55 protein-coding genes and 1 pseudogene are annotated in these 48,209 nt (G+C 68.7%); 34 read left to right on the top strand and 22 right to left on the bottom strand.

Annotated elements, in window-relative coordinates; all coding sequences use genetic code 11:
- Both QQK22_RS17975 and QQK22_RS17980 read left to right on the top strand, forming a co-directional pair.
- A partial coding sequence (locus QQK22_RS17975; RefSeq protein ID WP_284252990.1) for a nucleotidyltransferase domain-containing protein occupies positions 1–660 on the top strand: 660 nt, incomplete at its 5' end.
- 366 nt (positions 661–1,026) lie between these two features.
- Positions 1,027–2,682: a sensor histidine kinase gene (locus QQK22_RS17980; protein WP_284252970.1), complete on the top strand. Its 1,656-nt coding sequence runs from the start codon at positions 1,027–1,029 to the stop codon at positions 2,680–2,682.
- Positions 2,683–3,000: 318 nt separating this feature from the next.
- Here the strand turns inward: QQK22_RS17980 and QQK22_RS17985 are convergent, their stop codons facing one another.
- From QQK22_RS17985 to QQK22_RS17995, 3 genes are all read right to left on the bottom strand, one after another.
- Complete coding sequence (locus QQK22_RS17985) at positions 3,001–3,372, bottom strand: hypothetical protein (protein ID WP_284252972.1); 372 nt, start codon at positions 3,370–3,372, stop codon at positions 3,001–3,003.
- A gap of 136 nt (positions 3,373–3,508) precedes the next feature.
- Positions 3,509–3,868, bottom strand: coding sequence for a VOC family protein (locus tag QQK22_RS17990; RefSeq protein WP_284252974.1), 360 nt, complete (start codon positions 3,866–3,868; stop codon positions 3,509–3,511).
- Positions 3,869–3,962: 94 nt separating this feature from the next.
- Positions 3,963–4,679, bottom strand: a complete 717-nt coding sequence (locus QQK22_RS17995; protein ID WP_284252976.1) for a response regulator transcription factor — start codon at positions 4,677–4,679, stop codon at positions 3,963–3,965.
- 172 nt (positions 4,680–4,851) lie between these two features.
- Between QQK22_RS17995 and QQK22_RS18000 the strand changes: the two genes are divergently transcribed.
- Complete coding sequence (locus tag QQK22_RS18000) at positions 4,852–5,259, top strand: RidA family protein (protein WP_284252978.1); 408 nt, start codon at positions 4,852–4,854, stop codon at positions 5,257–5,259.
- A gap of 210 nt (positions 5,260–5,469) precedes the next feature.
- Here QQK22_RS18000 and QQK22_RS19060 read toward each other — a convergent pair whose 3' ends face one another.
- Positions 5,470–5,805: a zinc-binding dehydrogenase gene (locus QQK22_RS19060; protein WP_348525661.1), complete on the bottom strand. Its 336-nt coding sequence runs from the start codon at positions 5,803–5,805 to the stop codon at positions 5,470–5,472.
- 4 nt (positions 5,806–5,809) lie between these two features.
- Entirely contained in the window at positions 5,810–6,406 is a 597-nt protein-coding gene (locus QQK22_RS19065; RefSeq protein WP_348525662.1) for an NADP-dependent oxidoreductase, read from the bottom strand.
- A gap of 101 nt (positions 6,407–6,507) precedes the next feature.
- Between QQK22_RS19065 and QQK22_RS18010 the strand changes: the two genes are divergently transcribed.
- On the top strand, positions 6,508–7,017 hold the full coding sequence (locus QQK22_RS18010; RefSeq protein WP_284252980.1) for a MarR family winged helix-turn-helix transcriptional regulator: 510 nt from the start codon (positions 6,508–6,510) through the stop codon (positions 7,015–7,017).
- 36 nt (positions 7,018–7,053) lie between these two features.
- Positions 7,054–8,232, top strand: coding sequence for a glycosyltransferase (locus QQK22_RS18015; protein WP_284252992.1), 1,179 nt, complete (start codon positions 7,054–7,056; stop codon positions 8,230–8,232).
- Between the two features lie 224 nt (positions 8,233–8,456).
- Here QQK22_RS18015 and QQK22_RS19070 read toward each other — a convergent pair whose 3' ends face one another.
- The 3 genes and pseudogenes from QQK22_RS19070 to QQK22_RS18025 all read right to left on the bottom strand — a co-directional run bounded on the left by QQK22_RS19070 (position 8,457) and on the right by QQK22_RS18025 (position 9,878).
- The gene (locus QQK22_RS19070) at positions 8,457–8,552 is read right to left on the bottom strand and encodes an Lsr2 family DNA-binding protein (protein WP_348525660.1); all 96 of its coding nucleotides are present in this window, start codon (positions 8,550–8,552) and stop codon (positions 8,457–8,459) included.
- A 116-nt stretch (positions 8,553–8,668) separates the two neighbouring features.
- A pseudogene (locus QQK22_RS19075) lies at positions 8,669–8,788 on the bottom strand (Lsr2 dimerization domain-containing protein); the annotation flags it as partial.
- 499 nt (positions 8,789–9,287) lie between these two features.
- Positions 9,288–9,878: a recombinase family protein gene (locus QQK22_RS18025; RefSeq protein ID WP_284252994.1), complete on the bottom strand. Its 591-nt coding sequence runs from the start codon at positions 9,876–9,878 to the stop codon at positions 9,288–9,290.
- A gap of 258 nt (positions 9,879–10,136) precedes the next feature.
- Here QQK22_RS18025 and QQK22_RS18030 point away from each other — a divergent pair, with 258 nt between their 5' ends.
- The 5 genes from QQK22_RS18030 to QQK22_RS18050 all read left to right on the top strand — a co-directional run bounded on the left by QQK22_RS18030 (position 10,137) and on the right by QQK22_RS18050 (position 15,083).
- Positions 10,137–11,552, top strand: a complete 1,416-nt coding sequence (locus tag QQK22_RS18030) for an SNIPE associated domain-containing protein (protein ID WP_284252996.1) — start codon at positions 10,137–10,139, stop codon at positions 11,550–11,552.
- Positions 11,553–11,648: 96 nt separating this feature from the next.
- The gene (locus tag QQK22_RS18035) at positions 11,649–12,635 is read left to right on the top strand and encodes a ParA family protein (RefSeq protein ID WP_284252893.1); all 987 of its coding nucleotides are present in this window, start codon (positions 11,649–11,651) and stop codon (positions 12,633–12,635) included.
- Positions 12,636–12,674: 39 nt separating this feature from the next.
- Positions 12,675–13,607, top strand: a complete 933-nt coding sequence (locus QQK22_RS18040; RefSeq protein ID WP_284252895.1) for a PIN domain-containing protein — start codon at positions 12,675–12,677, stop codon at positions 13,605–13,607.
- Positions 13,608–13,817: 210 nt separating this feature from the next.
- A complete protein-coding gene (locus QQK22_RS18045) occupies positions 13,818–14,279 on the top strand; it encodes a helix-turn-helix domain-containing protein (protein ID WP_284252897.1) in 462 nt (153 codons plus the stop codon).
- 198 nt (positions 14,280–14,477) lie between these two features.
- The gene (locus QQK22_RS18050; protein ID WP_284252898.1) at positions 14,478–15,083 is read left to right on the top strand and encodes a zeta toxin family protein; all 606 of its coding nucleotides are present in this window, start codon (positions 14,478–14,480) and stop codon (positions 15,081–15,083) included.
- A 440-nt stretch (positions 15,084–15,523) separates the two neighbouring features.
- Here the strand turns inward: QQK22_RS18050 and QQK22_RS18055 are convergent, their stop codons facing one another.
- The gene (locus QQK22_RS18055) at positions 15,524–15,817 is read right to left on the bottom strand and encodes a hypothetical protein (protein ID WP_284252900.1); all 294 of its coding nucleotides are present in this window, start codon (positions 15,815–15,817) and stop codon (positions 15,524–15,526) included.
- Positions 15,818–16,235: 418 nt separating this feature from the next.
- On the opposite strand from QQK22_RS18055, the gene mobC reads away from it, so the two are divergent.
- From mobC to QQK22_RS18070, 3 genes are read left to right on the top strand one after another with little or no spacing between them, the layout of a single operon-like run.
- The gene (mobC, locus tag QQK22_RS18060) at positions 16,236–16,577 is read left to right on the top strand and encodes a plasmid mobilization relaxosome protein MobC (RefSeq protein ID WP_284252902.1); all 342 of its coding nucleotides are present in this window, start codon (positions 16,236–16,238) and stop codon (positions 16,575–16,577) included.
- A complete protein-coding gene (locus tag QQK22_RS18065; RefSeq protein ID WP_284252905.1) occupies positions 16,574–18,388 on the top strand; it encodes a relaxase/mobilization nuclease domain-containing protein in 1,815 nt (604 codons plus the stop codon). The genes mobC and QQK22_RS18065 overlap by 4 nt, the downstream gene beginning before the upstream one ends.
- A 35-nt stretch (positions 18,389–18,423) precedes the next feature.
- The gene (locus QQK22_RS18070) at positions 18,424–19,218 is read left to right on the top strand and encodes a hypothetical protein (protein ID WP_284252907.1); all 795 of its coding nucleotides are present in this window, start codon (positions 18,424–18,426) and stop codon (positions 19,216–19,218) included.
- 334 nt (positions 19,219–19,552) lie between these two features.
- On the opposite strand, the gene QQK22_RS18075 is transcribed toward QQK22_RS18070, so the two are convergent.
- The 11 genes from QQK22_RS18075 to QQK22_RS18125 all read right to left on the bottom strand — a co-directional run bounded on the left by QQK22_RS18075 (position 19,553) and on the right by QQK22_RS18125 (position 30,443).
- Positions 19,553–20,515 carry an S-layer homology domain-containing protein gene (locus tag QQK22_RS18075; RefSeq protein ID WP_284252909.1) on the bottom strand — a complete coding sequence of 321 codons (963 nt, stop codon included), beginning with the start codon at positions 20,513–20,515 and terminating at the stop codon, positions 19,553–19,555.
- Positions 20,515–20,787, bottom strand: a complete 273-nt coding sequence (locus QQK22_RS18080) for a hypothetical protein (RefSeq protein ID WP_284252910.1) — start codon at positions 20,785–20,787, stop codon at positions 20,515–20,517. The genes QQK22_RS18075 and QQK22_RS18080 overlap by 1 nt, the downstream gene beginning before the upstream one ends.
- Before the next feature lie 613 nt (positions 20,788–21,400).
- Positions 21,401–22,240 (bottom strand): DUF4913 domain-containing protein, encoded by an 840-nt coding sequence (locus QQK22_RS18085; protein ID WP_284252912.1) that lies wholly within the window; start codon positions 22,238–22,240, stop codon positions 21,401–21,403.
- A complete protein-coding gene (locus QQK22_RS18090) occupies positions 22,237–24,039 on the bottom strand; it encodes a type IV secretory system conjugative DNA transfer family protein (protein ID WP_284252914.1) in 1,803 nt (600 codons plus the stop codon). The genes QQK22_RS18085 and QQK22_RS18090 overlap by 4 nt, the downstream gene beginning before the upstream one ends.
- Entirely contained in the window at positions 24,036–24,761 is a 726-nt protein-coding gene (locus QQK22_RS18095; RefSeq protein WP_284252999.1) for a hypothetical protein, read from the bottom strand. The genes QQK22_RS18090 and QQK22_RS18095 overlap by 4 nt, the downstream gene beginning before the upstream one ends.
- Positions 24,758–25,525: a hypothetical protein gene (locus QQK22_RS18100; RefSeq protein ID WP_284253001.1), complete on the bottom strand. Its 768-nt coding sequence runs from the start codon at positions 25,523–25,525 to the stop codon at positions 24,758–24,760. The genes QQK22_RS18095 and QQK22_RS18100 overlap by 4 nt, the downstream gene beginning before the upstream one ends.
- A gap of 32 nt (positions 25,526–25,557) precedes the next feature.
- Positions 25,558–27,039: an SCO6880 family protein gene (locus tag QQK22_RS18105; RefSeq protein ID WP_348525657.1), complete on the bottom strand. Its 1,482-nt coding sequence runs from the start codon at positions 27,037–27,039 to the stop codon at positions 25,558–25,560.
- Between the two features lie 13 nt (positions 27,040–27,052).
- A complete protein-coding gene (locus QQK22_RS18110; protein WP_284252920.1) occupies positions 27,053–28,759 on the bottom strand; it encodes a hypothetical protein in 1,707 nt (568 codons plus the stop codon).
- Between the two features lie 54 nt (positions 28,760–28,813).
- On the bottom strand, positions 28,814–29,557 hold the full coding sequence (locus QQK22_RS18115) for a DUF8175 domain-containg protein (RefSeq protein WP_284252922.1): 744 nt from the start codon (positions 29,555–29,557) through the stop codon (positions 28,814–28,816).
- 17 nt (positions 29,558–29,574) lie between these two features.
- On the bottom strand, positions 29,575–29,835 hold the full coding sequence (locus QQK22_RS18120; RefSeq protein ID WP_284252924.1) for a hypothetical protein: 261 nt from the start codon (positions 29,833–29,835) through the stop codon (positions 29,575–29,577).
- Positions 29,832–30,443 (bottom strand): DUF6668 family protein, encoded by a 612-nt coding sequence (locus QQK22_RS18125; RefSeq protein ID WP_284253003.1) that lies wholly within the window; start codon positions 30,441–30,443, stop codon positions 29,832–29,834. The genes QQK22_RS18120 and QQK22_RS18125 overlap by 4 nt, the downstream gene beginning before the upstream one ends.
- 401 nt (positions 30,444–30,844) lie before the next feature.
- On the opposite strand from QQK22_RS18125, the gene QQK22_RS18130 reads away from it, so the two are divergent.
- From QQK22_RS18130 to QQK22_RS18210, 18 genes are all read left to right on the top strand, one after another.
- On the top strand, positions 30,845–31,222 hold the full coding sequence (locus QQK22_RS18130; RefSeq protein WP_284252927.1) for a winged helix-turn-helix domain-containing protein: 378 nt from the start codon (positions 30,845–30,847) through the stop codon (positions 31,220–31,222).
- Positions 31,223–31,310: 88 nt separating this feature from the next.
- Positions 31,311–32,600, top strand: coding sequence for a hypothetical protein (locus QQK22_RS18135; RefSeq protein WP_284252930.1), 1,290 nt, complete (start codon positions 31,311–31,313; stop codon positions 32,598–32,600).
- A gap of 309 nt (positions 32,601–32,909) precedes the next feature.
- Positions 32,910–33,191, top strand: a complete 282-nt coding sequence (locus QQK22_RS18140) for a hypothetical protein (RefSeq protein WP_284252932.1) — start codon at positions 32,910–32,912, stop codon at positions 33,189–33,191.
- A complete protein-coding gene (locus QQK22_RS18145) occupies positions 33,188–34,363 on the top strand; it encodes a M23 family metallopeptidase (protein WP_284252935.1) in 1,176 nt (391 codons plus the stop codon). The genes QQK22_RS18140 and QQK22_RS18145 overlap by 4 nt, the downstream gene beginning before the upstream one ends.
- A 59-nt stretch (positions 34,364–34,422) precedes the next feature.
- Positions 34,423–34,650 carry a hypothetical protein gene (locus tag QQK22_RS18150; protein WP_284252936.1) on the top strand — a complete coding sequence of 76 codons (228 nt, stop codon included), beginning with the start codon at positions 34,423–34,425 and terminating at the stop codon, positions 34,648–34,650.
- 290 nt (positions 34,651–34,940) lie between these two features.
- Positions 34,941–36,038: a hypothetical protein gene (locus QQK22_RS18155; protein ID WP_284252938.1), complete on the top strand. Its 1,098-nt coding sequence runs from the start codon at positions 34,941–34,943 to the stop codon at positions 36,036–36,038.
- A gap of 319 nt (positions 36,039–36,357) precedes the next feature.
- Complete coding sequence (locus QQK22_RS19480) at positions 36,358–36,639, top strand: zinc finger domain-containing protein (protein ID WP_431310202.1); 282 nt, start codon at positions 36,358–36,360, stop codon at positions 36,637–36,639.
- 892 nt (positions 36,640–37,531) lie between these two features.
- A complete protein-coding gene (locus QQK22_RS18160) occupies positions 37,532–37,966 on the top strand; it encodes a hypothetical protein (RefSeq protein WP_284252940.1) in 435 nt (144 codons plus the stop codon).
- 68 nt (positions 37,967–38,034) lie between these two features.
- Positions 38,035–38,325: a hypothetical protein gene (locus QQK22_RS18165; RefSeq protein ID WP_284252942.1), complete on the top strand. Its 291-nt coding sequence runs from the start codon at positions 38,035–38,037 to the stop codon at positions 38,323–38,325.
- A 38-nt stretch (positions 38,326–38,363) separates the two neighbouring features.
- The gene (locus QQK22_RS18170) at positions 38,364–38,750 is read left to right on the top strand and encodes a hypothetical protein (protein ID WP_284252944.1); all 387 of its coding nucleotides are present in this window, start codon (positions 38,364–38,366) and stop codon (positions 38,748–38,750) included.
- 183 nt (positions 38,751–38,933) lie between these two features.
- Positions 38,934–39,185 carry a glutaredoxin-like protein NrdH gene (nrdH, locus tag QQK22_RS18175; protein ID WP_284252946.1) on the top strand — a complete coding sequence of 84 codons (252 nt, stop codon included), beginning with the start codon at positions 38,934–38,936 and terminating at the stop codon, positions 39,183–39,185.
- A 97-nt stretch (positions 39,186–39,282) separates the two neighbouring features.
- Positions 39,283–40,080 carry a ParA family protein gene (locus QQK22_RS18180; protein WP_284252948.1) on the top strand — a complete coding sequence of 266 codons (798 nt, stop codon included), beginning with the start codon at positions 39,283–39,285 and terminating at the stop codon, positions 40,078–40,080.
- A complete protein-coding gene (locus tag QQK22_RS18185) occupies positions 40,077–40,475 on the top strand; it encodes a ParB family protein (protein WP_284252950.1) in 399 nt (132 codons plus the stop codon). The genes QQK22_RS18180 and QQK22_RS18185 overlap by 4 nt, the downstream gene beginning before the upstream one ends.
- A gap of 161 nt (positions 40,476–40,636) precedes the next feature.
- Complete coding sequence (locus QQK22_RS18190) at positions 40,637–40,768, top strand: hypothetical protein (protein ID WP_284252952.1); 132 nt, start codon at positions 40,637–40,639, stop codon at positions 40,766–40,768.
- Positions 40,765–41,055, top strand: coding sequence for a hypothetical protein (locus tag QQK22_RS18195; protein WP_284252954.1), 291 nt, complete (start codon positions 40,765–40,767; stop codon positions 41,053–41,055). The genes QQK22_RS18190 and QQK22_RS18195 overlap by 4 nt, the downstream gene beginning before the upstream one ends.
- Before the next feature lie 172 nt (positions 41,056–41,227).
- Positions 41,228–41,398, top strand: a complete 171-nt coding sequence (locus QQK22_RS18200; protein ID WP_284252956.1) for a hypothetical protein — start codon at positions 41,228–41,230, stop codon at positions 41,396–41,398.
- A gap of 166 nt (positions 41,399–41,564) precedes the next feature.
- Positions 41,565–41,714, top strand: a complete 150-nt coding sequence (locus QQK22_RS18205) for a hypothetical protein (RefSeq protein WP_284252958.1) — start codon at positions 41,565–41,567, stop codon at positions 41,712–41,714.
- Positions 41,715–42,128: 414 nt separating this feature from the next.
- Entirely contained in the window at positions 42,129–43,046 is a 918-nt protein-coding gene (locus QQK22_RS18210) for a hypothetical protein (protein WP_284253006.1), read from the top strand.
- 347 nt (positions 43,047–43,393) lie between these two features.
- Here QQK22_RS18210 and QQK22_RS18215 read toward each other — a convergent pair whose 3' ends face one another.
- Together QQK22_RS18215 and QQK22_RS18220 are read right to left on the bottom strand one after the other, a co-directional pair.
- Positions 43,394–44,146: an SDR family NAD(P)-dependent oxidoreductase gene (locus tag QQK22_RS18215; RefSeq protein ID WP_284252962.1), complete on the bottom strand. Its 753-nt coding sequence runs from the start codon at positions 44,144–44,146 to the stop codon at positions 43,394–43,396.
- 59 nt (positions 44,147–44,205) lie between these two features.
- The gene (locus QQK22_RS18220; protein WP_284252987.1) at positions 44,206–44,982 is read right to left on the bottom strand and encodes an SDR family NAD(P)-dependent oxidoreductase; all 777 of its coding nucleotides are present in this window, start codon (positions 44,980–44,982) and stop codon (positions 44,206–44,208) included.
- A 98-nt stretch (positions 44,983–45,080) separates the two neighbouring features.
- Here QQK22_RS18220 and QQK22_RS18225 point away from each other — a divergent pair, with 98 nt between their 5' ends.
- The 3 genes from QQK22_RS18225 to QQK22_RS18235 all read left to right on the top strand — a co-directional run.
- Positions 45,081–45,971, top strand: coding sequence for an AraC family transcriptional regulator (locus QQK22_RS18225; protein ID WP_284252965.1), 891 nt, complete (start codon positions 45,081–45,083; stop codon positions 45,969–45,971).
- Between the two features lie 276 nt (positions 45,972–46,247).
- Complete coding sequence (locus QQK22_RS18230) at positions 46,248–46,946, top strand: nucleotidyltransferase domain-containing protein (protein ID WP_284252967.1); 699 nt, start codon at positions 46,248–46,250, stop codon at positions 46,944–46,946.
- Positions 46,947–47,312: 366 nt separating this feature from the next.
- Positions 47,313–48,209, top strand: an 897-nt coding sequence (locus tag QQK22_RS18235) for a hypothetical protein (RefSeq protein ID WP_284253008.1), incomplete at its 3' end; no start/stop codon positions are given.

Consider the following 48,209-nt stretch of genomic DNA (forward strand, 5'->3'; position numbering starts at 1 on the left):
GCGGAGCGGTTCCCCGATGCGACAAGCGTGATCGTCGCTGGCAGCACCGTGCGTAACGAGCGGACGGCGTCGAGCGATGTCGACCTGTTGCTGCTCGGCCCTGACGGGTTCCTAGCCGACGGTGCCGACTCGCTCGCCGCCACGTACGCCCACGAGGGCGAGGCGGTCGAGGTGTTCGCATACACGCCCGTGGGCTTCGAGCGGTGGGCGCAGCGCGGCGTCGAGCAGTGGCGGCCCGTAATCGTGCGGATGCTGCTCGAGGGTCGGGTGCTCGCCGGCGACGAGGTATTGGAGCAGCTCCGCGAACGCTGGGCCGAGACGTACGACCGCGGCCCTCAGCCCGAAGACGCCGACGTCAACCTCCTGCGCTATGCCATCACCGACCTCGTCGACGATCTCGCCGACGTGACCGACGACGTTGAGCGCCGCGTGGTCGCAGCCGAGCTGCTGCGACAGGTCGCGTCCCTCGCGCTCATTACTAACCACCGCTGGATCGGCACCGGCAAACACCTCTCCCGCGAACTGCGTCGATGGGATGCGGTGCGCGCAGCTCGCCTGACCGACCCGTACGTCGCCGGCGACTTCGACGCCTTCCATGCCGCAGCGGCCGCCGAGCTCGAAAGCGCGGGCGGACGACTCCGGACAGGCTTCACGCGCTGAGCCTCCCGTACGTCGCCATCGGCCAGGCCGGCTCGACCATCAGCGGACGCGAGCTCCGCGCAGGTCGGCGTCCGCAAACGGTCGGCTGCGCACGTCCGCCGGCCGCCGCGAGACACGCCGGCGGGGGAGTGTCCACAACCCGTGTACGAATCTTTCCGCTTGTCGGCCGCGGTGAGCACGAGTTTCCGCTCGTCCCAGACCACACTCTCAACAGTGGTAACAGTGATGTTAGATCCGGTCGCCGGAGAGGGGGAGCCGCAACCTCTCGTCCGATCGGCGCGCGAGCGAAGTTCCCAGCCAGGGCACAACCTGAGCCCAGGAAAGGGAAAAGCAAACGTGCGGTCGTAGCATGGCGGGATGTCGTCGATGGCTGATGTTGAGGCGCTTGTGCCGCCTTTGCCGGTGCGGACGGTGCTGTGGCGCACCCAGGCACCGTTCCTGGTGACACTCGCGGTAGCGCTGGTGGCCGGCGCCGTGACTGAGGCGGGGCCGACGTGGCCGTATGTGGCGGCGGGGGTGGCGGCGGCATGCGCGACAGCTGCGACGGGTCTTCTGGTCTCCCGGTTGGGGGAGGGGGTCTTGATCGGTGGTGCGGTGGTGCACATGGTGGTGGTGGCGGGGGTGGATTACGCGTCGTGGCCCACGACTCCCTCAATGGTGGGTCTGATGATGCTGCCGGCGCTGCACCTGAGCTACGGATTCAGGGCGCGCCGTGGCCCGTATCTCTTGGCGGTCGGGGTTCCCCCGATCCTGACGGCTCTCGCGCTGGGGTCGAGCAGGGCTGTGGCGGCGACGTGGGCCAGTGCGGCTGTCCAGATCCTGGCCCTCGTCGCGGTGGCCACGGTGGTGTACCTGTCGGCCCGGCACGCCTGGCTTCAGCGCGTCCAGCTTCAACAGGCACTGCTGGAGGCGCGGGCGGCGGTCAACACCGCGCAGGTGGTCGCCGATGCGATCGAGACCGGGGTGACCTACTACGACACCGCCGGCAGGGTGGAGGTCCGCAACAAGGCGATGACCGGCTTCGCTCAGCGTGCCGGCTACGACGCCGAGACCGTGAGCGCGCAGCACATCTACCAGTCCGACCAGGTCACACCCGTGGACCTCGGTGAGCAGCCCATGGAGCGGATGCTGCGAGGCGACATGGTCGATCACGACCTGTTCTACCTCGGTCCGCCCGGTGACCAGCGAGCCGTCACCTTCACCACCACGAAGCTCGACGGTCTCGCCGGCCCCGCCGGGTGGGTGCTGGCAGCTCATGACGTCACGGACCTGGTCAACGCGATCACCACCCGCGAGGAGATGATCCTGACCTTCACCCACGAGCTGCGGACCCCGCTGACCTCGATCATCGGGTTCGCCGAGATGCTCCAGGACACCCTGGACCTGGAGGAGCTGGGTATCGCTCGGCCGGTGGAGGTCATCCACCGCAACGCCACCCACCTCTCGACGCTGGTCCAGATGCTCCTGCAGGCGGGGATCGAAGCCCAGGCGGAGCCGCACTTCGCGCCGACGGACGTCGGGGACATCGTTCGGGAGAGCGTCGCCTCCTTCCAGCCCAAGGCCGCCGGTCGCGGCATCACGTTGGAGGCGGGTACGCCCATCGGTGACACGCGTGCCGAGGTGGATCACCTGCGCATCCGGCAGGTGCTGGACAACCTCGTCTCCAACGCGCTGAAGTACCCTCCCGCGGGCACGACGACCCGCGTCCTGGTCGAGGGGACGCCCGACCACGTCCGCGTCCGAGTGGTCGACCAAGGCCCCGGGATCGACCCGCAGGACCTCCCGCAGCTCTTCCAGCGCGGCTTCCGTTCGGTCACAGCTCGCCGGACCGCAACGCAGGGGATGGGACTGGGCCTCGCGATCGCACGGGACATCGCACGGGCGCACTCGGGCGAGGTCACGATGGTCAACAACCCCGACGGCGGAACCACCTTCACACTTGAGTTGCCACGACACCCGAACGTACAGACCGCTGACGCAGCGGCAGGGGACCAGGCGACCTACTCCTCGGCTCTCACCTAGACCGGGGGAGGCGGGCGCTGCACCTCAGGGAGGGGTGCGGGGGCGGGGGACCCAACTTCCCACCTCGTGCCGCACATCTGGCAGGTCAGAAGACCATCTTCGTGGCGGGTAGCCCACAGGTGAGAGCACCACGGACGCCCCGCGCGATGCCAGCGCTCCTGCCGGTCTCGGGCGTCCTCCTCGCTCACTCACGTGACCTTAGGGAAAAAGCAGTAACCGTGGGAGAATGTTCGCTAACAAAAGTTTCGCTTACAGCGAACGCTGGCGTGAGGTGAAGGCGTGTCAGCCCGGGCTCCATAAGTCGGAGGTCGTAGAGCTTCAGCCGGCGAGTTCGGACTCGGTAAACGGGACGACGGGGATCGCCTCGGTGTGGGTGGCGGACTTGGCCTCGAGGTACGCGCACAGCTCGGCGGCGGTCCGCAGCTCGGCGGTCAGCTGGTGGAGCTCGGAGCTGCTGAGGATGGTTTCGTCGGGTTGGGGTTCGATGACCACGCGCCAGCGGGGGTCGCCCGGCTCGTGGGGCTGCATGTACACCGTGGTGGTGGCGTTGCTCAGCGGGACCACGACCAGACCGGTGTCGGTCCCGGCCGGCCCGTCCTGGATGACCACGCGAGCGGTTTCGGCCACGGGGTGGGCGGGGGTGAACTCCTCCAGCCACTGATCGAGTGTCTGCTTGCTGCGGAACGGCATGTGGTCACCTCCCCGGGGTGATGGGCGCACGGGCCGTCGGTGGCCCAGCCGTTGATTCTAGAGGTTCGATTCCGGGCCGACCGACCGAGCTGTCTTGGGTCGAAGCGGGGGAGTCGGGCCGCTATCGTCACCTGCCTCACGCTCCTGCTGGCACTAACGAGTAGATGCTGAGCCGGTTGCCGTCCGGATCGACGAAGTCGAAGTAGTTCACCGCGCTCTCGACGTGCTGGAGCGGTCCGACGGCGACCCCCAGGCTCATCAGTCGCTCGTGTTCGAGCGCGGCGTTGGTGACCCCCAGGCGCAACACGACCTCGGCGCCCGAACGTGCAGTGGGCTCCGACCCCAGCTGGAGCCACACCGGTCCCACCTTGAACTCCACCACGTCGTCGTCGGGCTCAAGACCCGGCTCGATGAGTTCGAGAACCCTGCGATACCAAAGAACTGCTGCCGCTAGATCGGCGACGGGCAGTCCGACAGTCACACTCGAGATATTCATCGGACCATCCTCACGGACACGGTTCAGGGTCTCGGTGCGTTCTCGGGTCCGTGGGCGGGACGCAGGACGTACCCCACGCTGTGAACGTTGTGGATCAGGGAGTCCGGTCGGCGTCGACCTTCCGACGCAGGTAGTGGATGTAGAGATCCAAAGTTTTGGGGTTGACGGTGTAGTCGTAGTGCCAGACACGGTCGGCGATCTGCGCCTTCGACATCACGCGTCGGGGGTTGCGCATCAGCAGGCGCAAGAGGTCGAACTCCGTGATCGACAGGTGTAGCTCCTGATCGCCGCGTCGCACCTCGCGCGTGATCTCGTCGAGCTCGAGATCCCCGACCCGGTAGGTCGAGGGCAGGCGGGGCGCCTGGCCCCCCACGCCGCGTAGGAGGTCGCGCACGCGAGCAGCGAGATCCTCAGCGCTGAACGGGCGTCGCAGGTAATCATCACCGCCGGCGGTCACACCTGGCAGACGCCGGTCGTGCTCACCCGGGCCCGTCACCAGCAGCGCCGGGACCTGACGCGCCCTCCGGATCTTTGCCAGCACGGCAATCGGATCCGCGTCGAGGATCCCCGCGTTCAGGATCACGACGTCTGGGTCGAGCACCGTAGCGGTGGCGAGGACGTCCTCGGCCCGCGCGGCAAGACGCACCTCCATCCCCTCCCCGCGCAGCACGCCAACGACAATGTCGGCCAGGACCGGGTTCTTGAGCTGCACGAGCACCCGCCACACCGTGGCGGAGGCCCCAGCAGAGGGGGCGGGAACGCTGGCCGGGCCGCCGTCAGACGGCGGAGAAAGGGCCGCAGTACCGATCACCCATCCATCATCCTCCCGTGTGAAACGGAACCGGACCATGCCGGTAGCAGTCACTGCCCGACCTCAGAACTTCCGTAGAGACCTCTGCCGCAGCTGCCACGACACACCTAGGCTCGATCCTGATCACGGCGTGCCAGATGGGCGCCGGCTCCCCAACACTTCGGAGAATCCTGTGCCCGTCAACTTCTCGCACCCCGAGGGCCTGCTGAAGCAGACCGACTACTCGCCTGTCGCGGTCGCCACCGGCTCGCGTCTCATCGTGCTCGCCGGCCAGGCGGGCGTCACGGCCGACTTCGAGCCCGCCGCACCCGACCTCGCCGGACAGGTCCGAGCCGCCCTGCACAACATCGCCGTCGGAGTCCGCGGCGCCGGTGGCGCACCCGCAGACATCGCTCGCCTCACCTTCTACATCGTGGACTGGCAGCCCTCGATGTGGGAGGACGTTCTGGCCGGGATCGCACACGCACAAGAAGTCGACGGATTCCCGACGCCCGCGCCGCCCGTGACCATCATCGGAGTTCAAGCGCTCTTCACACCCGACTTCGTCGTCGAGATCGAAGCCATCGCAGTCACCGACTAGGGGCCCCACCGCGTGCCGGTGCGCATCGTGTGGCACGTGTCCAGGTGTGCCGAACGGCCCCGTCGATCGACGGGGCCGTTCCGGCAGGGCTAGTACCGGCGCGAGTGGCCCTTCCATTCCGCTGCTGGGCCCGTGGGGTTCGCCTCGGAGCTCGCCGCGGTGGACCTGCACGCCGGTCGGCAACTGTGTCGGAATCGGGCTCGGTCTGAATCAGTCGGTGGGAGGCAGGACGATGACCTTGCCGTGTACCCGGCCGGCTTCGGCCTGGCTGTGCAACTCGGGCAGGTCGATCAACGTCACATGACGGGCGATGTCGATGCGTAGTTCGCCCCGGTCGACCAGCTTCACCAGGTCGGACAGGGCGGTGCGGTTCGGCTGCACGAAGATCGTTTCTCCTCGCACGTCACGCTCCTGGTCGTTCGGGGTCGGGACCATCGGAGTGGTGGAGACGACGACTCCGCCATCGCGCACCCGGCCCATGAGGGCCGCGAAGTCCTCGGCCGTGATGGGTGCGAGGTTGAGCAGCAGGTCGACGGGTTCGGTCACGGCGCTAAGAACCTCGCTCCGGGTGTGATCGACGATCTCGTCGGCGCCGTGAGCTGCGACCGACGCGGTGCTGCGCGGGCTGGCGGTAGCGATGACATACGCGCCCGCGCGCTTGGCGAGCTGCACGGCATACCCCCGACCGGGCCCCCGCGCCGTTGATCAGGACGCGCTGGCCGAAGGTCAGACCGCCCACGTCGAACAGCGCCTGAGATGCCGTCAGCCCCACCGAGGGCAACCCGGCAGCATCAGCGAGCGGGATCGTGGCGGGCGCGGGAACGAACGATTCAGCAGGAGCCGTGACGTACTGCGCCGCTGCGCCGTCCCCGGCCATCGGGATGAAGCCCACGACCTCCTGCCCGACCGAGAGGTCCTCGACGCCGTCGCCGACCTGGTCGACTGTGCCTGAGACGTCGTACCCGGGGGTGTGCGGCAGGGTGATCGGGATCGGCAGGAACCCGCCCCGCATCCCACCGTCGGCCGGGTTGTGCGCGACACCGGCCACGCGAACGCGCACCTGACCAGCTCCCGCCTCGGGGCGGTCGACCTCCTCGTAGCGCAGCACTTCCGGGCCGCCGGTCTCGTGGAAACGCACTGCCTTCATGATGTCCTCCTATGTAGTGCTTCGAGTTCGAAGCGATGTGGCGACCCTAGACCTACTCCATCTTCGAAGCAACTACTACGCACTCGAAGTAAGATGACGTGGTGAAGACGTCACCAGCGGTACTCGACCCCTTGCAACTAGGTGCCTACTTCGCGCTGATCGAGGTCAGCAGTCTGTTGCGGCACGCCGTCGAGCAGCAGCTCAGGCGGGCCGGCGACCTCAGCTACGTGCAGTTCCAGCTGCTGGCGACTCTCGGGGATGCACCGCGGGGATGTCTGCGGATGACGGATCTTGCCGACGGCGTGGTCTACAGCCGCAGCGGGCTGACCTATCAGGCGCAGACGTTGGAGAAGCGCGGCCTCGTCTCGCGGGCGCCCTCGAGCGAGGACGAGCGCAGCATCGAGGTGGCGATCACCGAGGACGGGCGTTCCCTGCTCGCCGACGTCTTCCCCGGACACATCGCGATCCTGAACGACATGCTCTTCGCGCCGCTGACCGGACAGGACGTCCAGACCCTCGCTGACGTCCTGGCCCGCGCCCGCGACCACATGCGCCAAGGACCGGCGAGATCCGCGGCCCCTCGCGGGCGTGCACACCGCAGCACCAGCTGACCGATCGGCCGACGTTCAACTATGAGGATCCTTCTGGTGACTGCCGGCTCACGCGGCGACGTCGAGCCCTTCCTCGCCCTGGCCCGGACAGCTGCGCGAGCCGGTCATGACGTCCAGGTCGCCGGTCCGGACGGCTCTGGGGTGTCATCTGAAGGTGTCGATCTCGTGAGTCTGGGGGTGGACTACTCAGCGGTGATCCGGGATCAGGGTGTCTCGATCGGCGCGGCGCTGCGCAACTACCGCACGGTGGTGAAACCGATCATGCGGGGCGTGATCGTGGGTGCTGCACGTGCAGCCGCTGCGTTCGTTCCAGACGTGGTCCTCGCCCACCCCAAGGTGCTCTCAGCACCCCTGATCGCCGCTGCTCTCGACATTCCGCACGTGCTCGTCGAGCTGGTGCCGGCTGTCACGCCCACGCGCGCGTTCCCCGCCGCCGGCACCGTGACCGCTGATCTCGGAATCCTCAACCGGCTCACCTACCTCGGGACTTCGCATGCCTCATCGATGTTCGGTGCTGCCCTCGACGAGGCAGCGGGCCAGCTCGGCATCTCCCGCGACCAGCGACTCCCGTCCCCGGCGGCAACGCTGCTGCCCATCACCCCGACACTTCTCGAAAGGCCCGCAGACTGGCCAGCCAGCGTCCACCTCACGGGCCCGTGGATCGAACCCGTCACAACGGAGGTGCTACCCCAGGACGTCAGCGATTTCGTCGCGGGTGGGCCGTTCATCTATGCCGGGTTCGGGTCCATGTCGGCTGGCGACCCGATCGAACGCGGCCGTGCTGTGATCAGTGCCGCCCACGCTCACGGCTACCGAGTTCTCATGGCCACTGGCCTCGGAGGAGTCGATGTTCCCGACCGGTTGCGCGGAGCCGACGTCATGGTCGTGCGATCGGTCCCCCACGGTCTGACTCTGCCGAGGGCGTCTGCCGCCATGCACCACGGGGGTATCGGGACGGTCCAAGCGGCAGCACGCGCGGGGGCTCCTTCCATCATCGTTCCGTTCATCGCCGACCAGCCGTTCTGGGGCGCGATGCTGCATCGACGCGGACTCGCTCCCGCCCCGATCCCACGACGCCGCGTAAGCGCAGCGAGCCTCGGACGGGCGATACAGGCAACCTCTGCCTACCGCGGCGCCGTGGCGTCCCTCGCCAAGACCATGCAGACCGAGCAGGGCACCAAGGCAGCACTCGAAGCGATCGAGAAGCTCACCTAATTAGCTGTACTGATCTTGGGTGGGTTCTTCGGCGGACCGTCGTATGAGACCGAGAGAATCTCGACTGCACGAGACCGGGACACACCACTACCTACCCGCTACAGGCATCTCCGCCCCCTGGCATCTAACACCAGTAACGGTGGTGTTAGTGCACACCGCGACCCTCGGTGCCTCTCGGCTTCGTGTCCTCGCGACAGCGAGGCCGGCAGTTCAGGTGGCGGTGGCTACTTCTGGGCGGCGTCGAACTGTTCGCGGATGTTGGCGGGGATGCGGCCGCGGTCGTTGACCTCGATGCCGTTGGCGGCAGCCCACTCGCGGATTGCGCCGGCGTCGGAGGCGACACGGGTGCGCCGGGGGAGGGGCTGGTGGTGGAGCGGCCGGCCTTGCGGGCGACGGCCTTGTAGGAGGCGAGCGCGTCGTCCAGTGCCTGACGGTTCTCGGCGCCGAGGTCGATCTCGTAGGTCTTGCCCTCGTGGGCGAAGGTGACGGTCTGAACGTCCTCGGTGATGTTTTCGTCGAGGTCGTCGATCAATGTCACGGTGGTCTTCTGCACCATGGTGCTGGGGCTCCTAGATCGTTCGGTGTCGGTCGCTTCGAGGCTAGCCTCTGGTCCTGGGAGTGAGGATCGTCAGTACGTCAGCCCGGCGAGGGGTGCACTGAAAAGGAACCCCCGAGGGCTGCCGCCCACGGGGGTAGGGGCCGTTGTGAATTGTCCGGAAGGTGACGACGAGGTTGATCACGACGGCGACGAGGAGGACAGTCGTGGAGGGGACGCCGAAGAACCCGTCGGCTACCGATGGGCTGATGGTGAGTACGAGGTAGAGCACCCACAGCCCTAGAGCGAGGCTCGCTGTCATGGTCGCGAGGTGTCTCGCGGGGCGAGGGTTCGGATTCGTGCTGGATGGCTTGCCGGCCCGGCGTCGGTGCCGTCGGTCGAAGAGCCAGAGGCCCAGGGCGATGGTGGAGACGGCCGCCGCGGCGATGAGGTGGCCGGTCGAGGGGGCATCCATGACTTCACTCTGCCTGCCAGAGGGCACTCGCGCGTGGTGAGTGGGCTACAGGGCGTCGGTGGGGGGCTGCTCGCGTCGGAGCTCGCGGTAGATGGTGGTGCGGGAGACGTCGAAGAGTTCGGCGAGCTCTGCCTGGGTGTGCTGGCCGGCGGCGGCGAGAGTGATGAGGTGGCGGCGCTTGGTCTTGCTGAGGGTGGGTTGGCGGCCACGGAGCTTGCCGGCTGCCTTGGCGATCTGCATGCCCTCGCGGGTGCGGGCGCGGATGAGGTCGGCCTCGAACTCGGCCACCATGCCCAGGACGTTGAACAGGAGCCGGCCGACGGGGTCGGCGGGGTCGTAGACCGAGCCGCCGAGGTCGAGGGCGACACCTTTGGCGGTGAGCTCGTCGGCGATGTTGCGCGCGTCGGGTAGGGAGCGGGCGAGTCGGTCGAGCTTCGTGATGACCAGGGTGTCGCCGTTGCGGACGGCAGCGAGGGCCTGGGCCAGCCCGGGACGGTCGCGGTTGCGTCCGGTCAGACCGTGGTCGACGTAGATCAGGTCCGGTGCCACGCCAAGTTTGGTGAGTGCATCGCGCTGGGCCGTGAGGTCCTGGCCGGTGGTCGACACCCGCGCGTAGCCCACTCTGGTTCCGGTCACTACCCCAGTGTTGCAGATAGGGCACCCTCACCGCCCACCAAATCGTGCGACCTATACGCGCAACGCGACCTGAGCATCTGTCTAGGTGCCGGGTTGGGGTGTGGGTGCACGGTGAGGGATCGTCTAGTGGCACTCCGGCCGACCCTGAGACTCTGCCCGCCTGCGACCGAGCGGTGCTGCTAGCGCGCCTAGGTAGTTACAGACATCAAGGCCGCACATGTGGTGCGTTATGGCTTGGCGTGGGTTAGGTTCCGGTCCATGATGCCTGCGAACTGGTACCTCGACCCCGACGATGCGTCGCTGCAGCGCTGGTGGGATGGGGAGCGCTGGACTCAGGATCGTCGTGCTCTCCAGGACGAGCCTCGTCCGCCGGATGCACCTGCGGAGTTCTCGTTCTTCTCGGGGAAGTCGGCTGCGGCGGCGTGGCGGCAGCGGGCGGAGTTCTTCACTGCCAGGTACGGGGCCGAGCGGGCCAAGCTCGAGCAGGTCGTGGGCGAGCTCGTTCAGGCCCGAGGTGCCCTGTCCCGGGTGAAGGGCATGGAACTGATCGAGGTGGAAGCCGAGATCGCGCGCCGACGGGGCGAGCTGGAGTCGTTGACGGCTGAGGTCGCCGGCGCCCGGTCCGTGCTGCAGCGCGAACGTGAGCAGGTGCTCGAGGTGCGATCGGTCGCGTCGCTGCAGGATGTGTCGCTGTTCGACTTCGACCACGTCGCCGAGGGCTCGGCCAGCCTGGCGAACCGGTTGTCAGAGGTGCGGGTGAAGTACAAGCAGCTGATCAAGGAGAGCAGGGCTACCTCGTACTCGGAGAGCTTCACGTTCAACGGTTCAGCGGCCAAGGGCAAGACCTTCGCGAAGAACATGGCCAAGACGATGCTGGCCGCCTACAACGCCGAGGCAGAGAACGCGATCAAGGCCGTGCGCGCCGGAGGCTTGGACACCGCTCGCGCTCGACTCGATCGAGTTGTGGACCGGGTCGAGCGCAACGGCGCGATGATCGATCTCAAGATCAACGCCGCCTACCACCGCCTCCGGCTCGAGGAGCTGACCCTGGCGGAGCGACACCTCCACGCAGTGAAGGTTGAAAAGGAGCTGGAGCGTGAGCGTCGCGCCGAGCTACGTGAGCAGGCCAAGGCCGAGGCCGAGCTGGCCAAGGAGAAGGAGCGCCTGGACAAGGAGCGCAACCACTACCTCAACGTGATCGAGGCGCTCCGGCAGCGCGGCGATGAAGCCGAGGCCGCCAAGATCGAGGCCAAGCTCGCCGACGTCGACCGAGCGATCCAAGACGTCGACTACCGCGCCGCGAACATCCGCGCCGGCTACGTGTACGTGATCTCCAACCTCGGGGCCATGGGGGAGCGCATGGTCAAGATCGGCATGACCCGCCGCCTCGACCCGATGGACCGGGTGAAGGAGCTCGGCGATGCCTCGGTCCCCTTCCCCTTTGACGTCCACGCGCTCTTCTTCGCCGAAGACGCTGTGGGGATCGAGAACATGCTGCACCGCACCTTCGCCGAGCAGCGGGTCAACAGGATCAACCAGCGACGCGAGTTCTTCTACACCACACCGACCGACGTGCTCGATGCCTTGCAGTCCCACGGAGTGTCACTCGTGGAGTACGCCGTGGAACCGGAGGCAGAGCAGTACAGACTGAGCATCGCCGCCGCTGGCGCCTGAATAGACACCTTGGAATCACGCCCCGTCCTGACGTGATACCTGTCCACGTGTGATAGCGGAGTAACCTCGAGCTCGACCTCAGAACCTGGAGACCCGATGCAGACCATCGCTTTCTACAACCATAAGGGCGGCGTCGGCAAGACCACCCTGCTTTTCAATCTGGGCATAGCGCTCCAAAGTCAGGGGAAGAAGGTGCTCTTTGTCGACGGAGACGCCCAGGCCAATCTGACGAGTATCGCACTGAGGGATGAGCAGATTGAAGAAGTCTACGATAGCGAACAGACTATCTATCACGGCTTGGCGCCCCTCGTCGAAGGGTCAGGAGACATCGAGATTGTCAGGCCCATCGAGATTCGAGACAACGCCTGGGTTCTTCCTGGGCACATTAATCTAAGCGTGTTTGAAGAAATAGCTCCTGAAGGATGGACTAGCGCCCTGGCCGGGAATCCTCGCGGCTTCAGGGTTAGTACAGCCGTGCACCGGCTGACAAGGGGTGTTGCAGCCCAGGTTGGGGCTGAGTACATTCTGCTCGACCTCGGGCCGAATGTTGGGGCGTTTAATCGGGCTGCCCTCCTGGCTGCGGATGGATTCGTCATTCCCATGTCGCCCGACCTGTTCTCGCTGACGGCGCTTCCCAGCGTGGGGGAGAGCGTGAGTAGGTGGGTCGATGAGTGGCGCATCGCGACTAACTCCGCGTCGAGGAGGGGGCTCAAGCTGGGATTTGACCTACCCGTCGGGTCCCCAGTACCCCTCGGGTACATCAGCCAGCAGTTTGCCGTCTATAGAGAGCAGCCCGCGAAGGCATACAAGCGATGGGTGAACCAGATCCCTGCTCAGTATGTCGCTGGAGTAGTGGAGCCACTCGCCGAGGCGGGCGTTAGGCACCCGGAACGCGAGGGCAAGATCGGCGAGGTGCGAAACCTTTCCAGCCTGATCCCTATGGCTCAAAGGAACCGTTCCGCTGTTTTCGAATTGACTGGCACCCTCGCTCGAGGGGCACAGTTCACTCGTGCGCGCGACACCTACAACCTCTTTGCTGATCTTGCCGGTGAAGTTCTGAATCGTCTCGACGAGACTTTGTAGGCCACTATGACGGAAGCCGGGTCGCGTCCAGAACTCATTGTGCTTGACACCTCCACCTTGCCGCGGCGTGCAAGTATCCGAGACAATCCACTGCTTTCGGCGCTTCTTCGCATTGCAAAAGCAACCGACATCAAACTATGCATAACAGACGTGATTCTTGAGGAATCAACGTCGGCGCGTCGGCGCGCCGCAGAGCAGGCGATATCCGAACTCAAGGCTGCGGTTAGAAAGTTAGGGAGTCTCCATGAGGAGTCTGGAGGGGATCTATACATTCCGTCCGTGGAAGAAATCGTCGAGCGATGGGAGGGGGACCTGCGAAGTTCTTTCTCAATCCTCGAGACCGCCGGGGAGGATGCTCGCCTCTCATTGCTCAGGGAGGCTAATCGAATTCCTCCGGCCAGGGCCTCGGGGGACTCTGCCATTGGCTCACGAGATGCGTCGATCTGGCTCACTGCTAAGCGGGCAGCTGGCGAGCAGCGCGTCCTTCTGGTCTCTGGCAATACTTCCGACTTTGCCGGCACCAATGGCCTACGACAAGAGCTTGAGGAAGAGTTATCAGAGGGCGAGTTGGTCGCTTACTCCGCGTCCGTAGACGCAACAGTATCTTTGTTGGCAGAGAGCGTTATTCCGATTGCGCGCGACGTCTCTGACGTCAACGCATGGGACGGCGATTCCGATATTCTTATGCAGGCTACAAATTTTGTTATTGCGAGCACCGACGAAACCCTCGATTATGCTTACGGCCAAATAGATAATAAGAGCATGGAGGTCAGGCGCGAGTACGCTTTCCCTGGCGGGCGGCTGGCGCTGATCGCTCTGACTTCCGACCTCAAGATTTCGCCTCTTGACCTCGATCCATCTGACGCGGGCTCCCGCAACTACCCAATAATCGTAGACTTCTGGGTGCTATGGGACGATGACGAGTCGACGAGCATTGACGTCGATCGAATTCGTCATGACTCGTCCGGGTAACTTTTCTAGGGCGGCGCGAAGCTATAGTTGGCGGGCTCGGGGGCGGCCTACTAGAAGCCGCAATCATGCGATTCCGTGGTGGTACCAGCGTGTGTGGCTGAGTGAGGCTGCAGGCCTCGTTGTGACCGGGAGGGTGCGTGAACTCCTGTCAACGCGTGTAGCGCGCAGTTGCTGCCATGGGTATAAGGTGCCTTGTAGGAGGTGGTTGGGATGGCTCTGGTAGAGGTGCCGCCAAGGGCGGCCGCGGCGGTCCAGTTGCGACACCGTCGCGATCTGGACGAGGTGGATCTGCGTCGCGAGTTGGTGGCGTTGTCGGAGGAGGGGTACTCGCAGACGCGGATCGCTCAGTGGTTGCAGATCAGTCAGTCGGCGGTGTCTCAGCTGTTGAAGACGGCGCGTGGCGGGTCGGTGGCGCGTGCGGGGTTCTCGGGTGCGAGTCCACGTGAGTTGTGTCAGCGGTACGCGGCCGGCCTGTTGAGCCGGGAGCAGGTCGTGGACGAGCTGACGCGGTGGGAGTACGTCCCGATGGCCCAGCACGAGGCGTACGAGGACCTGCCGGTGCAGCCCGAGGGCACGATCTGGGACGTGTACCGCGCTGCGATGGACGGCCTGATCGATGAGGGTCTGTACGGGGAGGTCGCGGCGCGGGTCGCGGCGGACGCGAGCGCGTGAGCCGCGAGGATCACGACCACGTTGAAGCGATCCGGGCTCTGGTCAGTGGCGGCCCGCTGGCCGCGGACGCCCCGACATCGACCCTGAACAACCCGGAGTGGTTCTTCCCGGGCGGGATGCCCACCCCGGCGCGTCTCCGGCTCCACAGGCAGCTGAGCGCGCGGGTGTGGGGAGTGGGAGCCCCCGGCGGATGTGAGCGTGCGGACGCCGCGAGCGGTGGTGCTGGCCGGCCCGCCCGGGGCGGGCAAGTCCACGGTCGCCCGTACCGCTCTGAGCCAGGGTGAGCGCTCCTATCTGCGGGTGGATGCCGATGAGTTCAAGGAGCTGTTGCTGCGTCAGGCGCTGAGCGATGGCACGTATGAGTCGTTCGTCAAGCCGCAGGCGGTACGTGACCGTGAGGCGCGCGGTGAGGTGTTCGTCCCGCTCGAGCTGGCGTCGCTGGTGCATCGGGAGTCTTCGATGCTCGCGGCCGATCTGACGCGGCAGGCGATCCAGGCGCGTCGGGACATCATCGTGGACACGGTGCTGGCTGCGGAGAGCAACGGCCGGCGCCTGCTGGAGCAGATGCAGGCGCAGGGGTATGAGGTGCGGATGATCGATGTCGAGGTGCCCTACGAGGTTTCTCAGGCTCGTATCCGTGAACGCTGGGCGTCGGGCCGGGCGCAGGTGCTGGCCGGCGGTGACGACCTCGAGGGGGCCGGTGGGTGCCGAGTGAGTACGCCCGCAGCGTGTACTACGAGCAGGACGGTGTCTCCAAGCCGGAGCGAGTCTCGGAGCTCCTGGCGCGGGAGTCGCCGATCGTGACGCGGTTCCAGCGCTACCGCACGAGCGCGGAGCAGGTGGCCGCGGCCGAGGCGGCAGGTGTCGGTGTCGAGGCAACGCTCGAGCTGGAGTTCGCTCGCCCGAACGTCTCAGCCATGCCGGTCACGACGACACCCGGACAGGGCCTGAGGGGCGATGAAGCGGCGCGTCGAGCGCTGTCGTATCTGGGCCGGCAACGTGGCCGGGGCCCGTCACGTAGTGACGGGCGCGAGAGGTAAGACTGCGCGGAGGTAGCCCGTCCACGGGACGCGCACGCCCGAGGTGAGTCAAGGGTGTCGGTGACGTGCGTGCGGTGGTCGGGCGGTAGGTCGGGTCCGGCTGTCCACCTGTGGTCGGGACGAGCCCGAAGGAGATAGCTCGTGCCGTCCACAGGTGGTCAGGGGGTCATCGAACGAACCTGCGCCCGTAACGGGCTGTGCGCCTCAGGAGGGGTGTCCCTCGTGCTGCTGTAGCTCCTGCTCGGCCGACTGGGGCACCGGGTCGGGGGTGGGTGCAGCGGCCGTCCGGCGACGACGCGCGACGCGCGTCGTCTTGGCCGCCGGCGGGAGGCCGATCTTCCGTAGTTCGGCCTGGCTCCATCCTGCGTTGACGGCGGCGTCGTAGGCGCGCACGTCCGCGAGCTCCGCGTTCTTCACCAGGTCGCTGGCCTCCTGCTGTGCGCGTGCGAGGAGCGCTGCGCTTTCGGCCTGCGCGTCGGTCACGGCCTGCCGTGTCACCGCGAGTTCGCGCACGCTGTCGATGCGTGTTTCCTGTGCCGCGCGAGCGAGTTCGACGGCCTGGTCCGGTGTGGGTGTGCGAGCCATGGGTGGTTCTCCTCAGCGTTTGCGGTGTGCGCGCCCCGGGCGCTCCGACCGCTCGATCGTATCGAACCCCTGCGGCCTCAGCGAGGCGTAAGGCGAGTTGCAAAGCCAGCGGTGTCCCGGACGGAGCAAGCTATATAATCAGCCGTGCTGATCGGTTGCCCTGCCGGGAGCTCTTGGGCCATGCTGGCCATGGGTCCCCACGCCGGGTGGGGTCGCTGCGCTGGGCCGAGAGGTGGTGGATCGGTTGTCGGAGACGTCGCAGACGGGTACGCCCGCTCCGTCACGTGCGACCACCCAGCGCCGGCGCCGGCGCGTCGAGGGTGGCCGCAAGGTGCGCTACGAGGTGCGCGCCACCACGGAGGAAGCCGGCGCCCTCCTGGTGCTCGCGGAGCGCTACGGCGTCAGCGTTCCCAAGCTGCTGATCGACTCCGCGCTTGCCGGTGGCTCGCAGGCGGCAGCCGCGAGCGCGTCGGAGCGTGAGGCTGTGCTGCGCCAGTTGCTTGCGGCGCAACGCACGCTCGCCGGCGTGGGCAACAACGTGAACCAGATCGCGCGCCGGGCGAACATCGACGGCGAAATCGTGGCGGACCTTCTGACCACCCACGCGCGAGCGCGCGAGTTGGTCGGTCAGATTGCCGAGCTCGTGACGGAGCTGCGGGTGATGGGGCGATGATGCCGAACGTCTCGCGCGGCGACCGTGTGTCCGGTCTGCTGGTCTACCTGGCAGGTCCAGGACGTCACAACGAGCACACCGGGCAGCGCGTGATCACCGGGGACACGGTGACGCGCCTGACAGCGCCCGAGGGTGTGTTAAATCGTGACGACGCGCTCGCGATCGCGCGCACGGTGGACGAGCCGCACCGCGCGTTCGGCGTCGAGGTCAAGGGCGGTCACGTGTGGCACGTGTCCCTCGCACTGCGCGCCGGCGAGGGCGCCAAGAGCGACGAGCTGTGGGAGAAGATCGCGCGCGACTTCGTGCAGGCGATGGGGTTCGATGACGCGGCCAACGACGACCGCGTGAACGAGGCCGGCACCGACGTCGGTAGCGGTCAGGACGACACCGCGCGCAAGGCTTCGTGCCGGTGGGTCGCGATCCATCACGGGCCCTCGGGCGGGGGCAACGACCACGTGCACATCGCCGTCAGTCTCGTGCGCGAGGACGGCACCAAGGCCTCGACCCATCGCGACTACTCGCGCGCGCAGAAGGTCGCTCGCACGTTGGAGGAGCGCTACGGGTTGGAGCGGTTGGAGTCGGTGTCGGCCGAGCGTTCTACACGCGGGTGGGAGATGGGCGAGCGCGAGGCGCAGGCACGCCGTCGAGCCAAGGCGTTGCACTCCAAGAAGATCGCCGCCGGCCAGCAGCTCGCGCCGTGGTCCTCGCTCGACTCACACCAGCGCGTCGGGCTCGTGAGCGTCCAGCTGCGCGAGGACCAGCCCCGGGTGGCGCTGGCTCGCAAGGTACGCGGGTGCGCGGCCGCGAGCAGCGACGAGGCGGAGTTCGTTCGCCGGCTGCGCGGCTCCGGTGTGCTCGTGCGACCCCGCTACGCCGAGGGCAGCACCGACGTCGTGGCTGGCTACAGCGTCGCGTCGCGACCGGTGCACGGTGAGCGCCCGATCTGGTACGGCGGTGGCCGCCTGGGACGTGACCTGACACTGCCGCGCCTGCGGTCGGAGTGGGACACGAGCGAGACGTCCCGCGCGGCCGCCGGCGCGGAGTGGAACGCCGCCAAGCGCGCCCGCCGGGTCGCGGCACCGGGGCGAGAGGTCAGCGCCCCGCGCCCCGAGGTGTGGCAGCAGTTCAGCAAGGAGATGGAGTCCCTGTCCGCGCAGCTACGGGCCGTGCCGACGCACGACCGCGAGACGTGGGCACGTGTGGCTCGACGCACCTCCGGCGCCCTGGCGGCGTGGTCGGACGCGACCGAGCCGACCCCCGGCGCCATGGCGCACGCGGCCGACGCGCTGAGCCGTTCCGCGCAGACGTTCGGCCGCGAGACGAGCACGCCGAAGGCGCAGCTCGTGGCCGTGTCGGGCACGACCATGCTCGTGGCCAGCGCCTCACGCGGAGGCGTCGGACCGGTGGGGCAGGCCGCGCTCCTGCGGTCGCTGATGAACCTGTCCAAGGCGGTGCACGACGCCGCTCTCGCGCAGGGTCAGCAACGCCAGGCCGAGTCGATCGCACGCGAGATGCGCGGACGGCTCGCAGAGGTGCACCGGCGCATGGACACCGCCGCCCAGGCCCACCAGCCGGCTACGGCTGCTCAGGTCCCCGGCGGCGCCGAACAGCAGACGACGGCCGCCGTGGCGACGGCGCCCAACCCGAACATCACCGACCGGATGCGCGCCACGCTCGCCACGGCGCAGGCCTCCCAGGCCCACCCCGCCACGCGCGCCGTCCAGCCTGCAACCGAGCCGTCGCCAGCGAAGCCGAGAAGCACCACCCGGCCGGGTCCTGAACGGGGCTCGACCGACCAGGGACGCGAGTAGGTCGCGCTCCACCAACCCCGCAGGGAGGTCACACCATGAGCATGGACAACGACGGCATCGACGAGGTCGTAGAGGGCCAGTTCCGCGTGCTCCTGACCGCCGCCAGCCAGGCCGGTGAGGCCCTGGCGCGAGCGATCGAGCAGCGGCGCCGCGAGGCCACGGCCGACAGCACCCGGGAGGCGGCCGAGCTGCGCTCCCGCCTCGACGCCGAGCTCGAGACGGCGCGCGCCTCGCTCAGCGCGACCAACAACCCCCAGTGGTGGGCGCAGGCCAGCGCGCAGGAGATCTCCGAGATGTACAAGACCGCCCGGGGTTGGGCGGCCGAGCACCCCGAGCTCGCCGAGGCCGAGGAGCGGATGCGCACCGAGGTCGGGCACCGGTTCGGGGTGACGATCGAGAACCTGACCGCCACCGGCGCCGAGCAGCAGCGCGCACGCGCGGAGCAGGCCGAGGCTGCATCGCTCACCCGCGCTGCCGAGGCGGCCGAGCAGCGCGAGGACCAGAGCGAGGCGCAGCGGGAGCACGAGAGCGTCCCCGCCGTGCGCGAGGAGCTGCGCGCCGACGCGCTCGCCCACGCCGCCGAGGCGGGGGCTCTGCGCGTGCGCGCGGAGCCGGCCTACGACAGCGCCGAGCGTCGCGAGGCCACCGCGCGAGGGCTGACCGAGGCCGGCCACAGCCAGAGGCAGGTAGCGGCCGTGATGCGCGCGGATGTCGCCCAGGCTCGCCCGGCCAGCCAGGCCGTGTCGGGGCGCCCCGACCGCAAGCCCGCCCAGGCCCGCAAGGGACGCACCCAGGCGGCCGAGCAGCAGAGGTCCAGTCTTGGGCGCTAAGTAGCTTCATCTGTCGCGGCGCCCTGAACGCGAATTGCACCATGGCCCGAAGGAGGAGGCCCCGGGCAGAGTCGTAGCTCTCTGGTACCTAATCCAGGCTCAGGGGTGCTCACGTCCGGTCGCGCCATCTTAGAAGTCGGCCTGCTTCAGGATGCGCCGCAATCCGATGAGCTGTGCCGTGCTCGGATCCCTTCTTTGCCCTCAGCGAACCGGGCTATTCAGACCGCAGGCGCCTTCGTCAAACTGCAGTACCGTCTCGCGGTAGGGATTCCCCGGACTCCGCTCCTTGGTATGAGTCCGAGGAAGCCGTACACGGCTCCGCGCCGAGCGCGTCTCATGCGATATTTGACATCCGCATCCGATAGAGAAAAGCCGCCATAGCGTCTCGGTTCGTCGAAGACAAGGGCCTATACGTCCCGTCGGGCCAGCCAGTCGAGATCCCGCGGGACCTCAGCCAAGACATTTCTTTGTAAAACTGAGTTTGTGGCGTCACGTCCGTGAAAGGGGACGACGAAGGCGCCACGTAGTGGGGATTTCCTGCAAGCCTATAAAGAAATGCCGCCATCGCATCTCGTGCGACGGGCTGGTTCGGGCGGAATGAGTTGTCCGGCCATCCTCCCACCAAGCCCACTGCCTTCGCCCAGCAGATCACATCCCCATTTGGGGTAAAGTAGTTCACGTCGGCGAAGCAGTTCGTCCCGCTGTTCAGCGCAGGAAACCCGCGCATTGCCCACATGAAGTAAACCATGTCGGATCGAGTCGTCGCCTCGTATGGGCGGTAGTTCCCGTTCGCATCCGCAGGTGCAATATTATTGTTCCGCATCCAGCGAATCTCGGTAGCAAACTGGTTGTTTGAATATACGTCGTAGTAGGGGCCATCGCAATTTACGGCGTGCCCAACTACTTGAAACGAAACCCGGAAACTGCTCTGGTAGAAGATGGTCCGACCCTGCGGGTAGACGCCCGGGATGTCGTAGTTCCAACCGGCAAAGTCCGACAATGCCGAAGCTTGGGAATTAATCACGCCAAGCCCCCGGTTGGCGTTCGCGGAGGATACTATCGCGCCAACCATGCCGTACGTCTGCCCAGGCTGGAAGGCGGTGCTGACCGAGTGAGGGGTGCCGTTCAGTGATACTTCGACGGTGCGATACTGGCCATCGTTAGATGAGAGTGAGCGCGAAATTTTTTGATCGTACGTCGCCCACGAGTTGTTGTTCGAAATTCCCATGCTGAAGCTGTAGTTGGAATCGGCCGCGGAAGCATTCCCGGTTTCGATGGCAAATTTTGAATCCGTCATCAGCCGACCGCCCCCGTTGGGGAAAGTTGGAAGACTATGGTCCCCTGTGGTGAAAGCGGGGGTATCGTAATCCAGTTGTAGACCTGTGCGGTGGCTTGCTGGCTTCTGGTTTGCGAATCGAAAATTCCGGCTTTAGAGCCGGCGAGCGTAAATCCAAGTCCTTGATTCTGAAGGCTGGCGCCGGCGAGCTTAAAATTGTCGATGTCGCGGATAGGGAGCGGATCGGTGATCAGGTTGGAGCCGGTGAACTTGTAACTGCAAGTCGTAGTCACAAGAGATGTGGAAGCGGTTGGCCCCTGTTCGTAGAGGATTTAAGTATTGTCTTGGCGCGCGTCGATAACGGCTGCCTCTTGGGCGCTCGTAACGGGGTAAAAGAAAGGGGTTGCCGCCCCCGGCTGGCCCGATTCCTCCAGGTCCTCGTCACCTTCTGGGAATTCGGAAGCGGGCGCGTCGTACTCGTAGTATCCAGATTCTCCTTCGGGGACCCTGAATGCGGGTTCGGGTAGCGAAGGAGGGGTTAGGTCGCTCAGGCTTGGCTCTGGCCCACCGCCAACGCCGAAAGCGGGCGTGATTGAGACCGCGAGTAACGCAGCGGTCGCACTGGCGGCACCGAGTGCCAAGAGGTTACGCCTTGTCATTGCTCGCCGTCTTTCCTCTAGAGGTTCGCGATAGATCTTATTGCAATTGAGGCGACCGTAAGAAGCAATAGCGCAGAGAGGATGGCAAGTATTGTTACAAGGATGCGCGCGGAAATGTCGCTAAAAGAGAATCGCTTACCTCGAGGTTCGAGCACAGGTGAAGCATGGCGCAACTTGTGTGACCGCGCAACAGGGCGTGACATCAACGCGTCACGCCAGAGTCTCTAACGATCCCGCGTCGAGAGACTCAGGCGGCGGGTGGGTCCTCGCGCACGTCGCGGAACAGGCCCGGGGGCGGGGAGACGTGCGGTAGTGGTTGACCGGGCTTGAGTCGGTCCTCTTCGTCGGTGTAGTTGGCGAAGGGGCCAGAGGAGGACAGCAGGACGTTCATGTGGTGGTCGGCGTGGTCGCGCCACCACACGCTCGCCCCGGTCGTGGGGTCGGTGCGCAGGTGCTCCCAGGCCCGCCACATCGCCTCGATGCGCATCAGGCCTTCGGGGACCTCCCACCAGCGGGCGCACCACACGCGCCCGTCCTGCGATCGCATGTAGGCGTCGCGCAGGAACTTCTCGAAGAACTCCACCGCGTTGCCGTAGTACGGCTGATCGCCGTCGCCGTCGGCCGCGGCCTCGCTCACGCCGCCAAGCTCGCTCGCGGCGATCGCGGCTTCCACGGCGTGCTGTGCGCGCGTGCACTCGCTCGCGGCCGTGTCGGCAGCCACGGTGGCCGCGTGAATCTCGCGGTCGCGCTGCGACACCAGGCGTAGTGCGCGCTCGACGTCCTCGGCGGCCGCCAGACGCTCCCACGGCCGCTTGCTGTCGTCGTCCTCGAGGTCGGCAACCCGAGCTCGAGCGATCGCCACCGCGCCCTCGGCGTCGGCGGCCGCCTCACGGGCACGCGCCATGGCCGTCTCCGCCTCCACCCGCGCGACGTCGGCGCGGTCGCGGGCGGCCAGCGCCTCCATCACGCCGGGCTCGCTCAACAGCGCGTCGGCACCCCCGTGCGACGGCGCAGGGTCGCCGGCAGGGCTGGGGGTGCCGTACCCGGGCACGGGTGCGGGGTCGGGGGTGTCCCAGTCGGTGCTCATGCGGCCTGCACCCCCGGGACGGGGCCGAGCTCGTCGGTCGTCTCGGCCAGGTCCCGCTCAGCGCGGGCCACGGTCTGGCCGGCCTGCGGGTCGTGCGCCTTGATCGAGGCGCGGATCGCCTCAGCGTGCGGCCCGACCAGCCAGGGCACCGTGCGCACGAGGGTGGGCCGGTTCCCTGCCGAGAGCAGGACCGCGCGGCCGCGCGGTAGGGCGCTGAGGTCATCGACGTCGAGCACCCGTTCCCGGCTGAGGCTGTCGGAGCGGGTGCGCTGGCCACGGGTGGTGGAGGCGCTGGAACTGAGCCGGTCGTAGTTTCCGATCAGCGTGGACAGGTCCGAGAGGAACTTCACCTCGGTGTTGTTGCCCAGGTAGAGGCGCACGTTTGCTGCGCTCCACAGCTTCTCCATCCCGCGATCGCCCCACACGTCCACGCCCTGCGCCCAGGACTGCAACACCGTGGCGAGCACGATGCCCTTGGACCCGAAGTGGGAGTAGAGCGAGGGCAGCTGCTTCCAGCGGCAGACGTTCGCGGCCTCATCCAGGATGCCCAGGAGCGGGGTCGGGAGCCGGCCGCCGGGAGAGCGGCGCGCCTTCTCCTCCGCCGCCTCCACCACGGCGACGGTGAGTGCGGTCACCAGGGGGCCGGCGGAGCCCTCACCCTCCATCGACAGCGAGTACAGCGTGCCGCCGTCGTCCAGGAGCTTGGCGGGGTCTAGCTGCGGGCGAGGGTCGCCGGAGCCGTTCGCCGTGATCCACGGGTCGATGCTGCGGTTGGTCAGGCACTTGGCCATGCGGCGGGCGGTGGAGAAGATCGAGCCCCGCTCGCGGTCGGGCGTGTTCACGATCCCGTACAGCGCATCGGCGGTGCGGGGGAAGCCGTGCTCGCGCAACGTCTGGACCTGGCGCTCGTCGCGAGGGTTGGTCAGCCACGTGTAGACCTGCGTGATGGGGGTCTGCGTCATCGCCGCCGCCAGGAACAGCGCCCCGAGCAGCGTCCTACCCGAGCCGTCGAAGTGCGCATCGCCCTTGCCCGCGCCCTCCTCGCGCGAGCCCTCCGCGAAGTGGCCCGCGAGCCGGTCGGCCTTCATCTCGTCGGTGACGTAGGACAGCGGGTCCCACCACCACGTCGCCGGCTCCTCCGCGACGCCCTGGGGGTCGAAGACCCACACCGGGCCGCGCTCCTTGCGCACGTCGCGCGTGGCGTCCACGACGTCGCGCTTGTTCGAGGTGGTGATGACCGCTCCGGGAGCCTCCACGATCGCCCCGATGACGAACGAGGTGGACTTGCCCATGCGGGGGCCGGCGATCATCGCGATCTGGTCCTCTGCCGAGGCGTAGAGCGCCTGACCGCCGCTCACGCTGCGCCCCAGCGCCACACCCAGCCATTCCCCGGCGCCGAGCCGCTGCGACGTCGCGCGCGAGGCCTTGGCGGTCAGCGAGGAGATGTCGCGGCCGCGACCCATGTACCGGGCCTTGTCATCGACACGCGAGCGGTGCCGAGCGATCCGCCGGAACGCCAGCGCCAGCAGCACCACGACGGCGAGCACGAGCACGCCGAGGACCACCACGACGGCGGTCCCGGCCGCCGGCCAGGCCACCGCTCCCGTAAACACCTCTAACACCACTTGCATGGGGTTGCCCGAGAGCTCGACCGGGGTGCCGGCAAAGCGGTTGCCGAGACGCACGCCGGCGTTCACGCCGACCACGACCAGCACGACCAGGCCCACGAGCACCATCAGGGCGTACAGCTGCCCCCGACTCTGCCCCGGGTCCTCCCTGCGGTTGTTTGGACCGTTCACGATGCCTCCCTGGCCTGCGCGCGAGCCGCGCGTCGTTGGGCTTCGACCTCTTGCCACTTGCGATTGGTGTTGGTGAGGTTGAGCTCGCGCTGCGTCAGTCGCACCCGGATCGGGATACCCGGACGGCCGCCGACCTTGATCAGGAACTTCCCGCGCCCGGGCGGGTCCTGCTTCACACCCTCCTTGGCCGACTGGCTGGGCGGGGTCGCCCACGAGGCGAGCTTGGCTTGCTCCTCCTGCGTCAGGGGCAGGACCGGGGTCAGGTCCGGCATCTCCGCCCCGGGCAGGCCCCCGAGGATGACCATCCCCGAGCGCTCGATGAACCCCATCGCTTTGAGCCGTTCCGACTCCGGAAGCGCTTTGAGGTCCTTCATCGTGTGCGTGATCATCGCCTGACCCACCATCTCGGCACGGTTGAGCCGGGTCAGGTAGTCGATGCGATCGACCATCATCCCGCCGCCCGCTCGCAGGATGCGGTGCAGCTCGTCCATCACCAGGAAGTACAGCCGGCGCGGCTCCAACCCGGCATCGGCCAGGATGCCGGCGATGTTCACCGTCGCGAACCCGTTCGACCAGCACGCCAGCAGCGCGGCCGCCAGCAGGTCGGACTCTCCCTGCGGGATAGCCGAAATGTCGTAGACGACCGGCTTGTCCCGCTGTAGCGGCTTGCTGGACTCGCGCGAGAACAGCCCACCGAACCCGGTGGTGGACAGGAGCGTCAACGACAGCTCCAAGCCCTCCGTCTTGGTCTGGTAGACCTCCCAGCTACCCCGGTCGATGACCGCCGCACGCAGCTCGTCCGGTCCTCGCGCACGACGTCCAGGACGTCGCTCATGATCGGCACCCGGTCGAGCCGGGCGTCCACGATGTGCAGTGCCCGGTCGAGCACCGCTTCCTCGGCCTCCGTGGTCGGTCCCTTGCGCTGGATCGCGATCAGCCCGAGAACGGTCGTGAGCCGGCGCCCGTGGGCGTCGGCCTCGACCTCCTGCGCCTCTCGCTCGAACCCGGCCGCGCGCAGCCGCTGCGCGGCCACGGTCGATTCGCCCGGGTCCAGCGGGTTGATGTAGTCGCGATTGCGCCCGAGACGGTGCACCTCACCGCCGAGAGCTTCGATCGTGGGCACGTAGTCCGGGCGGGTGTCGCCCAGCACGAACGGCAGCACGCCGTAGCCCGCCAGGCCGACGCACATCCGTGCCACGAGGCTCGTCTTGCCCAGGGCCGGCAGGCCCATGACGAACACCGAGGGGTTGCCGATCGCGTCGCCCTGGAACCAGCTCATCGGGTCCGCGCACACCGTGGCGGAGGTGTGCTCGTGCACCCCGAGCGGAACCCCGAGCATCGAGGTCCCGTCACCGACGGCGAACGGGTGCAGACCGCAGACCTGGACCGTGGTGCCCCGGAAGCTCGCCGGGACCTGAATCGTGGTGTCGGCGCCGGCGCCCGCACCGAGCCACCCGCGAGCGCTGGGCACTCGGGGCGCGCGCACTTTCGGCGTGCTGTGCTTGCTGCGCCGGCCCATCACACGCCCTCCCGGACCACGGTCGGAACGTTGGAGTGCTTCTCCGGCACCAGCCCCAGCGGGAGCGCGAACGCGAACGCCGCGTGCTGGGAGCCGTACACCGGGCGCAGCTGCAACCGCGCCGCGCCCCCGAGGTGCTCGACCGCGGCTTTGGCCGCCGGCAGCTTCTCCGGCTCGGTCACCGTGGCCGTGACCAGCATCCCGAACCCGACCAGGCCCGCTCCGCTGGCCTCCTCGGCCGCCGTCGCCCGCGCCGACTGGACCGCGTGCGCCTGACGGTGGGTCGTGCGCCGCGCCGCCGTGGCGGCAAACACCGAGTTGGACTCGTCCCGCTCGACCATCCGCGCCGCCCGCGCCGCGTCGATCGGCTGATAGAGCATCGTGACCCGCTTGCGTGCAATGTCGCGGTGAGGGGAGAGCAGGCTACGCAGGATCGAGGACTGCACGACCCCGCGCGGGGCGCCGGTCATCGACCACGTGACCGACACCGCCGAGTCGTGGCGGTAGTGACCCCAGGCGCTCTCGTGCGCCGACGGGCCGACCTCCGACCAGGAGATGTCCGGCACCTCACCCTCGGCGCGCGCCTCATCGAAGTAGCGCGCCACCACCGGGTTGTAGGCCACCTGCACGACCTCGCACAGCTCGGCCGCCGTCGCCGGGAGGCACGCACCGGCCCCGGTCAGGCCCAGTGAGCTCGTCAGCCCCGGGAGCCGGGTCGCGAGCTCGCGACCCATCTCCTCCGGGTTGAGAGTGCGCCCGAGCACCATGGCGTCGGACTGGAACGTCAGAGAGACGTAGGCGCGCACCGTGGAGGAGCCGGACGGGTAGTCCTGCACGACCTCCTCGAGCACGGCGCGCGAGTAGGTCGGCGCGTTGCTGTCCATCCGGCCCTGAACCGCCTGGGCGAGCCGCTGGCCCGTCTCCGGGGCGCTCTCGACCGTCACAGCGGCCCCCACCAGGCCCGGCTCGTCCGCCAGGCCCGCGAGCCAGTCGCCCCACGCCGCGACGCGGAAGTCCACCGTGTCCTGATCCACCAGCGCCCCGCCGTCGGGATCGCTGGCCAGCACCACCGTGAACGTCTTCACCTTCGGAGCGTGGATCAGCGCGAACGGGCGACCGTAGGAGTCCTCGTGCTCGCTCAACTGCGTGGTCGCGGCGACCCCCGGCAGCTGGTGGGTGCCCCACGGGGTCCGCCCCAGCGGCCCCGAGCGGTACAGGTTCGCCCGCGAGGCCCGCGTATAGGCGAACGAGAACCGCTGCGCGAGGCGGTTGCCGATGCTCAGCCCGTGCCGGTCGCGCAGCGAGAGCACCACCGTCACGACCGCGATTGCCAGGCCGAACGCCAGACCCACCAGGAGGTTCGTGATCGTCATCAGAACCACCATGAAAACCAGCGCGATCAGCAGACCGAACGTCGCCACCATCCCCAGGCCCAACAGGCCCGGCGACGTCGGCCGCTTCCAGTTGCCGTACGTCCGCACGCGCCTACCCGTCTCAACGGCTGCCACTGGGACCACCACCCTCTCCGCTCACGTCCTTGCCCACCTGCTTGGCCGCCGCACCGGCGGCCTTCGCCCCGTCTGCGGCGACGCTCGCCGCTGCCACCACCGGGTGCGCCTTGCTCGCCGCGCCCGCAGCAGCGCCCGAGGCGCCACCGCCCGCCGCGCCCGCACCAGGCCCGGACCCACCAGCAGCGCCGGCACCGCCCCCGCCCTGACTGGCGCCGCTGGCGCCGTCACGGCCGCCAGGCGATCCGCTCTGCCCGGCGGAACCGCCACCGCTGCCGCCCTTCGAGCCGCCCGAGCCCGACGCACCCTGCTCGCCGTTCTGCGAGCCTCCCGCCCCGCCCGGGGACGAGGTGCCGCCAGGCGCCGGTGCGCCGGCGCCCTGCGAGGTCGAACCAGCCGGACCGGGCGCACCCTGCGAGCCACCCTGGCCCGCACTGCCGTTGCTGCCCTGCGGGCTCGCCTGCGTGGACACCGCCGCGCCACCGCCGCTCCCGCTGCCGCCTCCACCGCCACCCAGGCGCGCGATCGCGGCCGCTCCGGTCGGGAGCGCGGCCAGCGCGCCCGCCGCGAGAGCCCCGCCGCCGGCGCCGCCAGCAGCAGCACCCACGACCGGGGTCACGAAACGCATCATCGCCGGCAGCGCGACAACGGCCAGCCCGAGCATCAGCAGCCCCGTCAACGTGCTCTGCAACGGGTCCGACGTCGCCCAGTCCGAACCGACGAGCTGGAACCCGGTGGCGTAGATGATCGCCGCCACCGGCTTGTAGGCGATGAACGCGCCCGTCCAGCCGATCGCCTTCCAGAACCACGCCCGCCCCGTCTCGGTGCTGGTGAAGGACGCCACCGTGGGCAGCAGTCCCGTCATCAGCACGAGCATCCCGGCCCGAGCGAACATGAGCACCACCTGGACCAGCGCCGCCAGAAGCGCGATGAGGCCGAGGACGATGATCATCAGCGGAACCAACGTCGGCCCTGCTCCGCTCCCATCACCGCCCGCGCCGGCGCCCTGCTCGGCCATGTGCAGCACCCGCACCAGGTTCTCCCCGAAGCACGCCGCGTCCTCCCCGGCCGGGCAGTCGAGGGCCTGTTCCAGAATCCAGACCGAGAATCGGTCCGACACCGTGATGAGAAGCGCTGTGATCGTCACCCCGAGCGCCGACACCACCAAGAACGTCACCAGGGACCGCAGGACGTCCTTACCCGCGTCGGCCCGTTGGGTGATGACCATGCGGATACCGCCGATGATGACGCTCAGCACCACCAGGGCGCCGGTGAAGTACCAGAGCGAGGACTGCAAGAACGCCGCCGTGCCGGCGACGTTCTGCGGCCGCGTCGGCATCACTGCGCCGACGATCGCAGCACCGCCACCCAGGACCACGACACCGGCCGCGAACCAGAACGAACGGTTCAGGATGCCGGCGCCCTGCCCGCGCGAGACGCCCCGCGCGACCATCACGCCCAGCAGGATCAGGGCGAGCGTGGCGACGGCGAACCCGATCCACGTGATGTAGGAGAGAACCTGCGTCAGCTCCGCCGCCCCCGGCGCCTGCCCGAGGTCCACCGAAGCGTCCCCCGAGCCCGAGAGCTGCGGCGTATCCACGTTGACCCAGATCGTGGCGACCTGCCCGAGAGCCTGCGCGAGGGCTTGTTCCGTCGCCCGCTGCATGTTCTCGATCGCGTCGCCAACGACCACATCAGCAATGGATGGGCCGCAGACGGCGGCTCCACCCCAGCAGACTCCACCCATCTACGCGCCCCAGGGGGTGTAGCCGTTGAGGTTGGGGATTTGGGCGGCGTCGAACGCGGTGGCTGTCTCGCCGGAAAGGCGCCAGTCGCCCTCGTGCCAGACCAGCTCGTAGACCATCGACATGTACGTCTCTTGGCCGCTCACCGTGTACGCGACCCCGAGGTCAACGCGAGCGGTCTGCCCCGAGTAGTCCAGGAGCCGGAAGCCGCGAATCGCGAACCGCGTACCGCTGGGGTCGGGCGTCTCAGGGGCGGCCTGTTCGTTCGCTGCGAGTAGGTCATCCTTGAACGGGCCCGGCGAGACGGCGTAGTCGAACCACTCCGTCGCCGCGTTCAGGTCTGACGGCCCAACCGCGAGGTTCGCGACCATGAACAGCGCACCCGTGGGGGTGTGCTGGTAGCACGTGCGCATTTCGCCCTCATTCAACCCGGGGCCGTACTCAGCAGAAGTTGGATACGCGGCGGTGCCTACGTAGGCCCACTCGGCGTCGGGGGCGTCGGGCAGGTCGCCGTCGAGCTCGACTCCGCTCAGGCCGCAGATGCTTTCCGCGTCGGGGTCGGCGGGTGGCGCCGGTACGCCGGGCGTCGGAGTCCCGGGCTGCCCGGTTGGGGCGGGGGTGTCGTCGTCGCGGGTCAAGAACGTGACGGTGAGGACGATCCCCATCACGAGGAGAACGCCGCAGATCACGGCCGAGATGATCCATCCCGGCCGGGTCCACGGACTCTGCTGGTCGTTCTCAGCCATGATCGTGGTCCTTCCGCTCAGCCGGCGAACATGCCGATGAGGCCGGCGGCGGCGCCGACGATGATCGCGCCCACGAGGGGGTAGGCGACCTTCGGCAGGAGGTCAGCCGCCGTGGTGCGGCCCATTGCCGCGAGGGCGACCAGCACGCCGCCGACGATGAGGGCGAGGATGCAGACGACGAACCCTCCCCACATCACGACGTTCAGGAGCGTGTCGATCCCGCTGAGACCTTCGGGGCGCTGAGGTGTCGGGTCGGGGAGAGCGAGGAAAGCGGTCATCGGGGAGTCCTTTCGGCGGTGGCACCGGGGGTGCCGGGGTTGAAGATGAGGTCAAGATCGTTGAGGAGGCGCGCGGTTTCGCGCGGTGGGTTGGCGTGATCGACCGGGGCTCCCAGTCGCCACGCTTCGATCCACGGAACGTGCCATAGACGTGGGACACCGCCACCCACGAGGGCGGCCAGGTCGCGCAGCGGCTTGGGGGCTCGTCCGGGGGCGTCGGCCACGACCACGAGGCCGATCAGCTCGACGGTGGGGCTCTTGCCGGCGGCCCACTGCATCGCTGCCGCCCGCGCCGAGTTCAGTCCGTGGGCGCTTCCCCGGCAGGCCAGAAGCACGCGCGCGGCGCGGTTGCTGTACTGCTGCTCGGGCCACGCGTGCCCGCCGGGCGCCCATCCCTCGCGCAGCTGCGCCAGCAGCGACTCTCCCGACCCGCCGTGGGTCCCCACGACCCACAAGGCCGGGGCGGAGAAGTGCTTCACCGTCGGCAGCGCGTCCGCCGCGACCACCCCGGCCTGCGGCCCGCTGACCCGCGCCGCCGGCGGCAGCTGCTCCGCCGGCGCCTCGCTCGGCTCCTCGATCGCGGGAGCGGGCAGCCACGGGTTGACCACGGCCTGCGTCTCCTCGGGACGACGGCGAGGGGTGAGGGGGCCGTATCGGGGAATCCGGGGTCTACTCACGCTGCCTCGCTGTCGTTGTGCTCGTACGCTCCCAGGCTACGAACCCTCACGATGGAGTTTGTTCCATGCTTGTTCTCTCGCAGATTGCCCCGGTCCCACCGCTGTGGCGTGCGCGCGCCCGTGGTGGGGAAGTTGGACGGAGCGGTTCGCTGCGCGTGGCGCTGATGAAGTCCCATGGCGTTCCCCTCCTGCTAGTAGGGGACGGGAACCGATGCAGTTCCACGTCGCCCCGTGGCTCAGGTACTCTCACCGTACTACAACCCTTAGGGTTGTTCGATAGCGGCGGGGCAACCTGCTGACCTACTAGACGGACGAGGGGGAAGATGTGATGCGTGCCTACGCTCTTTCTTCCACCGGACATGCCGGAGGGCGCGGTGAGGGCTGTGGAAGTGCTGGGCAACCGGACCAAGGTCGAGCTGCTGCACCTCCTGGGCCAGGCAGACGAGGGTCTGTCCATGGCCGAGCTCGCTACTGCGCTGAATACCAACAAGGTGTCGGTCCGGCGCAACCTGATCGCGCTCGAAGAGCAAGGGTTGGTGACGGCCGACGTGCCGCCGGAACAGCGCATGTACCAGCGCACGCTCGTGCACTGGACGATCAACGCCGATCGGGTCCGAGCGCTGGGCGAGCTGCTGACGGCGTACGCGCTCGGCGGCACGGGGACCGCGAGCGGTACAGAATCGAAGGCGGAGCCCGAAACCGAGGCCTGACAACACCCACCCGTGGGTGTGTTTCTGCTGTTCTTGCAGGGGGTTGCGCGCTGGTCGCGTCTCTCCTGCCTACCCAGGAGAGTGCGCAATGACCACCGATGTGGCCGAGTGGCCCCGAGTGCGGATCACCGTTGCTGACACCACCGGTGAAGTGACGATCGGGGGCAGCAAGCCCCAGCGCGTGCGGGGCGAGGGCGTGAGCGAAGTGCGCAACGCTGCGCTTGCCGTCGTGACCAAGGCGGCCGCCGAGCTCGGCCGCGGCCTGCGCGTCGAGGCGACCGAGCCCGACTGGACCTTCTACCTGATCGTGCGCCCGAACGGCGAGGTCCACGAGGACGCCGCCAAGCCGGCCAAGAGCCACGCTCCCGCGCCCGGGACGCAGGAAGCGGTCACGGCCCCCGTGGTCGTGGTGGAGACGCCCGCCCCGACGGGGCCGGCCGCCCCCGCGCCGGCGCCCCGGCGCCAGCGCATCCCGCTCCCCGCTCTCCTGGCCGGGACCGGCGTACTCGCGCTGGGAGCCGGGTGGCTCCTGAGCAGCCTCCTGACCCCCTCGCCCTCGATCATCGAGGCCACGTCCCAGCAGGAAGCCGAGGCCACCCAGGCGTGGCAGGGACGGCAGAGCGCCCTACGCGATGCCCAGCAGGAGGCCGCCACGCTCCTGGGCGCCACCGAGGGGCAGGTGACCGACGAGGCCACCCGCACCGAGCTCGCGAACCAGGTCACCGCCGCTTCCGCGTTCAGCACAGCGCTCAGCGACGTCGAGCCACCGGTGGTGGCCACGCGCGAGGGCGGCGACGTCGTGCTCGCCCCTGACCCCGACTTCGACCCCGGCGTCGTCGCGCTGACCGATGCCGTCACGGCCGCGACCGAGGCCGTCCAGGCCAGCCACACCCAGTGGGCCTACGACCGCCTCAGTACCGCCGTACAGGACGCTGACGCTGCCCTGGAAGCCTCCAACGGCCAGGTGACCGACACCAGCACCCGAGACACCCTCTCGGCCGCTCTCACGACCGGTCAGACGCTCGTGGACGCCGGCGCCGAGGAGGCCGAGGCGAGCGAACTCACCGCTGCTGCCGAGTCCATCACCACCGCCCAGGACGACGTGGAGAGCAGTCGCGCGCAGTGGCTCCACGACGCCCTGACCAACCGCGTCTCCGAGACGCAGAACGTCCTCAACACCTCCAACGGCCAGGTGAACGACAACGCCGTCCGCGATGCACTGTTCCTCGAGCTCGCGGAGGCCCGACGCATCCTGGACGCCGGCCCCGGCGCCACCAGCCCCGCCGACGTCCTCGCCGCCCGCGACCGCCTCAACACCGCCAGCGCCGCCGTGTCTGAAGCCGTGACCCAGTGGCAGGCCGGACAACCCCAGGGATGACGCCATGACCCCCACACCTTCCCCCGCACCCGGGCAGCCGCCCTGGCGCTGCTGACCGCCCTCACCCTCACCGGCTGCGGGAGCGAGGACGGCGACGACCTCACGCCCCCGACGGCGCCCGAGACAGCCACCCCGAGCACCACGGCGCCGACGTCCGAGGCACCGACCGCCGAGGAGCCGCTGCCCACGCCCACCGAGGGCGCCGGCGACGTCGGGCTCGACACCGAAGCGCCCGACGCCACACCCCAGCCGCAGCCGGAGTGGGACGCCGAGGCCGAGGCCAGCGCGTACGCAGCCGCCGAGGCGGCCGTGACCGCGTTCCTGCGCACCGACCTGGACCCCCAGGCGTGGAGCGACGAGCTCGCTCCCCTGGTCACCCCGGACCTGCTCGACCTGCTCGACGGGACCGACCCCGCCGGCGGCGCCGGCGCGACCACCGTCACCGGCCCCGCCGTGCTCGACGGCGAGGTCACCTCACCGTTCGTCGCACGGGTGCGCGTGCCCACCGACGCCGGCGAGCTCGCCGTGGTCCTGACCCGAGCCGCCGACGGCGTCACGTGGCAGGCCGCCTCGATCAACCCCGCCTCATGAACAGCAGAGCCGGCGTAGCCGCAGCCGTCGCGGTCCCCCTCGTGCTGGTGGGCGGCGTCGCCGCGTTCCTCATGCTTGGATCGCCGTCGGACACCGACGTCGCCGGCGGCTCGTGCGAGGCGCCCGTGGTGCTCATCGACGGCGCCGAGCTGCCCGAGAGCATCGGCTCGTTCAGCGCCGTGCAGGTCCGCAACGCCGCCGTGATCGTCTCCCTCGCAGCCGAACGCGATCTACCGCCGTCGGCGGCCGCGATCGGCATCATGACCGCGATCACGGAATCTGGCCTGCGCAACCTGGCCAACGAGGGCAAGTTCGTCCGCCCGGCCAACTCTCGCGTGATGAGCGCGGCCGAGTGGGACCGCTGGCGCGCCGTGGCGATGCTGTCCCTGAACTACCCCAACGACGGCGCCGCCCCCGGCGACTGGGACTCCGTAGGCCTGTTCCAGGGCCGCCCCCAGGCCGGCTGGGGCGGGCAGGGCACCGACGAGGAAATCGTGCAGAACCTCCTCAACCCCGCCTACACCACCGGCCGGTTCCTCGATGAGCTCGTGACGGTCGAGGGCTGGGAGACGATGCCCGCGTGGAAGGCCGCACAGACGGTCCAGGTGTCCAAGTTCCCCATGGCCTACGACGCCCACTGGGAAGACGCCCAGCAGCTCACCCAGGCCCTCACCGGCACCGAAGTCACCTTCGAGGGATGCACCGGCGACCCCGGCGCCGCCAGCACCTACCCCGGGCTCGTGGCCGACAGCGGATGGGCCGCGCCCATCACCGGCGCCCGCTTCACCGGCGGGTTCGGAGACGTCCGCAACGGCTACACCCACATGGGCTCCGACTTCGCCGCACCCCTGGGAACGCCGATCTACGCCGCCGCCGACGGCCTGGTGACCCACACCAGCTGCAAGGGGTTCCAGGGCCGCTCACCGTGCAACGTGATGATCGACCACGGCACCGACGCCGACGGCGCCCGAATCCAGACGCTCTACGTCCACATGTACCCCGGACAGACCCACGTCGACATCGGCCAGACCGTCACCGCCGGCCAGCACATCGCCGACGTCGGCAACAACGGCCGCTCCACCGGCCCACACCTCCACTACGAGGTGTGGGTCAACGGCCAAGCCGTCAACGCCCTGCCCTACATGCGCAGCCAAGGAATCACTCTCCCGTGAGACGCGACACGCCGACCAGCCTCACGGATGCATCCCCGGCGGCGCGACAGTATGCATGCATGAGCGCTGTCAAGGGTCGCAAGGTGCGCGGTTCGGCGGGCGAGCCCGTCGTCCTCTTGCAGGGCCGCGTGATACCCGCGGCCCGCGACGCCGCCCGTGAGGCGGCTGACGAGCTAGGCATCAGCATCGCGGCCTACCTCGAAGCACTCGTGCTAGCCGACGCCGAGCAGCGCATGGTGCGCCCGCAGGCCCCTTACGTCCAGGAGGTGCTCCCCGTCAGCGCCTGACAGACAAAGAGAGGGCCGGCCCCGAAGGGCCGGCCCGAGTCCGAAGCGATTCACCCTCATGCTTGCCGGCCGGAGGTGACTCGTTCAGATCGACACACCCTGAGGTGTGTCTAACGCTGGGACCCACCATACCCACCTCCGTTGTAGAAATCGAGCGCTCGACACGCCCGCCCTCGCCCACCCTGGGCCAGGGCCGCCCACGTCGAGCCAGCCGTTTGACTGTTGCGTTGGACGAGCGGGCACGCCTGCTGAGCTCGCGTGAGTGCCTCGGTGTACCGAACGCGCTGCGCTTGCAGGAGCTGAGCCGGTTCGAGCCGGCACTCCTGCCCCGCTACCACCAGGACGACCGGGGCTGGAGCAACCGCACCCGCGGGTTTCACCAGCTCGCGAAGCCGGGAGCCTACGGACACATCCACACCTGGCACGGTCGAGACGACTGGCTCGACGTCGTCGTCCCCCTGGTGTGCCAGCTGCGTCGCGAGGTGCTGCGCAAGCACTCCGTCGGCCTGGACTTCATGCTCCGCTGGGCAGCCGCGAAGAGCGCCTACGCGCACCGCAGGACGGGGCGTCGGTGCATCGTTCGCCCCAAGATCCTCGCCGGCACGCTCTCGTGCGAGGAGCGTCAGGTCAAACGCGCCAACGCAGCCGCCCGCGAGCTCGGCCTCGAGGTCGTGGTCCTGCGGGGACGCATGCTCAACCAGGAAGAGTCCTACGCCTGCCGCCGGCGAGGATCTCGTCAACGCGGACTGGCCAGCGAGGTCGCTCTCACCGTTCCGCCCGCGGCTCGAGCTGCGATCGCGCAGGCACGCGCGTCTCGCTCATCGCAGGTGTCCACGAACGGGGCCAGCTGCCCGTGCTCTGTGGATTCAGACACCCCTACCAGTGGTCACTTACGTGACCACCTCCCCCACTTAAGAAGACATCACCCTTGCGCCTGCGGCACGAAGAAGGACGGCGCTGCGCGCCGCAGCCCCGACAGACGCGGTCGACGCACCAGCGAGGTTCTTCGACTCGCGCAGGAGGTCACACGAGTGATCCCGTGGCTTCGAGGGGAGTCCCCGCGGCGCCTCCTGGGAGCTCTACGGCCGTTTTCCGTCTCCTCCGCACCGTGGACAGCCGCCGACATCCAGTTCGCGATGGGAGCGCAGGCCCATCGCGCCGGTCGGCGCGCCTACCTCACCCGCTACCAGACCAAGGTCCCGTGGGCTTTGCTGCGTCACGTTCTGGCTCAGATCGACCCCTACGCCGACCACCCCCGACTACCCGAGATCGAGGAGAACAGGTGGACCCAACGCATCGACGCCGACCCCTGCGACACCCCCGACTGCGACGGCCACGGCTGGCACAACACCTCAGCCGGCGCCACCCCCTGCCCCGCCGCCAGATAGACGAAAGGCCCACCCAGTGTCGACACGTCCCGACCCCGGCACAGACCAGAGGCACGACGCTCAACTCCTGCACCATGCCGCCCACGAGGTCCGATCGATCACCCGGGCCATCGCAGGAGTGATCGACCTACTCCGCAGCGGCAGCCGAGTCCTCAACACCGCACGCGTGAGCAAAGAGCTCCTGGATCGCAGCCACGAACTGACGACGCTCTACGAGACACTCCAGGAGGCAGCAGGTGCTCTAGAGAACGACGATCGGATCGGTGCTCCCGGCGTCTCGATGCCCCTCGACGGCCGTATCTCGCCCCACCAGCTGGCGATGTTCGCCCGGGCGGCACGCCCAACCACTCAGCCTCATGGCCGCCCCAGCCACATCTACGCCTCCCACCCGCTTCAGGCCGAATACGAACGCTCGTTGAGAAGAGAGCTCGCAGGCAACGACGTCGGGGCTGCGACGTTCTGGACCGCCGTTGAGGCCACCCCATGCTCAGTCTGCGGCGCCGGCCCAGGAGCGACCTGCCGAACCCCAGCGGGCCACCCCGTCACCGCCTACCACTCCCCCAGACGGAAAGACGCCGCCAGCCGCCTACCCCGGGGATGAGCGCCGATTGCCCTGCAGAAAGGGTGCTCGCGGCGGGTTCCCCACCCAGTGTGGACGGCCCGAGCTATCGCCAGGGCTCCACCCGCCCACAGTGGGCACGGCACCCGCCGCGGCGGTTCTAAGGGTGGTTACGCCACTGTTACTGGCGTTTCGAGCGCTGCGCGCCCAAAAGGGAAATGCACCGGTGTGGGTTTGTGCTCCATGGGGGCGCCGAATCTAGCACGCCGGGGGCCCGTCATATCAAGGCACGTTCCGCGCTTTCGCGGCATATCCTCACTCGCTGCGCTCCCTCCGGTATTCCACGGTCGCTCCACTCTGCGGCCTTGACATGCCACCCCGCCGTACTAGATCGGGGGTGCCCCCTGAAGGTCAGGGGGAGGAGGGAGGTCAGTTCGATGACAACCGTTATCGAGCTGGCTACCGCAGTTGTCTCGTTAGTGACTGCGGTAGTTCTCCTCATCACCGCGCTGCGCAAGATCGGCAGCGAGGGACGCAAGGCTCGCCAGGCCCGCAGGGCCAAGCGGAGCCGCAAGCGTCTCGGCAGGTGAGGAGAGGGGCCGGAGGTGCATCAATCACCTCCGGCCCCGCCCTCTCACGCTAGACCCCCAGTCAACAGCGACAAGCTGCGGCCCTGCGGGCCGTGCCCGACGGTCGCTGCGCGCCCGGCAGTAGGCGCCTACGGCGCACGTTTTTTAGCCGTGAAGCCTTCGGCAGCATACGTTCGGCCACCCTGCGCGCAACCGCTTTCGCGGCATATCCTCCCTCGCTCCGCTGGCGCTCCACTCAGTCCGGTATTCCACGACGGTTGCACTCCGGGCGTCCTCTCTAGCGGCGACAAGTCGCCTTCACGGCAAAAAAACGTGGGGGAAGCGACAAGCGAAAGGCAACGACCATGACCACACTCACCACCGCGACCGGCAGCACCTACGCCACCTCCGACCGGATCGTGCTTCACCTGGGAGTTCAGCCCCGCGACCTGTTCGCGGTCACCCGCCAGGTGACCTCCGAACTGTCCGCAGCGGTCACGACCGAGGGCGACGGCTGGAACGCCTGGGGCGAGCCCGTGGGAGCCGACGCCAACGACCCGAGCACCCTGCACGTCGTCGCGGACCTCGACCGCGTGGAGGGCATCGAGGCCGACGTCGCCGCCGTCGTGACGCGGCTCTACAGCGAGGGTCTGGTGCAGGTGTCCACCGACCGCTGGCACACCGTGGCCGCCCTGTCCGCTTTCGAGGACTGGAGCGAGGAGGCCGGCGGCCTGGCGTGGTTCCACACCCCCGGCCAGGACGTCACCCAGCACCGCTACCCCGAGCCCACGACCCACTGACCCCGAGCCGGTCGGGGCACACCGCCCCGACCGGCTCCAACGCCACTGTTACCACCCTTGGAGGAAAAATGAGCACCACTGGACTAACCACCGGCCGCGCGGTCTACGCCCTGGCCGCAGGCGAGCGGGGCACGTGCCTGGCCCCCGGCATCATCACCCGCCGATTCCAGGGCGAGCGCGACACGTTCGTGACCGTGCGCTACCTCCGCCCCGTACGCGGCGACGTCGAGCACACCTACGGCCTGGCCCACGATTGCGTCACCCCTCGCGAGAAGGCGACCTACGGCGCCGCCGACGAGTGCATCGACTGCGGCAGCCACACCGCCGCCCCCCACGCCCCCGCGTGCCCGTTCGCCTGACCCGTTCTAACACCACTGTTACCACCCTTGGAGGACAAATGCGCACCACCGCGATTCTCGGCCCCGTCACCCGCCGTCCGTACCCCGCGATCGACACCGGCGAGCGCTGGAACGGCTCCCCCGTTGTCGGCTTCACGTCCGCGACCATGCTCGATTTCATCCACAAGGGCGACGGCCGCGACGCCAACGGCGAGGGAATCCAGATCCGCGACGGGCTCGTGTTCGACCGCAGCGCCGACGACGAGGGCGACGGCGAGCCCGTGCCGGTCGTGATCGCCGCGTACGAGGGCCAGGGGGTCGCGCTCTTCGTCCCCACAGGCCGAGTGTGGGAGGAGGTCGCCAGCGGCTACACGAGCGAGGACGGGTGCCGCGCGTGCGGGGCGCACATCTCCGAGCCCCACTCCCCCGCCTGCCCCGCCGCCTGACCCAGGCAGCCCGGCCCCGAGAGGGGCCGGGCGAGGGGTCGGCCCCCTCGCGCTCCCCCGGCCCGGCCACGAACTCACCGCGGCTCGCGACCATTCCGGAGGAGCCCAAGGCCACGGATCGACCATTGACCGCAGTTGGTTCTAACGGTACTGTTAGAACACATAGCCGGAAGGAAGTTCCGAATGTTCACCGTCACCGTCTACAGCAAGCCCAACTGCGTGCAGTGCACCGCGACCACGCGGGCGCTCGACAAGCACGGCGTCAGCTACCAGGTGAAGGACCTCACCGCCCCCGAGCAGGCCGACATGCTCGCCTACGTCACCGAGGAGCTGGGCTGCGCCCAGGCCCCCGTCGTGGTCGTGGACGGCGACGACGACAACCACTGGGCCGGCTTCCGCCCCGACCGCATCAAGGCACTTTCCCTCGTCCCGTGAAGCACCTCTAACGATTCCATCACCCCCAACGCCACTGTTAGAAGTCGCGTAGCGCCCGGCACTAACGGTACTGTTAGCACCCTTGGAGGTAACACCTATGACAGCTCGCATCCTGGCCCTGTGCAACCAGAAGGGCGGAGTCGGCAAGAGCACCACCACGTTCCATCTCGCCCGTGCCGCCGTCACGCGCGGCCGCCGCGTGCTCGTGGTCGATCTGGACCCGCAGGGCAACCTGACCGCCGTCGCGGCCGCCGAGGAGGTCGCGGGGGACCAGGCCGGCCTGGCCGACGCCCTCAGCGCACGCACGAGCGAGACGCTGCGCGACGTGATCGTGCCGGGGGTGTGGGACGGGCTCGACGTCGTGCCGACCGCCGGCGTGACTCTCGGCGTCGTGCGCGATGAGCTCGTGATCGCCGGCGCCGGCCGAGAGGGCCGCCTGCGCGAGGCCCTGGCCGAGGTCCGCGAGGACTACGACCTGATCCTGATCGACTGCGCCCCGAGCCTGGACCAGCTCACCATCAACGGCCTAACGGCCGCCGACGGCGTCGTGATCGTCACCCACAGCAAGCAGTGGTCCCTCTCCGGCCTCTCGCAGCTGCTCGACACGATCGACAACGTGCGCCGCTACTACGCGCCCTCCCTGACGATCGCCGGCGTGATCGTCAACCAGCACGAGGAACGCACCATCTCCGGTCAGACCTGGCTCGAGGAGCTGCAAGCCGCCGGCCAGGCCCGAGGGTTCCCCGTCCTGCTCCCACCGATCCCCAAGCGCGTGGTCATCGCGGACGCGACCGAGGCAGCCCGCGGACTGGACCAGTGGAACAGCCCCGAGGCCCACGCCCTGGCGACCACCTACGGCGACCACCTGACCGCGATCGAAGGAGCCCGAGCATGACCAGCAACCGCCCCACCCCTCGCCGTTCCTCCCTCGCCGGCACCAGCCCCGTAGCACCCGCACCCGTCGAGACAGCACCGCCCACCGCTACGGCGCCGCCGGCGCCCGCCGTCGAGGCGACGGCGCCCGAGGCGGCGCCGGCCGGCGCCCGTCCCGCTCGACGTGGCAGCGGCGGGAACAAGGTCAGCTTCTACCAGCCGGCCGAGGACGCCGCCCGGATGCGTGCGGCTCTGCTCAACACCCAGGCGCAGACCGGGGTGCGGGGCCTGTCGGACTTCATCGCTCGCGCCTGCCTGGCCGAGGTCGAGCGGTTGGAGCGCGAGTACAACGCCGGCCAGGCGTGGGACCCGATCGGCCCCGGCCAGATACCCACCGGCCGCCCGATGGGGGAGTGACCGGCAACCCCGCCGGCCTGTCAGACCCGAGTGATAGGAGAGGCACCATGAGCGAGAACCCGAAGGAGGACCACGAGCTGATCGCCGCCCTCGCCCTGGGGCTGCGCGATGCCGAGAGGGCCGGCTAGGCCGGCCGAGCACGCCGGATCGCCGCGACCCTCGTGCAGGAGGTCCACACCGCCGTCGCGCTGCCCTACGACACCACCCTGGACGTCGAGGCGCCCACGCTGGTGCACACGGAAGCCTGCATCGACACCGGCGCGCTGCGGGAGCTCCTGGGGCAGCAGGGGTGAAGCGCCTGCCCGGGCAATCGCCCGAGGCCCTGGCAGCACGTGACGCGCTACGGGCGTACCTGCGCGCCCAGGAGGCCGCCCCCGACCTCTACGACCGCGCCGTGGTGCTGGAAGAGCTCGTGCAGGAGTTCTACGACCACACCAAGTTCCGCGCCCCCGGCGGCGCAGGGCTCGACGGCCGTGACGGCCCCGAGCGGCACGCCGTCGGCGCCGTGCGGGACGCGGCCCGCGCCTGGCGCGAAGAGCTGCGAGCCCAGCGCCGAGCCGAACGAGCCACCCGCAACTGACCCTGACCGGGATAGGGCGTCGTTTCCCATAGCCAGCGGCCCGGCGAGCGGGGAGAGGTGTCCAGGGTCGGGCACCGCCCGATCACGCAGTGACGCGCAGCGCCCTTGACGCCCGACGTCGCTCGCGGACGATGAGCGGCCCGGAAACGCCACCGACGCCTACCCTGCATCTGTGCGCGCGACCGTCACCGTGACTACCGCCCCGAGGGCCCTCGCGCCCGGCCCGGTGGACTACGGCCACGTGAGCGCGACGGCGGAGAGCTACGAGGCCGCACGCGATGACGCGCTCGCGCGCGTGCCCGAGGGCCGGCGTGCGGTCGCGATCCGCGTCGAGCGGACCTGAGGCGCGTCGGTCCTCGCCACGCGGTTCGTACGCGTGTTCGACTTGGGGTGTGACAGGTGAAGGCCGTTACCCCGATCAGGTGCCGATGCGTGAGGGACCGATCCGGCTACCGCCGGCCGCGTACGGGGGACCGGTGCGACGGTGTGATGAGCCGATCCCGGTCCGGGTGTGGATACCCCGAGCTCGGTTCGGCTGGACGCAGTTCGACGGCGAGGCCGACGAGTGGACCGACGTCGCCGTGCACGTGACCTACCGGGATGAGCACTACCGCACCGGCCGAGCGTGGGTGTGGGCCGGCGCCGTCACCCGGCGCTAGGTCAGCGATCGTCCGGGCCTGGCGTCGCGATCAAGGCGTGGGCCGGTGGGACACAATCGGAGGTGTCGCTGACCCAGCACGTGGACGATAAGACCTCTCCCGTCCGCCGCTTCTTCGAAGAGCGCTTCCCTCACGTCGGAGAGCTGAAGTATGCCGACGTGAGCACGCCGCCGAGCGTCATCGCTGGCCCGTTGGGGCCACTCACGATCACGGACCTGGCCGCGTTCTCGCCCGGTCGCGCCGTCGCGCTCCCGGTCGACGGCGAGGGCTATCCCTGGCGCGTGGCCGGCACGGCTTTCGACTACCGCTTGCGGTTGGAGCTCGGACCGCTGGACCTCAGCACCACAACGGCGTTCCAGGGCTGGGACGACAAGATGCGCCGACCGCAGGGGGCGCGCTGCCGACTCCGGCTGGTTGCAGCTCGTCACGGCCCTCGATGCCCTGCACCACCAACTACTCACCCGCGGACTCGACGTCGACCAGGAGCGCGAGCTGGCGCGTCTGTGCGGGGTCCTGGCTCTGTACGAACAGGCCTACCGCATGGGAGGCATCCTCAATCCGAAGGTGGGAGACCTGCCGATCTGGCAACTGCCACCCGGCGCGCCCCTGCCGGAGCTGCTGGCACTCATTGACGGCCGACTCGCGGACGACGTGAGCGCACTGATTGCCCTCGCGCGCGATCGCGCTCCTGCGCTGGTCCGCCCCACCTCGTTCACCGGCAATCCGTCCTTCGCCCGCAGCCGCGACCTCCGAGGAGCCGACGGCGACCTCGTGACAGACGGCACGCTGATCGAGGTCAAGTGTGTTCAGACCGCCGCGCTGGGACGCCGGTACGGCTGGCAGGTGCTCGGCTACCTCCTGGCCGATACCGACGACCGGCATGCCATCACAGCGGTGGGTTGGTACTTCGCGCGCCAGGGCTACCTGTGGTCCTTCTCCGTCGAGGAGTTCCTAACCCGGTTGGCCGGCCGTCCGGTGAACATCGAGGAAGCCCGCGCCGAGTTCGCGCAGGTGTGCGCCGCCGTCGCACCGCGGCGCCGAGCACCCACCCCGCCAGAACCGGGTTCAGTGCAGCGGGCGGTGCAGCTTCACCCGCCGGCGAGTGGCCGAGGCAAGTGGCACATGACCGCCGAGGACGTGCCCTGGATCGCACACGGGACCTACCCGCCAGACGACCTCAGCTCGCCCGCCTGCGGAACCAGCGCGACGCTCAACCTCGACGCCGAACCCCTGTCGCCGCCGGTGGGTACCAGCCAGGCCGACGTCGCACCTCAGGCGTGCCGACGATGCCTTCTGTACTCCGAAGAGTTCTACGCAAACCGTCCCGACTAGCGCCGGAAACGATCGTCACCGGCCTGCTGGTGCGGACTGTCGCGGGGTAGCGCCTCTCGGGGGTGGTGCAGGGTCGCCCAGGCACCAGGTGGCACCGCACGTGCGGCAGGCCAGTTGCTTCGTGGGGCCGTCCGCGTCGCGGCAGCGCTCAACCCACTGGTGAGCGCACCACGGCTGTCCTGCTCGCTCCCACCGTCGCTGCGTCCCCTGTGGCCCCATGGCCGTCGAGGCTAGCGGCGGACTCGACGCCGCGGGGGAATAGGTCGTTGGCGAGTCTCCACAGGTAGCCGGAATCGATCGTTTACCGGTCAGGGATGGTTGGGGGCGGAGCGGTGATGGCCCTGGGTTTAGACGCGCACGCCGCCGGAGACCTCGATGCGTTCACCGGTGACCCACCGCAGGTCGGTGCAGAGCAGGGCGCGCACGGCGTCGGCGATTTCTTGGGGGTCGCCCACTCTTCCCAGGGCGGTGTTGTCTGAAAGGAACGCCCGCACGTTGTGGTCGTCCCGCATGGCGCCACCGTTGAAGTCGGTGGCGGTGGGCCCGGGAGCCAGGGCGTTGACCCGGATACCTCGCGGACCGAGCTCGTGCGCCAGGTTGCGCGAGAGGGTGTCGAGCGCGGCTTTGGAAGCGGCATAGGCGGCCATCCCGGTGCCCACCTGCTGGGAGGCCGAGGAGGTGATGTTCACGATCGCGCCACCGTCGCACAGGATCGGCGCTATCGCCTGTGTGAGCAGGAAAGGGCCGCGCACGTTCGTGCGCCACAGGGCCTCGAGGTCGTCAGGCGTGATGGTGTCCAGCGGTCCAAAGCGTCCGACACCGGCGTTGTTGACCAGGGCATCGACGGTCCGCCGGCCCCAGAGGGTCTGGGTGGTGTCGGGGACCGCGGTGGCGAAGGAGGTGATGGAGTCGATGCTGGCGACGTCGAGCTGGAGGGATGTGGCCTCGTGGCCCGTCGCGCGGATCTGAGCGACGATCTCTTCGACCGGCTTGGGGTCTGACCGGTAGGTGGCGATGACGGCGGTTCCGGCGCTGGCCAGGGTGGCCGCAATGTGGCGCCCCAGTCCGCGGGTCGCCCCGGTCACGATGGCAATCTTCATGTGGTCGTTCCCTTCGCGGCTGTGACGTTCTGGGTGTTCGTCACGGCTTAGTTGTGCCTCTAGCTCACCCGGGCCGCGACGATGCCGCCGTCGACGTCCAGGATGGTGCCGTGCACGTAGGCCGCCTCGTCTGAGGCCAGGAACCGCACAGCGTGCGCGATGTCGATGACGCTCCCGGGCTTGCCTGCCGGTGAGGGCGCCGTCAGCGTTTCCAGGATCTCGACCGTGGCCTGGTTGCCGGGGGTGATGGTCGCACCGGGTGCCACTGCGTTCACGCGAACCCCGTCGGGACCGTACTCGGCGGCCCAGGCCCGGGTGAGCTGTTCCAGGGCGGCCTTCGTGGCGGGGTACATCCCCACGCCCGGCGTGCCGATATGGGCCATCCAGGAGGTGATGTTGATGATCGCGCCGCGGCCTCGCTCGACCATCCCGGGGGCGAGCGCGCCCACCAGGTCGTGCGGAACGCGCACGTTGGTGGCCAGGAGTGCAGCGACGTCCTCGTCGGGAAGGGAAGCGGTCGGGCCCACGGGGAAGATTCCGGCGTTGTTGACGAGGATGTCGACGCTTCCACCCAGGGCCTGGCTCGCGCGTGCGGCGAAGTCACGGACCGCAGCGGGGCTCGCGGCCAGATCAGCCGTCAGCGCCGTGGCGCGGCCGCCGGCTGTGGTGATGGCGTCGGCCACCGACCCGGTTCGCTCGGCGTCTCGCCCGTGGACCAGGACATGTGCACCGGAGGCAGCCAGGACGTGCGCGATGGCTTCCCCGATCCCGCTCGAGGACCCGGTGATGATGGCGGTGCGGCCGACGAGACGCTCATCGCGCGGCAGATCGGTCAGGACGGAGGGGGTGTTGTCATGCCTCCACGATCCCCGCTCTCGCGTGCGCGGGATTGCCCGATCCGGTCAACTTCTTGCCCGTCGGGTTGGATGGGGCAATGGATACCCGCGCCGCGGCGAGCTTGGAGCGCTCTGCTGAGCGAGTCCGGCACCACATCGACCACCCCCACCGAGCCGCGAAGCTCGGGCTGCTGCTGGGACGGACCCTGACGCCTACCCCGATGCTGTTCGTGCGCTACCCGCCGTCGTTGTCGTTGGTGCTGACCGGTCGCAAGCTATCGGGAGACGACGAGCTGGGCCATCAGGAGTGGGGGCCGGACCGGTTTCTGATCACCCCAGTAGATCTACCGCTGATCGCGCGCGTGCTCGAGGTCGGTCAGCAGGGGGACTTTTTGTCGGTGAACTGGCGTCTTGACCCCGCTGTAGTGGTGGAGGTCGCGGCGCAGCTGCCCCGGCAACGCGGCGATGACCAGCCAGCGCGCCTCGGGACGATGACCTACGAGCTCGCCGATGCAGTCGAACGGCTCCTGACACTGCTGGACGCACCCCAGGAGGCGGCGGTCCTTGCACCGCTGCTGAGCAGGGAGATCGTCCTGCGGCTGCTGCAAAGCGATCAGGCTCCACGTCTACTCGCCGCCGCCGAGCACGCCCGGGCCGACGTCGTCGGTGCCGCGATCGCGCGTATGGACCAGGCGCTGGCTGATCCCTGGACCGTCGAGAGCATCGCGTCCGCGGCCGGGACCAGCCCGGCCACGCTGCGACGCCGCTTTCGTGAGCTGACCGGGCTCACCCCCATGCACTACCTCAAGCGGCTACGCCTGGGGGAGGCCCGGCGGGCCATGGTCGTCGACGGACTCTCCGCTGCCCAGGCCAGCGTGCGGGTCGGCTACCTCAGCGCCTCGCACTTCTCGCGTGACTACCGGGCCACTTACGGGCGCCCGCCGGGTGCTGATGGCACGGCCCTACGAGCTCAACTACGTGCCGGATGACACCGTGGGGTGCAGCTTGTTGGCGGGTCGGGCGAGATTCAGCTTGTCGTTCAGTGGATCGTTCACGTCACACCGCCGCCAGCGTCACCATCTACGAACGGACTGGGTCCCCACCATCTGCGCGTCTGTAGGGACAGCGATCGTCGTAGCCAGCAGTATCGCGACCATCAACGCCTACACCCGCTGCCGACACCGCTGACCCTGCGTCCCGAAAGGTCGTGACGTGCCGTGGGTGAGACGAAGTGGTTCACATTGGCTTATGCCTACCCTCGACGCATGCGCACCTGGTACGAGGACGTCGTGGGACGTTTCGTCGCGGAGCGGTTCCCCGATGCGACAAGCGTGATCGTCGCTGGCAGCACCGTGCGTAACGAGCGGACGGCGTCGAGCGATGTCGACCTGTTGCTGCTCGGCCCTGACGGGTTCCTAGCCGACGGTGCCGACTCGCTCGCCGCCACGTACGCCCACGAGGGCGAGGCGGTCGAGGTGTTCGCATACACGCCCGTGGGCTTCGAGCGGTGGGCGCAGCGCGGCGTCGAGCAGTGGCGGCCCGTAATCGTGCGGATGCTGCTCGAGGGTCGGGTGCTCGCCGGCGACGAGGTATTGGAGCAGCTCCGCGAACGCTGGGCCGAGACGTACGACCGCGGCCCTCAGCCCGAAGACGCCGACGTCAACCTCCTGCGCTATGCCATCACCGACCTCGTCGACGATCTCGCCGACGTGACCGACGACGTTGAGCGCCGCGTGGTCGCAGCCGAGCTGCTGCGACAGGTCGCGTCCCTCGCGCTCATTACTAACCACCGCTGGATCGGCACCGGCAAACACCTCTCCCGCGAACTGCGTCGATGGGATGCGGTGCGCGCAGCTCGCCTGACCGACCCGTACGTCGCCGGCGACTTCGACGCCTTCCATGCCGCAGCGGCCGCCGAGCTCGAAAGCGCGGGCGGACGACTCCGGACAGGCTTCACGCGCTGAGCCTCCCGTACGTCGCCATCGGCCAGGCCGGCTCGACCATCAGCGGACGCGAGCTCCGCGCAGGTCGGCGTCCGCAAACGGTCGGCTGCGCACGTCCGCCGGCCGCCGCGAGACACGCCGGCGGGGGAGTGTCCACAACCCGTGTACGAATCTTTCCGCTTGTCGGCCGCGGTGAGCACGAGTTTCCGCTCGTCCCAGACCACACTCTCAACAGTGGTAACAGTGATGTTAGATCCGGTCGCCGGAGAGGGGGAGCCGCAACCTCTCGTCCGATCGGCGCGCGAGCGAAGTTCCCAGCCAGGGCACAACCTGAGCCCAGGAAAGGGAAAAGCAAACGTGCGGTCGTAGCATGGCGGGATGTCGTCGATGGCTGATGTTGAGGCGCTTGTGCCGCCTTTGCCGGTGCGGACGGTGCTGTGGCGCACCCAGGCACCGTTCCTGGTGACACTCGCGGTAGCGCTGGTGGCCGGCGCCGTGACTGAGGCGGGGCCGACGTGGCCGTATGTGGCGGCGGGGGTGGCGGCGGCATGCGCGACAGCTGCGACGGGTCTTCTGGTCTCCCGGTTGGGGGAGGGGGTCTTGATCGGTGGTGCGGTGGTGCACATGGTGGTGGTGGCGGGGGTGGATTACGCGTCGTGGCCCACGACTCCCTCAATGGTGGGTCTGATGATGCTGCCGGCGCTGCACCTGAGCTACGGATTCAGGGCGCGCCGTGGCCCGTATCTCTTGGCGGTCGGGGTTCCCCCGATCCTGACGGCTCTCGCGCTGGGGTCGAGCAGGGCTGTGGCGGCGACGTGGGCCAGTGCGGCTGTCCAGATCCTGGCCCTCGTCGCGGTGGCCACGGTGGTGTACCTGTCGGCCCGGCACGCCTGGCTTCAGCGCGTCCAGCTTCAACAGGCACTGCTGGAGGCGCGGGCGGCGGTCAACACCGCGCAGGTGGTCGCCGATGCGATCGAGACCGGGGTGACCTACTACGACACCGCCGGCAGGGTGGAGGTCCGCAACAAGGCGATGACCGGCTTCGCTCAGCGTGCCGGCTACGACGCCGAGACCGTGAGCGCGCAGCACATCTACCAGTCCGACCAGGTCACACCCGTGGACCTCGGTGAGCAGCCCATGGAGCGGATGCTGCGAGGCGACATGGTCGATCACGACCTGTTCTACCTCGGTCCGCCCGGTGACCAGCGAGCCGTCACCTTCACCACCACGAAGCTCGACGGTCTCGCCGGCCCCGCCGGGTGGGTGCTGGCAGCTCATGACGTC

The sequence above is a fragment of the Litorihabitans aurantiacus genome (assembly GCF_030161595.1).
GTDB classification, from domain to species: Bacteria; Actinomycetota; Actinomycetes; order Actinomycetales; family Beutenbergiaceae; genus Litorihabitans; species Litorihabitans aurantiacus.

Excerpts from the sequence above, each read along its gene's own strand:
- QQK22_RS18165 (WP_284252942.1), top strand. The coding sequence starts at position 38,035 with ATGAGCACCACTGGACTAACCACCGGCCGCGCGGTCTACGCCCTGGCC.
- QQK22_RS18070 (WP_284252907.1), top strand. The coding sequence starts at position 18,424 with ATGAGCATGGACAACGACGGCATCGACGAGGTCGTAGAGGGCCAGTTC.
- QQK22_RS18120 (WP_284252924.1), bottom strand. The coding sequence starts at position 29,835 with ATGACCGCTTTCCTCGCTCTCCCCGACCCGACACCTCAGCGCCCCGAA.
- QQK22_RS17980 (WP_284252970.1), top strand. The coding sequence starts at position 1,027 with ATGGCTGATGTTGAGGCGCTTGTGCCGCCTTTGCCGGTGCGGACGGTG.
- QQK22_RS18180 (WP_284252948.1), top strand. The coding sequence starts at position 39,283 with ATGACAGCTCGCATCCTGGCCCTGTGCAACCAGAAGGGCGGAGTCGGC.
- nrdH (WP_284252946.1), top strand. The coding sequence starts at position 38,934 with ATGTTCACCGTCACCGTCTACAGCAAGCCCAACTGCGTGCAGTGCACC.
- QQK22_RS18185 (WP_284252950.1), top strand. The coding sequence starts at position 40,077 with ATGACCAGCAACCGCCCCACCCCTCGCCGTTCCTCCCTCGCCGGCACC.
- QQK22_RS18030 (WP_284252996.1), top strand. The coding sequence starts at position 10,137 with ATGATGCCTGCGAACTGGTACCTCGACCCCGACGATGCGTCGCTGCAG.
- QQK22_RS18230 (WP_284252967.1), top strand. The coding sequence starts at position 46,248 with ATGCGCACCTGGTACGAGGACGTCGTGGGACGTTTCGTCGCGGAGCGG.
- QQK22_RS18145 (WP_284252935.1), top strand. The coding sequence starts at position 33,188 with ATGAACAGCAGAGCCGGCGTAGCCGCAGCCGTCGCGGTCCCCCTCGTG.
- QQK22_RS18075 (WP_284252909.1), bottom strand. The coding sequence starts at position 20,515 with ATGACGGATTCAAAATTTGCCATCGAAACCGGGAATGCTTCCGCGGCC.
- QQK22_RS18085 (WP_284252912.1), bottom strand. The coding sequence starts at position 22,240 with ATGAGCACCGACTGGGACACCCCCGACCCCGCACCCGTGCCCGGGTAC.
- QQK22_RS19065 (WP_348525662.1), bottom strand. The coding sequence starts at position 6,406 with ATGAAGGCAGTGCGTTTCCACGAGACCGGCGGCCCGGAAGTGCTGCGC.
- QQK22_RS18215 (WP_284252962.1), bottom strand. The coding sequence starts at position 44,146 with ATGAAGATTGCCATCGTGACCGGGGCGACCCGCGGACTGGGGCGCCAC.
- QQK22_RS17990 (WP_284252974.1), bottom strand. The coding sequence starts at position 3,868 with ATGAATATCTCGAGTGTGACTGTCGGACTGCCCGTCGCCGATCTAGCG.
- QQK22_RS18225 (WP_284252965.1), top strand. The coding sequence starts at position 45,081 with ATGGATACCCGCGCCGCGGCGAGCTTGGAGCGCTCTGCTGAGCGAGTC.
- QQK22_RS18135 (WP_284252930.1), top strand. The coding sequence starts at position 31,311 with ATGACCACCGATGTGGCCGAGTGGCCCCGAGTGCGGATCACCGTTGCT.
- QQK22_RS18045 (WP_284252897.1), top strand. The coding sequence starts at position 13,818 with ATGGCTCTGGTAGAGGTGCCGCCAAGGGCGGCCGCGGCGGTCCAGTTG.
- QQK22_RS18065 (WP_284252905.1), top strand. The coding sequence starts at position 16,574 with ATGATGCCGAACGTCTCGCGCGGCGACCGTGTGTCCGGTCTGCTGGTC.
- QQK22_RS17985 (WP_284252972.1), bottom strand. The coding sequence starts at position 3,372 with ATGCCGTTCCGCAGCAAGCAGACACTCGATCAGTGGCTGGAGGAGTTC.
- QQK22_RS19480 (WP_431310202.1), top strand. The coding sequence starts at position 36,358 with ATGTTCGCCCGGGCGGCACGCCCAACCACTCAGCCTCATGGCCGCCCC.
- QQK22_RS18160 (WP_284252940.1), top strand. The coding sequence starts at position 37,532 with ATGACCACACTCACCACCGCGACCGGCAGCACCTACGCCACCTCCGAC.
- QQK22_RS18170 (WP_284252944.1), top strand. The coding sequence starts at position 38,364 with ATGCGCACCACCGCGATTCTCGGCCCCGTCACCCGCCGTCCGTACCCC.
- QQK22_RS18115 (WP_284252922.1), bottom strand. The coding sequence starts at position 29,557 with ATGGCTGAGAACGACCAGCAGAGTCCGTGGACCCGGCCGGGATGGATC.
- QQK22_RS18035 (WP_284252893.1), top strand. The coding sequence starts at position 11,649 with ATGCAGACCATCGCTTTCTACAACCATAAGGGCGGCGTCGGCAAGACC.
- QQK22_RS18150 (WP_284252936.1), top strand. The coding sequence starts at position 34,423 with ATGAGCGCTGTCAAGGGTCGCAAGGTGCGCGGTTCGGCGGGCGAGCCC.